This window comes from Clostridium beijerinckii (genome assembly GCF_008705175.1).
Classification (GTDB): domain Bacteria; phylum Bacillota; class Clostridia; order Clostridiales; family Clostridiaceae; genus Clostridium; species Clostridium beijerinckii.
Genome location: NZ_CP043998.1, coordinates 5,875,001 through 5,932,671, shown reverse-complemented (window position 1 = coordinate 5,932,671; position 57,671 = coordinate 5,875,001). Strand labels below are relative to the sequence as shown.

Sequence of the window (57,671 nt, the reverse complement as noted above, 5' to 3'; positions counted from 1 at the left end):
ATAAACACAATACAATTAGTAAAAAAATCTCTTAATAAAAAGCTAGAAATCGAAGGCGTTGTAATGACAATGTTTGATTATAGGACAAATCTTAGTAATGAAGTTTTGAAAGAAGTGAAAAAATATTTTAAGAATAAGGTATATGAAGCTACAATATCTAGAAATGTAAGGCTTGCAGAGGCGCCAAGCTTTGGACTTCCGATAATGTTGTATGACGAAAAATGTAAGGGCGCTGAGGCGTATGTAAAATTAACTAAAGAGTTTTTAGAGAGACAGTAGGTGATAGAATGGCAAAGAAATTCGCCTTAGGAAAAGGATTAGGAGCACTTATACCGGAGGAATCAGATAATACTGCACAAGAAAATAATAGTTTGCTCATTCCTATAAATAAAATTAAAAGTGATGAAGATCAACCAAGAAAATTGTTTGACTCCGAAAAGATAGCTGAATTAGCAGAGTCAATCAAAACCCATGGTGTTATTCAACCTTTAATTTTAAGAGAGCTAAAAGATGATAGATACATTATAGTTGCTGGAGAGCGCAGATGGAGAGCGGCTAAAATGGTTGGATTAAAAGAGGTCCCAGCAATAATAATGGAATTAAGTGATAGAGATATATTAGAAATATCATTGATAGAGAATATTCAACGCCAAGACTTAAATCCAATAGAAGAGGCTTTAGCATATAGAAAATTGTTAAATGATTTTAAAATCACACAAGAAGAATTAAGTAAAAGAATAGGAAAATCAAGGGTTGCTATTGCTAATACAATGAGATTGATGAATCTGGATGAACGTGTTCAACAATATATAATTGAGAGTATCATAACGGAAGGACATGGAAGAGTACTTCTTTCAATAAATGATAAGCAGAAACAGTATGAAATAGCTCAGCAGGTAATTGATGAAAAATTATCTGTTAGAGAATTAGAAAGATTAATAAAAAGAATTAGTGAGGATATTGAAAAGGAAAAAAATAATGAAAACATAGGAGAAGTAAATCCTTATTATAAAGAAATTAAGAATCAGCTTCAGAACTATTTTGGAACAAAGGTAAATATTTTAAACAAGAAAAACAAGGGTAAAATAGAAATTGAATATTATTCAGAGGAAGATCTTCAAAGAATACTCGACATTATTAATATGTAATGTTTCACGTGAAACAATTATGAAAGGAATGACACAAGATTGGATATGCTAATTAGTGCAATGAATGATATAATGCCATATTTATTAATTGGAATGTCAATAATAATTATATTATTATTTATAATGGTAGTGGCCTTATTTAAAGCAGTTGGAAAAGTAGAAAGCAGATACAGAAAATTAATGAAAGGTACTACTAATAATAATTTAGAAGAAATGTTACTGGAAAGATTAGATAGTATTGAAGATGCTAAAGAAAGATCTGATAAGGCTCTAGAAGAATGTAAGAGATTAGAAGTTAAGATGAAGGATTGTGTTCAAAAAGTAGCAATTATGAGATATAAGGCATTCGAGAATGTTGGTAGTGACTTGAGCTTTTCGATAGCTATGCTAGATGATAGAAATGATGGAGTTATTTTAACTGGTATATATGGAAGGCAAGAAAGTACAACTTATGCAAAACCAATTGATAAGGGAATATCAAGATATGACCTTTCCGAGGAAGAGTTATATGTTTTAAATGAAGCAGCTAATAAAGAAAATTAAAATTAGTAGAATTGATTTTAGTTAAGTGGGCACCAATAGATTTTGGTGCTCTATTTTTGTATTTAAGAATGTCACAAGTTGGACTTGTGGTTACGGAAAGCTTTTGACTGTAAGTAAAGAAATAAATCTCTGCTGCAAAATTATAGCATGTTTGCCGACTTGAACTATGAACTACAAGGCGGTGTATCTTTTGTGGACATTGATAATTTAGAGTATAGTGAACGGAATGGTAAATATCATATGGTTTTCATGCCAAGATTTAGAAGAAAAATCATATACAAGAAGATAAAGAATTATATATGAAAACACCTGAATTATTATGCGAAAAAAACACTTGAAATTATAAAAGTGAAAGCATTTCTAGATTATATAATATGTTTGTAAGTACACCACCTAAATTAAGTGTAGTGAAATCTATGGGGTATCTGAAAGGTAGAATTCATTGATGATTTTTTATAGACACACAAAAATGCAAGTATAGAAATGGACAATTTTCTGTAAGGATATTATGTAGATATAATAGGAATGAGCATAAAGATAATAAAAGAGTATATAAAAATAAAATATAGAGAAGATATAGCGTATGAATAAATGAACCTTGAAGGAATATATCAACGCATTTACATAGATAATCAAGATTGATTTCCTTATTGAAAAATAGATATTATCTACAATGGTGCAGTTTTGTTTAAAGAAATTTACAGTTGAATAAAAAAACATATTACAAGCTATTTCTAATGACTAGAAAAATTTTTCTATAGACCTACCCGCTTGAAGTAGCTTTGTAAATATATTATTTTAGACTTTTCTAAATTCTTATTAGCAACTTATATTCAGCATTAATGTGAAGAAAATCAATACAGTATATTTCGCAATAAGTATAATTTACTAACATTATGATTAGATATCTATTAATACTTTTTTTACTTTTTGCTTGATTTCCATCTAGCCCTAAGTAAGTTTTGCAATCTCTAAAAATGGTTCGATCGCCTAACGAACAGCTAATATATAGGCTTTATTTTCAAGCTTGAGAAGTGTTGTAATTAATTTTTGAGTTAATTCTATTTTTATCATATAATCTTTATTATAGATATCAATTGAGTATGGCAGAACTAATCCGTTACACGGTAGTAAAGAAACTATTATTTGAAAGAAATCTAGTAATACTAGTTCTATGTTTCGAAGGAGCAAGCTCTACTATGTCGGAAATTTTAACATTATAACCTTCTGATATCATAGCATTCATTATATTTTCTAAATTCATTAATTGACGCGTATTTAAGTAAAAATTAAAATTTAGTTCTTTTAAAAAATTGTATATTGATAGTTCATCCGATACAATTGTGTTTTGAAGCATTTATGTATGGCTCCTTGTTGGCATTATTGTGTGGTAACTCAATTATAACAAGGATTTGTCATAGATGTTTTTTTACTTTATTTAGTTGTAGAATTATTCAAGCATTTTTACACTAGTATAGTTATAAGTAAGTGATTATAGCTATGTTAAAAACCAGAAAACTATTAAATTATAATATACCACGCATGGCTAGAAAGTTTTTATTATTAAAAGAAAATTAGCAAAGAAAATAAAGATTGTTTCACGTGAAACAATCTTTATTAAAAAATAATACAAAATAGTATTACACTGATGACAACTATATAAGTTTAAAATAAATTAATAATCATAGAAATGAGAATTGTTTTGTTAAAACAATTAAGAATTAAAAGTTACTAAAATTGAATATTTCAGAAGTGCTAGTAGTTCTAGGCCTATCTAAGCTCTTTAAAATAAAATAATAGATACCTCTAGAAATTGAATCTGCGAGATTCATAACAGTATATAATCTAGTATTTTGTAAAACTAAAAAATCAAATCCTCCGGATACATTTACAATACCAGTTATGCTCATATCACCAACAGCAGGAAGGTTCTTATTTAAAGCCAAACCAGGAAGTAGAGGCTTTTTCTGTATGAAAACTTTACCTATATTATTTATAGATCCTAAACAAGAATCGATTGCTATAATATATGGATTTATAAAATTAAAATTTATCTCATTTAATTTACTTACTATATTTTTTGCATGTATTGGATTTTCGAGTGTTCCAAATATATGTATATTATTCTTAGAAAAATGTTTTAATTTATGTCCTACTAATGGGCCTAATGAATCTCCAGTAGATCTATCACTTCCAATACAAATAAATATAATTGGTCTATCTTCATAAAGTATTGGTTGTAATTCAGCCAATAAATAATCTTTGATTTTAGTACAAGAAGCCAGTGAAGATGAGTTTACAGAAAAACTTTGACACATAAGAAAACCTCCTTTTATTAGATTTATTTCCAATAAAAAGAGGTTTTATTCATTGTCTAAAAATAATAAATAGAATACAAATTAAATTAATAATCACATCTAACAAGAAAATAATATAAAAGGTATGTATTAAGGCCGGTGCTAAGAGCACTTGAAATATTTGTTGTTATAGATTTTTTGGAATTTTATTTAGAACCGTAAGCGCATAATTAACTTCTTCCTTAGTTGTAAAATAACTAATGCTTAGTCTGACAGTTCCGGATGGATAACTACCTATGGTCTTGTGTGCTAATGGAGAACAATGCAAACCAGATCTAGTCTTTATTCCTTTACATTCTAAATAATATCCCAATTCAGAAGGATCGAGGGAATTAAGATTTATAGAAATACATGAACTTAGCCTTTTGCCAGATAAATCACCATAAACAGTTATTCCTTTGATGTTTAGCAAACCTTCTAGCATATGTTTTATTAAATAGTTATTATGTTCATAAATTGAATTTAAACCTACTGAGTTTATGTATTTAATAGATTCTGATAATCCAACTATCCCTGGAAGATTATGAGTTCCACATTCAAACTTATCAGGTAGAAAGTCTGGTTGTGATAAAGAATAAGAAAGACTTCCAGTACCGCCATGTATTAGACTTGAACAAGAGTCGTTAAATTTAGAGTCCAATATAAATCCACCAATTCCTTGCGGACCCAATAAACTTTTATGTCCTGTAAAAGCTATCGCATTAGCTTTTATGTTTTTCATATTGATATCTAGAACACCGGCACCCTGAGAAGAATCAACAATGAAAAAAATATTGTTTTCATCACATATTTTACCGATGTTATATAGGTCTTGTACTGAGCCTGTGACGTTAGATGCTTGAGTCATTACAACTAGCCTTGTTTTATTAGTAATTTTCTTCTTTAAATCATGGGCATTGATAAAACCTTCAGAATTTGCAGCTACTATATCCAATTCAATTTGAAGATTCTCCTTACAAAAGAATAATGGTCTAATAACAGAATTATGTTCCATTGAAGATGTTATTACATGATCACCATGCCTTAAAATACCTTTGATTAATATGTTTAAAGATGTAGTAACGTTGTTTGTAAAAATAACATTACTAGGGGAATCATAACCAAAAAAATTGCAAATTAATTCTCTTGCATCATAAAGGTATCTATTACTTTGAAGAGAATTACTGTAATTTCCACGGCCTGCATTGCCACCTACATTTAGCATATAGTCACACATGGCATTAATAACTTGCTTTGGTTTAGGAAAAGTTGTTGATGAATTATCTAAGTAAACTTCCATATCAAGTATTCACCTCTAAAAAAATAATTTGTAAGAGCCCCAAATAATAAATATTATACCCAAAGCAAATAGGAAGTAGTCCAATATCTTAGTTGTATTATTGGCCAAATCAGGTTTGAATTTCTTAAAACCTTTACTTACTAAAATATTAAGAAAGCAAAACCAAGTTATACTTCCAATTATCATTGATGAGATTGAGAATATAAAATATATCCTTCCATGATGTCTCCAAACATTGAATATGGTTCCACTTAATGCAATCCATAATGATGGAGTTGTTGGATTGAGAAACGTTATCAAAAAACCAGTTAAAAAACCATTTGATGAACGTCTATAAATTGATTTTTCTAAGTTAAGGCCTGGCTTTTTAGCTGTAAATGATATTTTATTAGATATAATTAAAACAATACCAGATACTATCCAAAATAGACTGTGAAACTTAGGATTTCTGGTAAGTATTGTAAAAAGACCTAGGTTTATAATTACTATATATGTTATATCTGCGGATACAGCACCAAGTGATACTTTAAATCCCTCTTTAAAACCTTTTGATATTGAACGACTAACAGATTCAAGGCCTGAGGGCCCCAAAGGTATAGAGGCAACAAAACCTGTAAAAAAACCAATTAATATAGCTTTTAATATGTTAATTACTGAAAACATTATATTCTCCTTCTAATTGCATTTCTATATAATTATAAAATAAAAAGATATATTTTTCACTAAATTTATGAAGTTTTTATATGAATGTGTTCTTAACCTTTATAAATTTTAAAAAATATATATAATATTAATATAAGTTATAATAAATATTATATAGGTGGTGTAAATATGGATTATTATATAATAGTATTCAAAAATACATATGATGCAATGTCAGCAGAAAAAAAATTAAAAGAATTAGATCTAGAGTTTAGAATAATGCCAACTCCTACATCTATAACTATGAGTTGTGGGATATGTGTGAGAATAGATAAAAAGGCAGATATAGATAACATAATAAATGATGATTTAATGGAATATAAAAATGTATACTATAGAAATGATGAAGGATATATACTAATTAATAAATAGGAAGGGGGATTATGTTTGTATGGTAATTACTTAATAGAGTTAGAGGAAGATTTCCAATTTTTAAAGGAATTGAAATCTAATATTAATAGTACGCTGGTAGATATCATAAGTGTTAAATCAATCGAGCTAATAATAAATAAAGCACTTAAAATAGCAGTAGTAATAATTATAATGTATTTTTCTATAAAAATAGGTAAGCATTTAATAAAAAAGTTCGTTGATAAACAAATTGAAAGTAATGCAGTGATTTCTTTGGATTCTCAAAGGGCAAAAACTCTGGGGGAAGTATTGAAAAGTGTTTTAAAATATTCAGTATATTTTATGGGGATAACAATAATAATATCAATTGTATTTGGTGGTATGTCATTTACGTTTGCGAGTATAGGTGGAATTGCAGTTGGCCTTGGTGCGCAAAGTCTAATAAAAGATCTAATTAATGGATTTTTTATTTTATTTGAAAATCAATTTGGAGTAGGAGATCATGTAACAATAGGAAGTTTTAATGGAATTGTCAAAAGTATAGGAATTAGAGCCACCGTGATTAAAGATTTTACAGGGGATATACATTCAATTCCAAACGGGTCAATAGGTGGAGTTACAAATCATTCGAGGAATGATATTAGGTTCACGGTAGACATAGATATATCTCCACAGGAAGATATTAAAAAAGTTATTAACGTTATAAGAGCTGCTTGTGACGAGTTTAAGAGCAAAAACGAAGAATATATAGGTGAATCCATAGAAATAACTGGAGTCATAGCTCTTGAAGTATCGAAGGTTACAATAAGAGTAGTAGGGAATGCAAAGCCATTAATGCAGTGGAAAATGGAAAGAGAGCTTAGAATGTCAATAAAGTTAGCTTTGGATAAAAATAGAATAAATGTATCATTGGATGAGAAACAACTAGATAATGAAAATATAGAGAAGGATGGGGAGTAATGGTAGAAAACTTTAATCTCGGAGATATGGTTGAAATGAAGAAGCAACATCCATGCGGTTCAAATCAATTTGAAATAATAAGGGTAGGTGCAGATATAAAAATAAAATGTACTGGCTGTGGTAGAATTGTAATGATTCCCAGAGTGAAATTTAAAAAGGAAGCAAAAAAAATAGTAATTGCTGCAGAAAGTTAGCAAAAAAACTTGATTCATTCTTTTATTAATGGTATAATCATTAATTGTAATCCCTGCTATGCAAAGCATAGCCGTTAGTCCGAGGGGAGGAGGTGAAATTAATGAGAAAGTACGAAACTATATTTATATTAAACCCATCATTCGATGAAGAAACTGTAAAAGCTAACATCGAAAAGTTTAAGGGTGTTATAGAAAATGGTGGAGGAACAGTAGAAAATGTTGATTTCTGGGGTAAGAGAAAGCTTGCTTATGAAATCTCAAAAGTTAGTGAAGGTTTTTATACTTTAGTTAACTTTACTGCTAACCCTGAATTACCAAGAGAGTTAGATAGAATATTCAGAATCACTGATGGTGTTATAAGACATATCATTGTTAATGAACAAGTATAAGGTGGCGTTGTAAATGAATAAAGTAGTTCTAATCGGAAGATTAACAAAAGATCCAGAACTAAGATTTACTCCAGGAAGTGGAGCAGCAGTAACAACCTTAACATTAGCAGTTGATAAATATAATACAAAAACTGGCCAAAGAGAAGCAGATTTTGTTCCTGTAGTAGTATGGGGCAAACAAGCTGAAAGTACTGCTAATTACATGAGTAAAGGTAGCCAAGTGGCTATTAGTGGTAGAATCCAAACCAGAAGTTATGATGCGAAAGACGGAACTAAGAGATATGTTACCGAAGTTGTAGCAGATCAATTTGGTGGAGTTGAATTCCTAGGAAGTAAAGGAAGTAATTCATCAGGAAATAGTTTTGGTAATAGCAATGAATATTCAGCACCAGCGAATGATGCATTCAGTGGTGGATTTGAAGAGGATATAACTCCGGTAGATGACGGAGATATGCCTTTCTAAAATTTTAAGTAAGGAGGGAATATAATGAGCAGAGAAGAAGGTAACAACGGTAGAAGACCTGGCGGTAAAATGAGAAGATCTAGAAAAAAAGTTTGTGCTTTTTGTGTAGATAAAGCTGAATTTATCGACTATAAAGATATAAATAAGCTTAGAAAATATGTTACAGAAAGAGGAAAGATTCTTCCAAGAAGAATTTCTGGAACTTGTGCTAAGCACCAAAGAGAATTAACATCTTCAATTAAGAGAGCAAGAAACATAGCATTATTACCATTTACAACAGAATAATGGTAGTAGTAATATTCCCCCTGAGAAATCAGGGGGTTTTTAATATAAAAAAATATTATTATTAAATCAATCTCTTAACCTTTGTGGAAAAATATAGCAAATTATCTATAAATTCTTGCAATACTCACAAAAAAAATTTAAAATAATAATACAAGGGTTTTGAGAGAGGTGATAGACTATGAGAAAAGATAATTTTAATATTATGACTAACATTAAAATTATAGAAGATTTAAAAGCACAACTTCTTTGTATAATAGGAGAGTTTTTCAGACTATTGACAAAAGGTAACAATGTAGCCCGTGATTCTATTTTAGATTGTATTTCAGGAGCTATAATTATACTATATATTCTAGGTGATAAGTTAGGATATTCATTGGTAGATATAGACCATAATATAAAATCAAAATTAGATTTAGGGGTAAGAGCAGAGGATCAAGTTGAAAAAGAAGGTAAAAGCTTAAGTAAGTTGAAGCATTATATTAGTAACAGAAGAGATTAAATATTCTTAGGAGGCTTTTTATGAATTGGATAACTATGCTTAAACGTTTGCTTAAGCCTGGATTACTAATTACAATTTTAATACTATTATTTGCATATAATTATACAGGCATAGGTATAATTATCCTAGTAATCTATTTTATAGATAATTTCCACCAATTAAATTATTACTTGGAAAAGGAAAGTGATTTTAACCAATTTATAAAAAGTATAAATAAAGGTATATCAGAGAATGCATTAAAGTCAATATATCCATTAGTATTGATAAAAGAAGATGGAGAAATAGTTTGGTATAATAATTTATTTAACACTTTAAAATCAGATGAAGAAAATACTGAAAAGAATATTTTAAGTATAGCCAGAGGCATAAATCTAGATGATTTTTTAAAGAATGAAAATAATTTGCATCAAAGATTGAGCATACAAAATAAATTATATGATGTATACGCTACTTTAATTGAAACTAAAAATAAAAAAAATCTATACTTATTATCTTTTAATGACATTACGAAGCTAATAGATTATGAAACCACTCAAGAGAGTGTAATGTTAATAGAAGTAGATAATTTTACAGAAGTAATAGATAAAACCGATGATAACAACAGACCGCTTTTAGTAGCTGAAATAGAGAGAACAATAAACACATATGCCAATAACTTAAAAGCAATGATTAAAAGATATGATACCAATAAATATGTATTATCAATTCAAGATAAGTATATTGAAGATGAAATAAAACACAAGTTCAATATAATGGAAGTAATATCAAAAATAGATAAAGGGAATTCAATTGAAATTACTTTATCTATTGGTATTGGCAGAGGTGGAATGTCTCCACTTGAAAATCATAACAATGCTAATATAGCTAAAGAGTTAGCGTTAGGCAGAGGTGGAGATCAAGTTGTTGTTAAAACTAATGATGACATAAAGTTTTTTGGTGGAAATTCAAAGGAAATAGAAAAAAGAACTAAAGTAAAAGCAAGAGTTATAGCTAGAGCTTTGAGTGAACTAATTAGAGAGAGTAGTAAGGTTTATATAATAGGACACAAGAATCCTGATATGGATTGCTTTGGATCTGCAGTCGGATTGGCTAGCGTGGTTAAGCAATTGGGGATCGGGTGTAAAATTATATTAAATAATGACATTACTGCAATTGGATATTTCTTAAATAAATTAAACAAGGAATCTAAATATGATGATTTATTTATATCAGTAGAAGAGGCAAAAAGTGATTTAGATGCCCAAACACTAGTAATTATTGTGGATGTTCATAATAAGAGTTATGTTGCTGATTTATCGCTAGTAGATAAAGTTCAAAGAAAAGTAATAATAGATCACCATAGAAGAAGTCCTGATATGATAGAGCATGATATACTTAATTATATAGAAGTATATGCCTCATCTACATCAGAGATGGTAACAGAAATTATTCAGTATATGGTTGATAAGCCTAAATTAACAAGAACAGAAGCAGAAGGTTTGCTTGCAGGTATTTTTATGGATACAAAAGGGTTTTCTTTTAAAACTGGTGTCAGAACTTTTGATGCTGCATCGTTTTTAAAATCCTTGGGAGCAGATCCTATAGAAATTAAAAAGATGTTTACTGATGACCTAGAAGATTATTTACTTATTGCTGAGACTATAAAATCTGCTGAAGTAAGAGATAATACAGCTATTGCTATAACCCCTAAAAATATTGATACAGTAATTATAGCAAAGGCAGCAGATGAATTGCTAAATATATCCGGAATATCTGTAAGCTTTGTTTTGGGGGAAGTAAATAACGATATATATATAAGTGGAAGGTCAGTTGGCGATATTAATGTTCAAGTAGTGCTAGAAGCACTTGGCGGAGGAGGACATATGAATATTGCTGGAGTAAAAATATCAAATAAGACAATTGAGGAAGTAATTGTTGAATTAAAAGAAGTAATGAAAAAATACTTAAGGATAGGTGAATAAGTTATGAAAGTTATTTTATTACAAGATGTTAAAAAGATAGGTAAAAAGGGTGATATCATTGAGGCTTCAGATGGGTATGCAAGAAACTTTTTATTTCCAAGGAAATTAGCACAAGAAGCTAGTGATGCAAATATGCACATTTTGAATAATAAAAAAGAAAATGAGCGAAAACAAAAGTTAGCAGAACTTGAGGCAGCACAAAAATTAGCTGAAGAATTAAAAGGAAAAGAAATAAAAATTAAAGCTAAGACAGGAGAAAGTGGAAAGTTATTTGGTGCAATTACTAGTAAAGATGTTGCAGAATTAATTAAAGAACAGTATAAGATTGAAATAGATAAAAAGAAAATTGTTATGGATACAATAAAATTAGCAGGCGGATATGAAATTGATATTAAACTATATCCAGAAGTTAGCACTAAAATGAAGGTGATTATTGTTCCACAAGAATAAGGAGGATTAAATTTGAATTCATATGATGACGCAAGCTTATTGCAGGATATTATTTCAGGAACCTTATCATTAGAATCACAAATCGAGGCTTTATTTTCTATAACTAAGAATGTACTCGACAAAGGAGCTTTTAGGGCTAGAACAGTTAGGTTTAAACTAGATAAATTCATTCAATCATCAAATCTCTGCGATAAAGTTTTCGCACTAAATACTATATTAGCAGAGGGAAAAGATTTAAAGGTTACACCTAAGGAAGAAGAATTGCAAAAAGCCATAAATAGAACAGTTAGGTTAATTTCAAATGAACTAGCAAAAAGATATGTTCAAAATAAAATCGAATCTCAAGTTGAACAATCTATTATGGAAAAGCAGGAAAAGTATATAGATGAAGTTAGACTTTCAGTTATAAACAAGCAAAAGGGTTCTGAAAATAAAAAGACTATCAGCAAATTGAATAATTTAATAGAATTAGATAGTAGAATTACTAGTAAAAATATTATGAGCTTTTTAAGACCAACGGATTTTAATCAAGTAGTTGGGCAAGAAAGAGCTATAAGATCATTAATATCAAAGCTTTCATCACCATATCCACAACATATAATATTATATGGACCTCCGGGAGTTGGAAAAACTACAGCAGCGAGATTAGCTTTAGATGAGGTTAAAAAACTTTCATTTACTCCTTTTGATGACAAATCTAAATTCGTTGAAGTTGATGGTACTACATTAAGATGGGATCCTAGAGAAATAACAAACCCATTGCTAGGATCGGTACACGATCCAATATATCAAGGAAGTAAAAGGGATCTGGCTGAGGTTGGGATACCAGAACCTAAACCAGGTTTAGTTACACAAGCACATGGAGGTATACTATTTATAGATGAGATTGGAGAATTGGACTCTATGCTTCAAAACAAGCTGTTGAAGGTTTTAGAAGATAAAAGAGTAGAATTTTCATCATCATACTATGATCCGGATGATGAAACAATACCTAAATATATAAAATATCTTTTTGATAATGGAGCTCCAGCAGACTTTGTTTTAATTGGCGCTACAACTAAAAGTCCAAGTGAAATTAATCCGGCTTTAAGGTCTAGATGTACAGAAGTGTATTTTGAACCTCTTTCTTCAAAGGATGTTGTATTTATAGTAGAAGATGCAGCTAAGAAATTAAAGGTAAACTTAGAAGATGGGGTTGCTAAAAAAATAAGTAATTATACATTTGAGGGTAGAAAAGCTGTAAATATTCTGACAGACACATATGGATATGCGTTACACCGATCTAAAAAATTTGTTGATAACTTAGAAATAAAATTATCAGATTTAGATGAGGTAATATCAGTTGGAAGATATACACCATATGAAAGACTAAGCAATGTAGACAAAAGCGAAGTTGGGCATGTGTATGGATTAGGCGTTAGTGGTTTTTTAGGATCTACAATTGAAATTGAAGCTACAGTTTTTGCTGCAAAGAAAAAGGGTTCAGGTATAGTAAGATTTAATGATACAGCTGGAAGTATGGCTAAGGATTCCGTATTTAATGCTGCTTCAGTAATCCGAAGCTTAACCGATAAAGACATTAAAGATTATGATATTCATGTTAATATAGTTGGTGGAGGAAAAATAGATGGACCTTCAGCAGGTGCAGCTATCACCATTTGCATAATAAGTTCGTTGTTAAACAAACCTATAAGACAAGATATGGCTATTACAGGAGAGATATCACTCAAAGGAAATGTCAAACCAGTTGGAGGAATATTTGAAAAAATATATGGAGCTAGAAGAATGGGAATAAAAACTGTTTTAATTCCAAGTGATAATAAAAATGAAATTCCTCTAAATACTGATGACATACATATTAGAACTGTAGGATCTATAAAAGAGATTATGGACATTGCCCTTATTTAATTTAATGAAATAGGTCTCCTTAATATGAAGGAGACTTTTTTTTGCAACTAAGAAATGATAGAATTAGAATGATGATATACAAAAGATAAAGGGAAAATTAATTGTCAATTGATAATTAGATAGGAGGAATAAAACTTGGATGCATCAGTTATGAGGAGTTTGCCTCAAAGCATAGAAGCGGAACAATCAGTTATAGGATCTATGATCATCGATAAGAATGCTATTGCCAAAGTTCTAGAGAGTTTAGAAGAAGCGGATTTTTATAGAGATGGTCATAAGGTAATATATAAAGCTATACAAGAAATGTTTAGAAGTGATATAGCAGTAGATTTATTAACACTATTAGAATATTTGAAGAGTTCTGATATGCTTGAGAGAGCTGGAGGGGTAACCTATATAACAGAAATAAGCTCTTCTGTACCAACTACTGCAAACTTAAGCGCATATATAAAAATTGTTTCTGATAAATCTACGTTGAGAAAACTTATTAAGTCATCAACTGCAATAATAGAAGAAAGTTATAATAATCAAAGTAATGTGGAAGATGTCGTGGATAGTGCTGAAAAGAAAATATTTAATATAGCTGAAAAAAGAACATCAAAGGATTTCGAACCTTTAAGCGATGTATTAGAAAGAGGATTTGCACAAATAGAGAAATTGTTCAACAATAAGGGAACAATTACTGGTGTAGGATCTGGCTTTACTGATCTAGATGCAAAAACATCCGGATTTCAAAGTGGAGATATGATATTAATAGCAGCTAGACCTTCAATGGGTAAAACAACATTTGCACTAAATATTGTAGAACACGCAGCTCTTAGAGAAAATAAAAGTGTTGTAGTCTTTTCTCTGGAAATGTCTAAAGAGCAATTGGCATATAAACTTCTTTGTTCAGAAGCAAACGTAGATATGTTAAGCCTTAGAACTGGAACTTTAGAAGATAAGGATTGGGAAAATATAGCTATGGCTGCAGGTCCACTTTCAAAGGCAAAAATTTATATAGATGATACTGCTGGCGTAACTGTTATGGAAATGAGATCAAAATGTAGAAGACTTAAAATGGAGTATGGAATAGATCTAATCGTCATAGACTATTTGCAGCTTATGTCTGGAGGAGCAGGTAGTGATAATAGACAACAAGAAGTATCTGAAATTTCGAGATCGATTAAAGCATTAGCTAAAGAAATGGAATGTCCAGTAATAGCTTTGTCTCAGCTGTCACGTGCGCCTGAGCAAAGAGCAGATCATAGGCCGATGTTATCTGACTTAAGAGAATCAGGATCTATAGAGCAAGATGCCGATATTGTTATGTTTTTATATAGAGATGAATATTACAATAAAGAAACTGAAGATAAAAATATCGGTGAATGTATAATGGCTAAGCAGAGAAATGGACCAGTTGGAACTGTTAAACTCGCGTGGCTTGGTCAGTATAGTAAATTCGGTAATTTAGATTTAATTCATAAGGAATAAAATTTAAATAATTAGTAATACTAAATAAAAAAGATATAAGAAATTTATATAAATATAAAATTTCTTATATCTTTAAATGATGTGAATAATATGATTATTATTAAACAGCTTTTGGAATTATTAATTTTAAACTGCTTTTATTATCATGGAGTAAAATATTACTTACATCAACTTTTGATAAATAAAAAATCCGCTGAAATAAAAATTCTTTTGAATTATTATTAAACATAATTTTTAATATTAAAAAATGATTTTTATAAGATATTTCTAATATATGTTTACTATCATAGAATGAATCTACATTTATGTAATAAAAATCTGAAGATTCTTCAAGTTCACATGTAGGAAGTTGTTCTTCGAGCTCAAGAGATAGCACGGAATTAATGAATTCTTTTGGGCTTATTAAACAATTATTATATACTAAAAAATTATCTTTCATATATATTCCTCCCTTCATATTTAATTATAGTTTGTGAAGTTTTAATACAAGCTATCCTATGATAGTGGTGGTTTATAATTAAGATATTCATATAAAATGATAAAATTTGAATAAATAACAAAAATTTTTTAATGGGGGCTATGATATGAATAAAAAAATTGGTTTCATTGGTTGTGGTAATATGGGAAGTTCTATGGTTGGAGGTCTTATTAAATCTGGATTTATAAAGGCTGATGATATAATAGTATCAACTAAAACGGAATCTTCTTCAAAGCGATTAGAAGAAAGTTTCCAAGTGAAAACAACTTTAGATAGTACAATTGTTGCAAGAGAATCTGATGTTATTATTTTAGCTATTAAACCTTTTATGTTTAAGGAAATGATAAGTGAAATTAAATCGGAATTAACAACAGATAAATTAATTATTACTATAGCTGCAGGAATTACAATTAGCAATATGGAGGAGTGGATTAATAGTAGTGCTAAAATAATTAGGACAATGCCAAATACGCCAGCACTTGTAGGGCAAGCAATGTCAGCGGTATGCTCTAATAAGAATGTAACTAAAGATGAGTTGGATTATTGCTTTAAGATATTTGAAAGTTTCGGAGAATGTGTTCAACTAGAAGAAAAAGATTTTCACGCATTTATTGCATTATGTGGATCATCACCTGCATATGTTTTCATGTTTATTGAAGCTATGGCAGATTCGGCGGTAAGATTAGGAATACCTAGGGCTAAAGCTTATAAAATGGCAGCACAGAGTGTCTTAGGATCATCAAAGATGGTCTTAGAAACAGGAAAACATCCAGGAGAGCTAAAGGATATGGTTTGTTCACCTGCTGGGACTACTATAGATGCAGTAGTTGAACTAGAGAAATTAGGTTTTAGAAATAGTGTTATACAGGCTATGGATAAATGTGCAGAGAAATCTAAAAATATGTAGTAATTGAAAAGTGGAGGTATATTAAATAATTATAATTATTTAATATACCTTTTTTATAACCTTAACCTTCCAAATCAGAATTAATTAATAGGCCAAATGATTTAGATATATTATAGTAAAATTCAAAATCTTCTTGAGCATTAAAAAAACAAGGAAAGTTTAAATCATAATTTCCCCAAATTGTTATAGGTTTATTAGTAAAATAAAAAGTGACGAAGAAAATTTCTCTTGTATTTAAACGAACTAGGAATGGTATAAGTTCTTTATCAACAAGTCTAAAAAATATACCAGTGTGCTCATCAAAATTTAAATAAGACGTGAATATATCTTTATCTTCATCTGAAAGGAGATGAAAAAGCGTGTTTTTGTCTTCAGGTGAAATTTTGTTTATATAAAAATCTATATAAGCGTTAGAATTATTGATCTCAAAAATATATTCTATTAATTTGATTAGTTTATTCTCACCATCATCAATATCACTAGCTACAAGAGTAAAATTTTTGAAAGAATATAAGCCATCAAGTATATTATTAAATCTTATATTAACTTTAGATTTAAAGGTATCATCATTTATAGGTATTAGTAATTTATTCATGTGATTCACTCACTCCCAATGTAATTAATATTAATCAAATAGTTTATGGTTGCCTATAGTATTGGTTATAGTTAAGTTGGTTTTAAGAGAATAATATATTTATTAACAGAATTCTTGAAGATACTTCTTGTGGATAAGATTGATAATAATATAATGTGGATAATTATATAAAACTTATTCTGTGAATAATTATTGCTTAAGTGAAGTTGTGGATAAAATATTTATTTTCAGTATTATATTATCTGGTAGAATCTTAATAGAAAAGCAATACAAATAATAAAACCTACAATTGAGTTTATCATTCAATTGTAGGTCTTAATTTGAAATAGGAAATCAAAAACTTAAATTCATGAATACTAAATACTAGCAACGCCGCTTCTAATTGCCGCTTTTTTAACAGCTTCAGCAACTAAAGCTTGAACTTTTAGATCAAATGCTTTTGGTATTATATTATCAGGAGATAGTTCACCAGCCGGTATAGCATTTGCTATAGCATAAGCAGCAGCTACTTTCATATCTTCATTAATTTCTGTAGCCCTTACATCTAAAGCGCCTCTAAATATTCCTGGAAAGGCTAATACATTGTTTATTTGGTTAGGATAATCTGAACGACCAGTTCCCATTACTGCAATTCCAGCTTCTTTTGCATCTTCAGGAAAAATTTCAGGGGTTGGATTAGCCATTGCAAATATTATTCCATCTTTGTTCATAGTTCTAACCATGTCTTTAGAAACTATATTTGGGGCAGAAACACCAATAAAAACATCTGCACCTTTTATAACATCTTTAAGCGTACCAGTTTCATTATTTGGATTAGTTATATTAGCTAGTTCTTGCATGTAAATATTATGACTTAAATCTTTATCTCTACTTATTACGCCATCTATATCACACATTACTATATTTTTAACTCCAGAAGAAAGTAGTAACTTACATATGGCAGTTCCTGCAGACCCAGCACCATTTATAATTACTTTTAGGTTTTCTAGTTTTTTATTTACTATTTTTAAGGCATTTAACAGACCTGATAAAACAACTATAGCCGTTCCGTGTTGATCATCATGAAATACTGGAATACTTAATTTCTCTTTCAGTCTTTTTTCAACTTCGAAGCATCTAGGAGCTGAAATATCTTCTAGATTTATTCCTCCAAGAGTTGGCGCGATATTTACAACTGTATTAACAATTTCATCTATATCTTTAGTATCTAAAACTATAGGAAATGCATCTACATTACCAAATTCCTTAAATAAAATACTCTTACCCTCCATGACAGGTAAAGAAGCAAGTGGACCAATGTCTCCAAGTCCTAGAACCGCAGTTCCATCAGAAATAACAGCAACTGTATTCCATTTACGAGTATATATATAAGCTTTGGATGGGTCTTTATGTATCTCACGACAAGGTTCTGCAACACCAGGTGTATATGCAAGACTTAGATCCTTAGCAGTCTTAACTTCACAGGTAGGTTTGATTTCATATTTACCTTTTTTTTCTTCATGAAATTTCAAGGCTTCTTCATAAATATTCATTAAAAACACTCCTTAATATGCTAAATATATTCAAATTTACAAAAACATGATCTTGATCATAACAATATAAAACAATTATACGAATTATTTATAAAAAAAGCAAAAAAATATTCGATATGTGGTTGACCATAGAAAAGTACTTTGCTACTATTTAAAAGGAGAGGTTAAAATAAATTTAATGAAACTCCAAATTGATAATAAAAATTAAAGTTATTTATTTAAACTTTATATATTAAGGGAGGCAATATAAATGTCAGCATTTATTGTTTTAGGAGCTCAATGGGGAGATGAAGGAAAAGGAAAGATGACAGATTACTTAGCAGAGGAAGCTAATGTAGTTGTTAGATTTCAAGGTGGAAATAATGCTGGTCACACAGTAGTGGTTGGTGATAAAGAATACAAATTGCGATTAATACCATCTGGAATTTTATACGAAGATAAATTAAATGTTATAGGTAATGGAGTAGTTGTAGATCCAAAGGCTTTATTTGAAGAAATAGAATACTTAGAAGGTGTTGGAGTTAAAATATCGCCTGAAAAGTTAATAGTAAGCGATAGAGCACAGCTTATAATGCCATACCATAAGGTACTAGATAAATTAAAAGAAAAAGCTAGAGGAAAAAATGATATAGGTACTACAGGTAGAGGAATCGGACCTTGTTATACAGATAAATTTGAAAGATGTGGAATCAGAGTTTGTGATTTACTGCATGAAGATGTTTTTATAGAAAAATTAAGAGAAAATGTTGAAATGAAAAATGCTTATATTACTAAAGTATTAGGTGGAGAAGCATTAAATTTTGATGAGATACTAGATGAATACTTAGGTTTTGCTAAGAAATTAAGACCATTTGTTCAAGATACATCAGTTAAGGTATATGATGCAATTAAAGCAGATAAGACAGTTTTATTTGAAGGCGCTCAAGGAATGCTATTAGATATTGATTATGGTACATATCCGTATGTAACATCATCTAACACAACTGCAGGAGGCGTTTCAAGTGGTTCTGGTATAGGACCTAATATGATTACTAATGCAGTAGGTATAACAAAAGCATATACTACAAGAGTCGGTAAAGGACCATTCCCAACAGAATTACTTGGTGAAACTGGAGACTGGATTAGAGAAAAGGGACACGAATATGGTGTAAATACAGGAAGATCAAGAAGATGTGGATGGCTTGATTTAGTTATAATTAAAACTGCAGTTAGAGTGAGTGGATTGACATCATTAGCTGTTACTAAGATTGATACTTTAGCTGGTCTAGAAAAAATCAAAGTATGTGTTGGATATAAATTTAATGATACAGTTATAGATTACTTCCCAGCAAGTTTAGAAGACTTAGCAGAGTGTGAACCAATTTATGAAGAATTTGATGGCTGGGATGATAGTGTAGCTGATGTTAGAAGTTATGATGAATTACCTGAGAATGTTAAGAAGTATTTAGCAAGAATATCAGAATTCACAGGGACTAGAATTTCTATAGTTGGAGTTGGACCAAAGAGAGATCAAACTATGAGAATAGATAATCTATAGTTTAGTATTATGCTCGGGTATTGACTTTATGTTTTGTATAAAATATAATTTTATTGTAGACAATAATTACATAAAGTTATATTAAAGAAGGTGAAAGTATGATAACTAAAGATATGACAATTGGTGAAGTAGTTAGTGCAGATCAATCTAAAGCTCAAGTTTTAATGAGTTTCGGAATGGGATGTGTTGGATGTCCATCAGCTCAAGCTGAAACTATAGCAGAAGCTGCAACAGTACATGGATTAAATCTAGACGATTTATTAGAAGCATTAAATAGATAAGATAATTATTTTAAAAGGATTTTCTTTTTAGGGAATCCTTTTTTACTTATTAAAAAATATATTTATATCGTTTATGTTTTTTATGTGTAATTTAATTTTTGTGATTATAATAGATTATAAGATTAAATAATTCATTAACAATATTATTGATAATTTTTTATAATAATAAATATAAGATATAGTAAAGGAGGGGAGGAGTTGTAAATCAAAATAGATGCCATTTAGCTATAATTTATTCGTTAAATAAAAATGTTTCAAATTTAGCTTGAGATTTATTTTTGCATTTTACAATTGTTAATTATGAGTAAGAAGTTTACAAAAAAATATGAAATACATTATTATGAAGTAAATTCTAATTTAAGATGTAAATTGTCATCTATAATAGATTTTATATGTGATGTAGGCACTCAACAATCAGAAGCCTTAGGTGGAGGAATTGATTACTGTACGAAAAATAACTGCGCTTGGGTATTTTATAAATACGATATAAAAATGTATAGATATCCAATGTTTGGTGAGGTAATAAGCGTCACAACAGAAGCTATAGGCTTTAAGAAATTCTATGGATTAAGAAAATATACAATTAATGATGAGAATAATAATGTTATAGGGGAAGCACTAGCATTATTTTTTCTAATTAATATAGATAAAAGAAGGCCAATGCGAATACAAGATGAACAATATCATATATATGGAGTAGATGGTGATGTTGATTACGATATAAGCATGGATAAAATAGAAAGAACAAATGATGCACAATACTATAAGCAATTTAACATAAGATACAGTGATATTGATTCTAATAACCATGTTAATAATGTCAAATATGTTGAGTGGGCAATGGAAGCTGTTCCTCTCGATATCATTAATAATTATACTCTTAAAAGAATTAAGGTAGTATTTGAGAAAGAAACAACATATGGGGATAAGATTTCATCAACTGCTGCTATAAATGTAATTGATGAAAATAGTTTAAAATCATATCATACTATAAAAAATGGTGAGGGAACTGAACTAACGCTATTACAAGCAGATTGGAAAAAATAATAAAGGTAAATATAGAAAATTAGCTGTTGCAAGAATCTAGGTAATATTAATAATTACGACAGCTAATTTTATAGTATTATTTTTATAGATAAGTTAATAATTTTTAGCTATTGGCGGCGGACTTAGCTGCTAAATATCCAGAACTCCATGCCCACTGAAGGTTGAAACCTCCACAATCTCCATGCACATCTAAAATCTCTCCACAGAAATAAAGATTTTTAACTAACTTAGATTCTAAGGAAATATTATTTACTTCAGATGTATTTACACCACCAACTGTAACTTGTGAATTGTTAAAGCCATTAGTGCCAATACATTTAAAATCCCATCTTTTAAACTTATCAATTAATTTGCTGGTAGTTCTCCAATCAATACTACTGCACGGTATATGTATATCTTTTATCCCAACATCTTTTAAAATTGTAGAAATTAATTTTTTATTTATAACCCCAATTAGGGCTGTTGATATCTCTCTGTGACCAAACATAGAAAAATGTGTGGTAAAGAAACTTTCAATATCATCTTTACTTTCTAGTGGAAACATATCTATTCTTATAGTTACATTTAGATTTTCATAGAGAGCTTTAGAAGCATAAGATGATAATTGCATTATAGGGGGGCCTGAAATTCCATAATCGGTAAAAAGTATTTCACCAAACTCTGTTCGAATAACTTTATTATCAACTAAAATAGAAGCAGAGCCATCAAATTTTACTCCTGATAGAGCTTTTAAATAAGGATAATCTAATTTTAATTGAACAATGCCAGGAATAGGCTCTATAATACTATGACCCAATGACTTGCATAGTTTATAGCCAGATCCATCAGAACCTGTTTTAGTAGCTGATTTCCCACCACAGCTTAAAATAAGTTTTTTACAAGAAAAATTTTTAAAGTCATCATTATTACTTGTTAAAATAAAGTTATTTTTTTTACTTGTAGAATCAATTTTACAATTTGTATATAGAGGTATTTGTCTATCCTCTATTGCCATTCTGAATATATCTATTACAGAAGAGGCCTGAAGAGATTTTGGATACATCTTTCCGTTTTCCAATTCAATTAATGGCAATCCTAGAGATAAAAATGTGCTTTCAGTATCTTTAACAGTAAAGTTATCTAACGCCGCTTTAAAGAAATCTTGATTTTCACTATGGAAACACCCAAATGGGCGAGATATATTCTTATTAGTAATATTACATCTTCCATTGCCAGTTACAAGAATTTTTTTGCCAATTCTATCGTTGCTCTCAATAATTGCCACATCAAGTCCAAAATCTTTGGCTATTATTGCAGCCATTAGGCCAGAGGCACCACCGCCGACAATCATTAAATCGTGATAAATCATTATAACAATCACTCCCTATGTATGTTTTATTGACCATATAAAATTAAATCACATATTTTACCCAGTGCTAAAATAAACTGAATATTTTAAGTATACCATTAATTTATTAATTACTACTAAAATAAAAGGATTCAAATCATATTATTCAATATTTTATAATACTTTTAATAAATTTTATCATAGTAATATTAAGGTTAAAAGAAAGGAATACTAAAAATGAGGTGATTTTATAATGGAAGTAAAGGTAATTAATATGAATTCGGGAGATTTCGAAAGAGTATTTAAAGTGATCAGAATGAACTTTGATAATATAATGGTTAATTATCCCAATATGAGTGGGGGAAAGAGTTTTTCTTTTAATGATGTGGAATGTATAAGTGAAAGTGATATAGATAAATTTTTAATTAATAATAGAAATTTCTTGAAAATTAAATTAAAAAGAGGGATATCAGTACTTTTTTACAATGCACTATATGAATCATTAAAGTTAGAAATTAAAGAAGAGGTAAAAAATCTAAGTATTTTAAGAGATAAATATAAACTGTACAAAAGTAAAGTATGGGAAAAGGAAATGCTGTTATTTATAAATAATAAATTTCCTTTAGAAGTTAAAGCTTCAGGAAAAAATTTTAAAAAGAATGGATATAGTATAAATATTAATAAAATAGATAAAGAAGATTTTTTAGAAATATGTTGTGGTGAAATAAAAAATATTGAAGAGCAAATTAATTTAAAAAAAGATCTTTTATCTAGTCTGAAGGAGGCTAGAGATTATATTTAAGGAACCTCTGAAATGTAGATATAATGCCACTTTATTAAAAATAAATAATATAAAAATAAAAAAAATGAAAAAATGTGTTGACAGGGAATCTAATTTTGGGTATTATAGTCTATGTGGTCAGCAGCTTGAATAACTCAAGGACATCTAGTTAAGACATTTAAGCGAAAGACAATATAGCATGGCTCCTTGGTCAAGCGGTTAAGACACCACCCTTTCACGGTGGTAACAGGGGTTCGATTCCCCTAGGAGTCACCATTTATATCTATCTTATGGGCGCATAGCTCAGCTGGGAGAGCACCTGCCTTACAAGCAGGGGGTCACAGGTTCGAGCCCTGTTGTGCCCACCATAAGATGGCTCAGTAGCTCAGTTGGTTAGAGTGCCGGCCTGTCACGCCGGAGGTCGAGGGTTCGAGCCCCTTCTGAGTCGCCATTTAAAATATGCTGGCATGGCTCAACGGTAGAGCAGCTGACTTGTAATCAGCAGGTTGTAGGTTCGATTCCTATTGCCAGCTCCATTTTAAATAAACATAACAAAACTTAATATGGCTCCTTGGTCAAGCGGTTAAGACACCACCCTTTCACGGTGGTAACAGGGGTTCGATTCCCCTAGGAGTCACCATTTTATCTATCTTATGGGCGCATAGCTCAGCTGGGAGAGCACCTGCCTTACAAGCAGGGGGTCACAGGTTCGAGCCCTGTTGTGCCCACCATAAGATGGCTCAGTAGCTCAGTTGGTTAGAGTGCCGGCCTGTCACGCCGGAGGTCGAGGGTTCGAGCCCCTTCTGAGTCGCCATTTAAAATATGCTGGCATGGCTCAACGGTAGAGCAGCTGACTTGTAATCAGCAGGTTGTAGGTTCGATTCCTATTGCCAGCTCCATTTTAAATAAACATAACAAAACTTAATATGGCTCCTTGGTCAAGCGGTTAAGACACCACCCTTTCACGGTGGTAACAGGGGTTCGATTCCCCTAGGAGTCACCATTTTATCTATCTTATGGGCGCATAGCTCAGCTGGGAGAGCACCTGCCTTACAAGCAGGGGGTCACAGGTTCGAGCCCTGTTGTGCCCACCATAAGATGGCTCAGTAGCTCAGTTGGTTAGAGTGCCGGCCTGTCACGCCGGAGGTCGAGGGTTCGAGCCCCTTCTGAGTCGCCATCAAAGAACAAGTTCTTATAGACTAGAACTTGTTCTTTTTTTATTGTTTAAAAAATTATAATCAAGTCAGATCTGTGGGTAAATTTTGAAAGTATTATAAGAACAAGTTATTAAAGGGAATTTAAATATAAATAAGATGTTAACACAGAATAACATAGTTTGCGAAACAGATTTTTCAAATAAATATGATTTATAATATCAATTTGTAGTAAAAATGAAAACTCTAATATGATAGTCATTAAGAGAATAAATATCATATTAGAGTTTAGTTTATTTAGATTATCTATTTTTTTCTAAATTTTTCTTAATCCTTATATCTTCAGAATAAAATTTGCAGAGCTTAAATTCTCCAATTAGTCTAGAAGCGATTCGCTCGCTATACTGCTTAGTTATTCCTGGCAAAGTTAAATTGGTTGAGATAAGCATTTTCTTATTAGCAAGAATTCTCTTGTTAATTATATTAAATAATTCAGTTACTGAAAATTCATTGAGGTGTTCTGCGCCTAAATCATCTATAATTAGTAAGTCACATTCTAGTAATAGTGATTCTAAACCTGAGTCATTATTGAATCTTATTTCCCTTAAATTCTTAATTAACTCATCAGAGGTTTTATAAATTACTAAGAATCCCATATCTAACACAGCTTTGGCAATACAATATGATAAATATGTTTTACCACTACCTGGATTTCCGAAAAATAATAAATTTGTTGATATTTCTGAAAAGCTAGGAAGATAGTCTTTTAATATATATTCTAAATTATTCTCCATGTTTTTTTTAGGAGAATATTTTTCATCTCCAAGTTTATGACTTGAAAACAAATTTAAATCAAAATTATCAAAGTTATTATACGATGTGGTATTTTCTAATTCTGAATTTTTATAGTATAACTTAATCAACCTTTGTTTATAGCAAGTACATTTTATATTGCCTATAAAGCCTGTATCCTTACATTTATTGCATTGATATCGCAAATTTAAATATTCAGGATCATAACCTCTTTCAACTAACATTTCGCACTTTTTTATTCTTAAATCTGTTATATTTTCCTTATAATCATCTATTGTCTTTTCACTATCTTTAGATTTGAGAATTGATACTGCCATTTTTAAAGATAATCGTTGAATTTTATTATCCAATTCAATAATCTCAGGATATTTCTTTGATATTTCTTCTTTCCTAAATTTCAAATTTCTAGCTTCATCTTCTCTAAGTTTATCATATATTTTTAAAATTTCTGTTTGATAACCTTTAATCATCGCTATCCCATCCTAAAAGTTTTTTTTCTAATGAATCATAGTCATACTCTCGAGCCTCAAAGTTATTAAATTTGAGAGATGATTTATCATTATTATTAGTAGTATAAGTTTTTTGATACTTATTATTTTTTGGATTTTTATTATCTTTAAGAGCTATATCTTCCAAAGTTCTAATATTATTTTTATTCCAATTACTTAAGATTCCATCGATATACTTGAAATCCGCCCTATTCAATCTTTCAAAGCATACATCACAAGCTTTAAATATAATTTCGTTTGAATACTTATAAATAAGAAGCCATTTTTCTATTAAATCCTGTTGTGGTTTCATTATGTCTGTATTATTTATACCTAAGTAAGTGAGAATTTTTCTTATATTAATCCACTTATCCTCTGCTTTTTTTATTAAGTTCTGAGCTTGCTCGATAGTAGTTATTTTTTGATCATGCCAAGCTATAGCAACCTTTTCTATATATCTAGAATCGCTTTTTCCCTTTGATATACAGTATTCCATTAAAATCAGAATTAATTCAGATGAAAAACCGAATTCCTTTTGCCAATTTAAGTAAAGTGACATTTCGTTTGGCGATAGAGGTCTAGCTAGAAGAGTTTCAATATCCTTTAGCATATCTTTAGTATTTGTACTATCCAAAGCTTCTAATAAGTCAATTTGTTTAGTAGATTTGGAGGGTTCTTCAACTAAATCTACGAATTCTACATTAAAATTACCCATCTTATCTATCTGAGTTAGCTTTATAGCTCCTTGATCATTCCAATAATTAAATGCATTCATAATGTCTGATTCTAACAAATTAAGCGAGGAAGCTAGTATTGATGAGCTAACGCCTAATTCACCTGAAATAGTATACTTTAGCATCAATAAATAAACTTTTACAAATTCGCCTCTAGCCTGTGGCATGTATTTTTCTATAAATACATTGTTAACAGGAGTGAACCCTAGAGATCTATTCTTTAACATAAATGTGCTCATTCCGTTTACTACCTACCTTTCAAAGTTTTTAATATATATTATAAAAACAAAACTCTATCTAATAATATTAGATTAGCATAATCGTTTATAATGTAAGTTATATAATAACCTAATGTATGTAAAATAATTATAGCATATTATCACCTTAATAAAGCGAAATATTAATCAACTAATACTTGGGATTAATTACTTTTATATAAGATTTGAGAGAATATAAAGAGCACGCATTTGTCTTTATAAGAAATTAACTAATTTAATAAAACAAATGCATGCTTCTAAATATGGATAATATTCATTAAAATAAATAATCATATGATGAGTTTATTTATATTTACAATACCTTCACCTTGAATTTGATTGGATATCTCATCAATAGGATCACATGCAACCTTTAATAAGGAAATCATATCTTTGAAAGTTATTGATGGATTTTTCTCACATAATAACGCACATAATCCGCTAATATAGGCTGTAGCAATAGATGAGCCTGTAAAAGTTTTATATGGTACTTCAAGTTTATTTGGGTAAACCTTAATTCCGTTTTTTTCTGAAATATAGTTATTATCAGAATTTAAAGATATAACATTAACGCATGCAGCAGATAGATCAGGTTTTAATAATTTACCATATGGTCCTGCAGAAGAATAAGTATAAGGCTTCATTATGGAGGTAGTTGAATTTAGACCACCTATAGTGATGCAGCTTGGTAGCGTAGCAATTCCCATAATAGAATTTTTTTCACTCAGGTTACTTCCGCTAGGAACTATCGGAATTAATCCTTTTGATATAGCATACTTAAATGTCAAATCAAAGCAAGAGATAATGAATGTATTATGAGTTAAAAGTTCAAAAGGCAAACATAATACCTTTATGTTATTTTCTTTAGATATATTAGATAAACTTTCTATAGAATATAATATATCCGAAGCAAATCCTTTACCGAGTTTATCAAATGCCTTGTAACAGAATAGCTTACTTTTATTACAAATTCCTTTATACATGTTATTTGATGAGATACCACTACTACACAAAATTCCGGCCATGGAGGTACCATGTCCATTATCATCATAAGGATAGCGAAAGTTATTAATTAAATCTTCAAATAACTCTATTTTAGTGCTAGGGGAAGTTAGGTCTTGATGAGGAAATATTCCGCTATCTACAAGTCCTATTCCTACTCCTGCACCAGATAAACTAAACTTTTCCGAAAAGTGGATTTTATTTGCAGTAGTCACGCTCATTCCGCACAAAAACAGGTATTCATCCAAGTAAATTTTTTTTATTTCAGGATATTCAGAAATTCTATCTATGCCTCTTGAATTTAGTTCGGCACTTATAATATTAGAGGATTCAATAATGTGATGTACAGTACCTTTATATGAACTGATTTTTTTTACTATTGAGGATTGAAAGTCTTTATATTGTATAAGTATTCTATAACTTTTATAAGCATTTTTTGATATATAATCTTTTAGATTATGGTCTAGCTTACTTTTAGATGAAAACATATATTTCTCCAAAATATTATTACTTCAATATATTATATGAAAAAGAATTTTATTGTTAATAAAAAATGAAGGATTAAAAAAATTTTTGCTATACAATATTTCTTCATCTATTGAATAAATATTGTATAGCAAAAATTAAATAGTAGATTGATTATTAAAAATAAATACAAGTATGAAACTTGAATAAAAATAATAATCAATCTACCATTTAAAAACTGTAGGTCTCCCCTATGTCTATAATTTTTATAGCTTTATCATTTAAATTTAATAATGATTCTTCAGTTTCCTGAAAATTCTCTAATGAAATTTTAAAAGTTTTATAATGAATTGGTATCATTGTAGGGCAAGACATCATTTTAAACATTTCATAACTCTGTTCTGGCGTACAATGCATATACGAAAATCTATCAGGTTTATAACAACCTACAGGCATTAATGCAACATCACAGGATATATTCTTAAAATTATTGGTGAGAGCTGTATCGCCTGCGAAGAACACGCTTTTATTTTCTCTTTCGATTAAATATGAAATACTTTCATCATCATGTCCAAAATAGAAGCGTCTCCCATCATGATTAGCTTGGTAAGCAGTAATTTTTATAAAGTCATCTCTATATACATCTCCAGGATGTAATAAAAATACATTTTTAAAACCAAGCAGTCTAGCAATACGAGTATATCCTTTTGGAACAATAAAGACAGCATCTTTATTTAATTTTTTTAGAGATGAAAAATTTAAATGATCCATATGTCCATGTGATAGTAGTATATAGTCTACTTTTAAATCATTTATGTATACTGGTTTTTTTACAAGTCTCTTAAAATATCCCAAGGAATTGGAAAATACAGGGTCAGTTATAATAATTTTATTTGATAGATTAATAATTGTGGTAGCATGACCAAACCAATTAATTGAATTTTTCATAATTTTATCAGATTTTATTTCAGCGCTTTTTTTTACATATTCTTTTATATTGTTAATTGTTAAATGGAATAAAAAATTAATGTTAGAAAAAAGATTCAAGTCCTCTCCGTCCTCTCCTAATGATTCCACTTAAATATTACAATACCAGCAATCATAATAGCAATACCTAAAAAATGATTTAATGAAAATCTAAGTCGTTCACTGCCAAATAACCCAAAGGCATCTATAAGTGCAGCAGCAAGTAATTGGGATATTAATATAATACCAATACCGAAGGTAGGTCCCATTGAGCTAACACTTTTTATTACGGTAAAGGTTATAACAACCCCTAGTGCGCCACCTAATAAATAAAGCTTGTTGGAATCCTTCAAATTAGAATAATTACCATCACCTAAAAATAAAAAAATGATAAGGCTTAAGACAAGGGCAATTATCTGAACTAATAATGTAGTTTCCCATACTCCGATTTTCTCACCTAGTCTGGTATTAAATACACCTTGAATACTCATAGCAATTCCAGAAATTATTGCACATATTATTCCAAACATAACATCACCTCAGAATTATTATTCCCCTAAGAATATTAAATATTATAAAAAATAAAAATGGTGTTATGTAATTAGCATGAATGCATTAATTAAAGTATAACCAAGTTGTCTAAATCCTTAATAAATTGATTTTGTATTTGAGATTCTGAAAAACCTAATGTCAATCCTAGACTTAATAGGTCTTCAAATAAAGTTAAGTAGTGATCTATAGATGGGAAAGCAATTAAATCATTTATGTCAATATATAGGTTTAGAAACTGATCACTTAAACAATAGTCATTAGGTGCCATAGATACTGCAATTAAATCTGTATATTTATGATCAATACCTAGTGTTAAGACTTGAGAAATACAAGTTATATATTTATCGAATATAGCACTGATGTTAACAGGTCTAGATTTTTTTAGTAAGTAGCTAAAACAATTAGTTTCACTAGCTAATGCACCAAGAGAGATTTCAAATTCTAGGTTTTTGCGTACTCGCAATTTGTGGGAGTCTAGCTCTTCATTTATAGATAAACTATCATTGTATTTTTTTTGTACTTTAAATAGTGGCTGAATATTCATAGTGAATCCTCCTACATTTCTAATAATAATATTATTTTACAAAATCTTTAAAATAAATGAAAGTTCGGAAAACGACTACAAAAAAATATTTTTAGAAAATTCGAAATTAAGAGATTATTTTTAAATTAATTTTACTTTCAAGGAAAATATAACTATAGATTTAGAGTGATTTTAAAAAATATAAAAAAAGACTGTACTGAATATAAAAATTCAATACAGTCCTAAAAACATAAACTAATTGGATTGTTTAACAGGCGATTTATTATGATAGTAAGAACGCTTAAACTAAAAGTCTTTCAAAATATAAGATTTTAAGGGAGTATTCTTTTTTACCGTAGGAAGCTTCCATATTTCAACACTCTTAATTCTTAATTTAACAAGGTTATCAGTATTATATATCTCAGGGAAATTTAGCTTTACATCTTGCTTTTTATAGTCCTTAGGAAGATAACCTAAATTTGCAAGTGAAACAAAACTATCTCCAAAAGACTTAACAGTAAATCCGTTAAGTTCTAATATATCAAAAAGACTACGAGAAAGTCTCCTTATATAACCTTTATCGTCTATTTTTAAATTTATACTTTTGGTAGGCTCAAACAAATAGACTAAATCACTTGCATCAATTCTAAAACTCTTATAAGGTGCTATAATTTTATCAACAACTGGATATAATTTATCCAAATTTGGATTTTCAATAGATGTTAATAAGACAAAAGGCATAGGTGAGTTTCTATTTGCTCTGAATTTTTTTGACATATTCCTTTGTATTGGTGATATTACTTGATAGGTTTCCTCATCAAATAATGCAACTATATAGTACTTCATGATAAACCTCACAATCTCAATATATTGTATTAATAAAAATCTTAGTAAATTATAACACAATAAATAGAATAAAAGAATAGAAGAATAATTAAATAGTAATTATAAGAATAATTAGGTTTTTAAGGATATTTTTTCAATAAAAGAAATATTTATTCCAGTAATATATGTTTTAAGGGATATAATTACAACAAAACCATAAGAAAAATTGTGTTGTAACACATATATAGTTAAAAAAGTGTTGATGGACTGAAAAAATGTATTTAAATAAATTTAGTTTATGATATAATAATTAAAGTAGATTTTAATTATAAAATAGGTTAATAATGTAAAATAATATATATGATAATATAGATTTTAATAGATAGGGTGAATTCAATGGAGAGATTAGTTATAAACGGCGGAAACTTGCTAGAAGGTACTGTTGATATCAATGGGGCCAAGAATGCAGCAGTAGCAATATTACCAGCAGCTATAATGGCAAGTGATGGAAAATGCATAATTGATAACATACCAGATATTGAAGATGTACACTGCTTGGAAAGAATACTTAGAAGCTTAGGTTGCGATATTATTAAGATAGATAACAATACTTTAGAAATAGATAGTTCTAATGTAAATAATTTTGATGCGTGCACGGATGATGTTAGAAGAATGAGAGCTTCATATTATTTCATTGGAGCTTTATTAGCACGATTTAAGAAAGCAAGAGTAGTTCTTCCAGGAGGATGTTCAATAGGGGTAAGACCAATTGACCAACATATAAAAGGATTTGAAGCTTTAGGAGCTGATGTGTTTATAGAGCACGGAGCAGTTAATGTTAAAGCTGATAAGCTAGTAGGCGCTAATATATTTTTTGATGTAGTTTCAGTAGGAGCAACAATAAATGTTATGATTGCGGCAACATTAGCAGAGGGGGTAACAGTGCTAGAAAATGTAGCAAAGGAACCTCATGTTGTTGATGTTGCGAATTTCTTAAATTCAATGGGAGCTGACATAAGAGGCGCAGGAACAGATGTAATAAGAATTAAAGGAGTAGAAAGTCTAAAAGGCTGTTCTTATAGCGTAATACCAGATCAAATTGAAGCTGGTACATTCATGATAGCAGCTGTTGCTACAGGTGGAGATGTTTATATAAGAAATGTTATACCAAAGCATTTAGAATCAATTACAGCTAAGCTTACAGAGATGGGGGCAGTGATTGAAGAAGGTGATGATTGTATTAGAGTTACCGTGAAGTCACCACTTAAGGGTGTGAATATAAAAACCACACCATATCCAGGATTTCCAACGGATATTCAGCAACCAATGTCAACATTGCTAAGTATTGTACCGGGAAGAAGCTTAATTACTGAATCTATTTGGGAGAATAGGCATAAACACATAGATGAATTGAAAAAGATGGGAGCCAATATTAAAGTTGAAGGCAGAGTTGCGATTATAGATGGAGCGCAAAAATTGACAGGCGCAGTAGTAAAGGCAACAGATTTAAGAGCAGGTGCTGCCATGGTTATTGCGGGATTAGTTGCAGAGGGAACAACTGAAATAACTAGTATAGAGCATATTGATAGAGGATATCCTCATATAGAAAATAAGTTTAGAGCTTTAGGGGCAGATATTAAGAGAATAGAAGTTGATGAATAGTATAAATTAAAGGGGAGGAGATTGGAATGATATTTTGTTCTTTATATAGTGGCAGTAGCGGTAATAGTATGTTTATTGCCTCAAATAAAGCTAAGATATTAATTGATGCAGGACTCCCAGGTAAAAAAATTGATTTAGCGTTGCAAGAAATTAATGAAAATCCAAAAGACTTGAACGGAATTTTTATAACTCATGAGCATAGTGATCATATCAAAGGGGTTGGAGTACTGTCTAGAAAGTATGACATTCCTATATATGCAAATGCTGATACTTGGTCTGCTATGGAAAGCTTAATTGGAAATATAAAAGAGCATAACATAAAAGTAATTGATAAAAGATCATTTACTGAAATAGAGGATATGAGTATTAAAGCATTTAATATTCCGCATGATGCAGCCGCGCCAATGGGGTATACAGTTAGCTCAGGAGAAAAAAACATAAGTGTAGCAACTGATTTTGGAACTTTTACAAGAGAAATTTATGATAATATAAAAGATTCAGAAGTTATTCTTCTTGAAAGTAACCACGATGTAAATATGCTTAAGTTTGGACCATATCCATATCCTTTGAAACGTAGGATATTGAGCGAAATAGGACATTTATCTAATGATGATTGTGGGAGTGCCATAGTTGAACTATATAAATGTTCAACTAAGAAAAAGATTATTTTAGGGCATTTGAGTAATACTAATAATCAACCAGATTTAGCATATCAAACTGTTTTAAACGTGCTAAATGAAAATGGAATTAAGCTAAAAGAGGACATAATATTAACTATGGCAAACAGACATAATCCTAGCAGTTATATAGAGATATAGTTTATTTGAGCTTATAATTTATAGAAATATATTATATATAATCAATGAAGATTTAAGGGAGGACTTAAAAATGAGTTTATATACAAATTGGACTGACATGGTTGTTGACTATGTAAAAACTAAGGGAGAAAATGCTTTCTGGGAAGAATATAGTAAATTAGAAAAATCAATATATAAAGATTTATTAGCTAATCATAAAAGTGTTAAAAAGACTACAATAAATGAATTAGCTAAAGATTATGATTCCACAGTAGAATTTGCTATGGGATTTATGGATGGTATTAATGATAGTTTAAAAACTCAATATGATCTTGAGACTATAGATGCTGATACAGAAATAGTACTTGATATAAATCTAGAAACTTTATATTTGAATATGCTAGATGCAAAAGCAGAATATTTATACACATTACCACAATGGGATGGAATATTCTCAGTGGAAAAAAGAAATGAAATACAAAAACAATACAAGGAATCTAAGATAGTAAGAAATCTAGATAAGGTTGGAAGAAATGATATGTGCCCATGTGGAAGTGGGAAGAAATATAAGAAATGTTGTGGAAAAGATAAATAATATAATTACATATAAGTAAACTCTATGTTTAGAGGAGTTTACTATTCAATGTAGTAAAAACCCTAGTTTAGATAGGGTTTTTTTCTTTATTAATGGTTTCGTGAAAAATAACAATTCACAAAGGTCAATATAGTTGGTATAATTATGTTATACAAGGAATTGTAGTAAATAAATAGTAATGCTATGGAAGCACAAGTACGGATTTAAAAAATCTGTATTTAGTGCTTTATTTTTTTATTAAAAGTAGATATAAGAATAATATATGGGGGGATTGCTATGAGTTTAAAGCTTAAATATCTGTTGAATAGAAATCTAAAGGAACATTCAGAAAAAGTATTTGAAGGAATATCAAATGGAAGAAAAAAGGCATTAGATAACTGGTTTAATGACAAGTGGGCACAATTAGAAAATATTAAGAATTCACTTGTGGCATTAGAAGACAATGATAATATAGTATGTAATTATTTAATTGAAACCGTAAAAAAGCACGAGGATTTTTGCGAAATATTTGTTTTAGATGAGAAAGGAATAGTATCAGTTTCTTCGTGCAAAGAGCATATTGGATTAGATATGAGTGATTTACCTAATCTGAAAGCGGGATTGGAGGGTAGGCCTTTAATGTATGGACCGTATATTGATAAAAGAACCCTACATACAGATATAAGTAATAAGAAATTTGCTGATGATGTTACATTAATGTTTTCCAGTACATGCAAAAATCACAGTAATCAAATTAGAATATTATGCTGCAGAACACTAAATGATGATATGAGTAACGTAATTCAAGATGAGGATACTCATATATATAAGGATTCTGGAGATAATTACTTATTTATGGTGAAGACTAGCAGAGATATTAAGCCCGGAACAGCAATATCTAGAAGCAGATTTGAGGATAATACATTTACTTTAGGGGAGAATCTCAAAGATGGAGTTAAAACAAAGAGTTGGGGTACAGTTAGAATTAAAGAGCATACCGAATTTGAAATAATTTTTAATGATCCGGCTACAAGTAAATTACATCGAGGAGTTGAAAATACAATTCGAAATGGTGAAAACCTAGATTGTTGGCCTGGATATCCAGATTACAGACATATAATGGTGGGAGGTAAGGGAACATTAATAAAACCCCCGAACTGCGATGAGGTATGGGGAATGATGTGTGAAGGTGATATAGCTGAGATATATAATTTTCAAAGTATTAATTTAAAGATGCCAATATCTATATCAATAATATCAGCAATTTTAATTGCAGTAAATTTTATAGCAATTAAATTATCACCGAATAATAGTATATTTACATCTATAGCAATGTGGATTATATTATCACTGTTTTCGTTATTAATATCTAAAAGAATGATTTCATCCCCTTTAAGTAGAACGATAAATATATTACAAGATATTGCGGAAGGCGAAGGAAATTTAACCAAAAGAGTTGAAAAAATGTCATCAGATGAAATCGGAGAGCTGTCGCGATGGTTCAATAAATTCATAAATAATCAGATGAGCATGTTATATAGAGTGAAAAGATCAGCTAAAACTACAAAAAAATCAGTAAATATAGTTTCTAATATAACAAGCGAAGTTAAAAATGGAATGGGAGTCATTGAAAATACAGTGATAACTTTACTGGAAAATTCTAAAGACCAAAATCTAGTATTCCAAAATACAAAAAACAAATTTTCAGATATTACAGCATCTATTCAGGAAATGGATAGTCTTATATTAGAAGTATCAGGTATAGTTGAAGGAACTAATGAAAGTGCAGCATCGGCACAAAGCATATCAAAAGAAGTCTTGAGTAATATGGAGGATTTAGAAAAGACCATCGAGAATACAGTAGAATCTATAAGTACTTTACAGGGATATTCACAGGAGATAAGTGAAGTAATTAATGTTATAAGAAATATAAGTAAGCAGACACAACTTCTAGCGCTTAATGCATCAATTGAAGCTGCAAGAGCAGGAGAGAGTGGAAAAGGATTTTCTGTAGTAGCGGAAGAAATATCTAAGCTAGCACTAGAAACAGAAAGTGCTACCAAGTCAATAAGTAATGTCATTAATCAAGTCCAAAAACAGACACAAGCAACATTTGAATATGCAGAAGAGATAAATACTAAGGTAGATATATCTACAGCGAGTGTAAAAGAATCTATTCAATCATTTGATCATATTAATGATGATGTAAATATAATAGCTAATGCGATGCAGTCAATATCAGAAATAACTTCGACCCAGAGCCAAAGTGTTGGGGATGTTATGAATAATGTAAGCACTATGGCAGATAAAATAGAACAATCTACCGAAAATAGTTCAAATAAAAGTGAAGAATCACTGTCTATGGTTAAAAAAATATTATTAGAAATAAGACAACTAAAGCAAGCAACCGATGTACTGGAATATTCGTCAGATAATTTAAATGAGATGGTTGGATCATTTAAATTAAAGTAAAAAATAATATAAAATATAATTAATATCATGCTTTTGTTAATGTAAGAGGAAACTAATAGTAAGTCTTAATTATTAGTGAATTTTTAATCTATCATTTGGAAACATTATTTGCACGCAGTTTTTTTGATAGCATGTTAGCAAAAGCATGGTTTAATAATTAGAGGATAATCAAGTCAATACAATTAAATTTCTATAAAGCAAACTTTTTAGAACATACATATTAAAACTGTACAAATAATATAAAGAACTTTATCCATAGAATTAGAATAAAATGTGGATAATTTTTTTTATGAACTTTAAAATGTGGATTATATTTTTATATTTAGAGAATTATCATACCATTTGTGTAAATAATAAAAATATATTATAATTTTATATAGTTGCAAGTGCAACTATATAAGTTGTGATTAGGTTTATGAATGTTGAGTTATTATATATAAACTCTATTTTTACAGCTAGATAAAACATGTATAAACAGAAAGGATAAAACATATGGAAAGTACGGATAAAAAAAGATGGTTAATATTATTTACTACTGTACTACTGACATTTATGTCCACACTTGATAGTAGTATAGTGAATGTAGCACTTCCTGTAATGTCGCAGAGGCTTGCAGTAAGTATGGCATCTATAGAATGGGTAGTAACGAGCTATTTAATAGTTATTGTAGGAACTATTCTTATATTTGGAAGATTAGCTGATATTAAGGGTAAAACTTCAGTTTTTAAATTGGGTATAATTATTTTCACGATTGGTTCACTTTTATGTGGATTATCTAATTCATTAGTAATGTTAGTCTTCTCGAGAATATTGCAAGCAATTGGAGCTGCAGGAACCATGTCTACAAGTCAAGGAATTATAACTCAGGTTTTTCCAAGAAACGAAAGAGGAAGGGCGCTAGGATTAAATGGAACTTTTGTAGCATTAGGTTCAATGATAGGTCCACCAGTAGGAGGAATAATTGTATCGATTTTAAGTTGGCAGTATATTTTTTTAATAAATGTGCCTATAGGAATTTTGGCATTAGCTTTAGCAATGAAGACACTTCCTAAAAATTCTAATAATTCAAATGAAAAATTAGATATAAAAGGTGCAACTTTATTTGGATCAACTATGGTACTTTTATTCAGTGCTTTAACTTTTGGCAAGGAAATTGGATATGACAATATAGGAATCATTATATCATTTGTTGTCTCTATTATATTATTTATTTTATTTATAATTGTTGAAAAAAGAATTGATGAACCATTATTGAAACTAGAGATATTTAGTAATTCATTATTTTCGCTCAGTATTTTTTGTGCATTCATTTCATTTGTGGCAATAAGTTGTTCAAATATTATATTGCCATTTTACCTACAATACGTGATGAAACTAGCTCCTTCAGTTACTGGTGTATTAATGATGGTATCACCAATAATTTTATCAGTTGTTGCTCCAATGAGTGGGTATATATCAGATAGAATAGGATCTGAAGTTTTAACATTTTTAGGACTTATTGGAACTAGCCTAGGTTTATTTTTAATATCAACTTTAAATGAATATTCTCACATAGGTGCATTAATTGCCTTTATAGCAATAATGACACTAGGAAATGGGATGTTTCAGTCACCAAATAATTCATTAGTTATGTCTACAGTAGATACAAAAAATTTAGGGATTGCTGGAAGTATAAATGCGTTAGTTAGAAATTTAGGAATGGTTTTTGGAATATCACTATCAACAACTCTTTTATACAATAGGATGAGTAGTCAAATAGGATATCATGTTACAGGATATATAGAGGGAAGAGATGATATTTTTGTATATGGGATGCAATATGTATATGTTGCTGCAGCTATAATATGTGCATTAGGAGCGGTGTTAACAGCATACAGACTATATAAGACAAAATCTAGAATTAAAGTTGAAGCTCTATAAATGAATAGAATGATATCTCTAATTGTTGTTAGTTTAAAACTTAGTATAAAATATAAATAGTATTAAGAAATAAAAACTGTAGCTGAGTAAAGAATTTAGCTACAGTTTTTATTTTTAGTTATAATATAGGTATGCATAAAATAATTAAAGGAGATAACAATGAACATAACGATAATAACAGTTGGTAAAATAAAGGAAAAGTATTTAAGGGATGCTATAGAAGAATATTCAAAAAGATTGGGAAGGTATTGCAAATTAGATATAGTTGAATTGGTGGATGAAAAAACACCAGATAATGCTTCAGAAAAAGAAGAAGAGGTAATTAAAGAGAAAGAGGGGCAAGGAATACTAAATAAAATTAAAGACAATATGTTCGTTATAGCAATGGATTTAGGTGGAAAGCAACTAACATCAGAAGAATTTGCAGGATACATAGATAACTTGGGGGTAACAGGAAATCCAAATATAGCATTTATAATAGGAGGAAGCCTAGGAATCTCAAAAAGTGTTTTAGCAAGAGCTAATTATAAATTATGCTTTTCAAAGATGACATTTCCACATCAGCTTTTTAGAGTAATGCTATTAGAGCAAATTTATAGAGGATTTAGAATAATTAAAGGTGAACCATATCATAAGTAGACATAAAAGAAAAATAAATTAAATCAATAAAAAATAGTAGTTACGTAATTCGTATCTGCTTTTTTTTATTATAGTTTATATTAATGTTAATAATAGTATTGTAAATAGCATAATTATAAGTGTTGATATAAATATAGAAACTTTAAATATATCTTAAATTAAATAAGGGGGAATAGAAATAAAGAAAAACCTTACAAGTAAAAATAATTGCTTTTATAAGATAATGGAAGGAAAAGTTATATTATCTTTAAAAGAGGAGGAGTTTTAAGCTTTAATTGTCTATTATGGAATAAAATAGATAAAATAACAGTTGAAAAGTATACCTTATAGGTATACAATAAATGTATACGGTTTAGGTATACATTTAAGGAATATGTTTGGGAATATGGTTTTACAGATTTTATAGAATGACATTGGTGAAACCGTATAATTAAAGGGAGGTGTATTTATGTTTTTCAAAACTACAGAACAACATGAAAATTTGAGAACAAAAATAAGAGAATTTGCTGAAGAGGAAGTTAAACCTATTGCATTTATGTTGGATCAAGAAAATAAATTCCCTTCGGAAGTAGTTCAAAGGCTAGCTGATATGGGAGTGATGGGTATTCCGTATTCAAAAGAGTATGGAGGAGCTGGCTTAGATGTGATTAGCTATGCGATAGCTGTCGAGGAATTATCAAGAGTTGATGGCGGGACAGGCGTAATCTTATCTGCACATACATCATTAGGAACATATCCAATTGCAGCTTTTGGAAATGAGGAGCAAAAACAAAAATATTTAGTACCATTAGCAAAGGGTGAAAAGCTTGGAGCATTTGGTTTGACTGAAGAAAATGCAGGTAGTGATGCAGGAGGAACAGAAACAACTGCTGTACTAGAAGGAGATTATTATATCTTAAATGGCGAGAAAATATTTATCACTAATGGTGGTGAGGCTGATATTTATATTGTTTTTGCAGTAACTACACCAAACATTGGTACACGAGGTATTAGTGCATTTATCGTTGAAAAGGGATCAGAAGGTTTTAGTTTTGGTAAGCATTATGATAAGATGGGAATTCGTTCATCAGCTACTGCAGAGCTTATTTTTAATGATGTAAAAGTTCCTAAGGAAAATTTATTAGGTAAAGAAGGCGATGGTTTCAAAATTGCTATGTCTACATTAGATGGTGGACGTATCGGTATTGCTGCCCAAGCTTTAGGAATAGCACAAGGTGCTTATGAGAATGCCTTAGAGTATTCAAAAGAAAGAGTTCAATTTGGTAAACCTATTTGTCAGCAACAAATAATAGCTTTTAAATTAGCTGATATGGCTACAAAACTTAGAGCAGCAAGATTCCTTATTTATAGTGCAGCAGAGCTTAAAGGAAATCATGAGCACTACAGCATGGAAGCAGCAATGGCTAAACAATATGCTTCTGATGTTTGTCTTGAAATTGTCAACGATGCTCTTCAAATCTTTGGGGGAAGCGGATATCTTAAAGGTATGGAAGTTGAGCGTGCCTATAGAGATGCTAAAATCTGCACTATATATGAGGGAACTAATGAAATCCAGCGTGTTGTTATAGCCGCTAATATTATAGGAAAAATGCCAAAAACAGAGAGTGTAGCAAAAACTTCAAGGGAACCTGCAACAGGATATCGTAAGAAGGTAATTTATAAAGATGGTACACCTGAAGAAAGAGTAAATTCTCTTGTAGAAGCTCTTAAGAAGGATGGATATGATTTCTCAGTGGGAATTCCTATAGATACTCCAATAAGCAAGGCAGAGAGAGTAGTTAGTGTAGGACAAGGCATAGGAGAAAAGGAAAATATGCATCTTATAGAAAAGCTTGCAGTTCAGGCTGGTGCAGCAATAGGTTCTTCTAGACCAGTAGCTGAAACTTTAAAATATGTTCCAATTGATCGTTACGTTGGTATGTCAGGGCAAAAATTTAAAGGAAACCTTTATATTGCATGTGGTATTTCAGGTGCAGGTCAACATTTAAAAGGTATAAAGGATGCTTCTACAATTGTTGCAATTAATATAAACCCTAATGCAAAGATTTTCAAAAACGCAGATTACGGCATAGTTGGTGATTTGATGGAAATACTACCTCTACTTATTGATGCTTTAGACAATGGTGAACCAAAGAAAGAGGCTCCACCAATGAAAAAGATGAAGAGAGTTATTCCGAAAAAAGTCACTCCAACTTGGAAACATTATGTATGTAATGGATGCGGTTATGAATATGATCCTGGAGTAGGTGATCTAGAAGGTGAAGTAAACCCAGGAACACTTTTTGAAAATTTACCTGAAGAGTGGACTTGCCCAGCTTGTGGTGAAGAAAAAGATATGTTTATAGAAGTTTAAAACAGGTAATAAATAAATTTTTTGTTTAAAGGAGGATTAGCTATGTATTGTGTTAGAGAAGTAACTGAAGATCTTTATTGGATAGGGGGAAATGATCGTCGTCTAGCTCTTTTTGAAAATGTTCATCCTATTCCAAGAGGTGTTTCTTATAATTCTTATTTACTTTTAGATGAAAAGACAGTGCTATTTGATACTGTAGATTGGTCAATTTGCAGACAATTTCTTGAGAATATTAAGGGAGTTTTAGGAGATAGAGACTTAGATTACATGGTCATTAACCATATGGAACCTGATCATGCAGCGTGTATTGAAGAAATTGTTATCCGCTATCCTAATGTAAAGATAATATGTACTGAGAAGGCATTTTTATTTATGCATCAGTTCGGTTTCCAAATAGAAGATAAGGTAGAACAAGTCAAAGAGGGAGATACTATGTCATTTGGAAAGCATAATGTTGTATTTGTTTCTGCCCCTATGGTACATTGGCCAGAGGCTATGGTAACATATGATACTACAAATGGAGTACTGTTCTCAGCTGATGCTTTTGGTTCATTTGGTGCATTAGATGGAAAGCTATTTAACGATGAAGTAAATTTTGATCGTGATTGGATTGATGATGCTAGAAGGTATTACACAAATATTGTAGGTAAATATGGGCCTCATGTTCAGGCTCTTTTAAAAAAGGCAGGCACTATAGATATTAAGATTATCTGTCCGTTACATGGACCAGTATGGCGTAATGATTTTGGATATTTACTTGATAAGTACGATAAATGGAGTAGCTACACACCTGAGGAAAAGGGCGTGATGATTGTTTATGGAACAATGTATGGTAATACAGAGGCAGCAGCAAATGAGTTAGCAACAAGATTGGTTAAAAAGGGGATTACCAATGTAGTTATGTATGATGTTTCCAAAACTCATGTTTCGTATCTGATTTCTGAAACATTTAAATATAGTCACGTTGTGTTAGCATCAGTTACTTATAATTTAAAGATTTATCCACCAATGCTGGACTATATAATGGATATGAAGGCATTAAACCTTCAAAAACGTACTTTTGCTATTATTGAAAATGGATCATGGGCGCCTCAATCAGGTAAATTAATGCGTGAATTATTAGAAGAAATGAAAGATATGACTATTTTGGATAATGAAATTTCAATTAATTCTAGCATGAAAGAAAGCGATGAGGATTTAATGGAATCTATTGCTGATAGCATTATTGAATCAATGAAATAATACAGAAAAGATATGAATTTTAATCAACTCGTAAATTATAATAACGAGTTGATTAAAATTATAATAAAGATAATAGCACTTAAGATTAGCTTGAAGGTTCATAATGTTGAGACATATTATTAAAAAATCAATTATATAGGATAAAGAAGTTAATTCATAATATGTATTTCAATAAAAAAATGAATCTGAATGTGTTATTATCCAGATTCATTATAGATATTAAAAATATAGTTTCTTATTTCCTATATTTAATGGGTTCTTATATGTTTAATCCTATTCTTCTGTTTTCGATAATCTCCTCTAACTCATCAGCAGCTTTGATTACATCTTCTTGAACAATAAGCTTACCGCCTGTTATATTAACTAAATCTTCTTTTAAAACTTTAGTGACAACTTCACTTCCATCTATAAAAGGAGATATTGCAACATGTAGTGGCAGACCTAATGATAGTCCAAATGCAGCATCGGCTAATGCTTGCTCTTCAAGCCATTGTGGTGCTGATAATACAAGGGGAAGTTGAGGTATATCTATACCCAAGTTTTCAGCAAGTTCAGTTGCTACCATTTCTAATCTTCCAATAGCTAGACATGGACCAAAGTTTAATACTGGTGGAATGCCTAGGGATTTGCACACATCTCTTAGATTATCACCTGCAAGATCAGCTGCTCCAGGAGACATAAGACCAACATTTTCAAGGCCTCCAGAAGAACATCCGGCTGAAAGAACTAAAATATCTCTTTTTATTAATTCTTTAGTTAGCTCAACAGTAAATACATCATGTCCTTTAGCTGTTAAGTTGGAACAGCCTACAACACCAGCTATCCCTTTGATTTTTCCTTTTGCTATTAAGTCAATAAGACCGCTCCAATTTCCACCTAGGAACTCTTTTAAAGATCCTTCACTAACACCAGTTACAACATCATCATGTCCATGATCTTTAGGAATGTCTATTGTGACGTTATTTCTTCTGTTCTTATAACTTTCTAATGCTTCGTAAATGATCTTTTCACTAATTTCTTCAGCGTTTCTCATATCAAAATTTATATATTCAGCATTTTTCTTCTTAGCAACATCATCTATACAGATAGTTTTTACATTAAATTTCTCAGCTACAGGTTCAAGTCCTGGTATTGTACAGTTAAATTCTGAGACAATTAAATCTATAGCACCAGTTGCGAGTACGGCTTCACTTGTATAATTATTTCCAGCATGGCCTGAAAAAACTTCAGTATAATGCTCTCCTCTTAACTGTAGATCTTGGCCTACGCATGTGCAGCCAACTAATCTAAAGCCCTTTGCACCTAATTTCATTGCTCTTTTTGTGACATTCTCATCAATTAATTTATCTTGAAGATGTGCAATATCAGAATGCTGATGACCTGTAATCATTATGTTGATATAATCCTCATCTATTACTCTAAAGCCAACTTTAGCTTGTCTGATTTTTGGAGCACCTAGCATAACATCATTTAAAAGGTTAGTTAACACTAGACCATATATTCCAGTAGCAATTCCAAGTTGAAGTGAATTAAGCAGCATATCTACAGGATCACTATTTAGATTTGTTGAAGTTTTTACTAGAGCATCAAAAACTTCGGATTTTGCACCGCCAGGTAAAATATTTAATTCCTTCCACTTATGATATCTTGGAGCATAAGCTAATTTTTCTACCAATTCCATTTTTTCAAATCTTGGTTTATATAAATCCCTAAGAACTTCATCAGCTACTTTAATTGCTTTGGCATTTATATCTGATTCAACAATATCAAAGATTTCAGCAAGCTTATCCAATGTTTCTGGGCTTTTTATTTTTAAATTACCTTTTCCTTCACCAATGTCTTTAAGGTTTCTTGCTGTAGTTTCCACTACGTGAAGGTAACATGCGGAACCTGCTGCTATCGCTCTTAAAAAGTTTCTTGATACGATAGTATCAGCATCCGCACCACATACACCTTTAGGTGATTTAGGTGTTATCTTACATGGACCATTCGAGCAGAGTTTGCAACAGACTCCTTCTTTTCCGAATTTACATTTTGCTTTTTGTGTTTCAACTCTGTTGAATGATGTTTCTAGATCTTCTTTTGATGATAAAAATTCACATAATTTACAATCTGCTGATGTGCACATTGACATATTGATCATCTCCTTTAATTTTATATTTAATATTTAACCAAAAGTATACTAAAGAGGTATAGTTTTAAGCAAATATAAAAGGCTTTCGCCTCTTATATTTACATGTATAAAGTTACCATGGATCATTCTTTAGTTTATCAAAGTTAACCTTTTCTAGTTCATTTATCATTGTATTTTGAATATTGTATAAAGCCTTGTGTATAGAACAGTGACCAGCTTTATTTGCACTACAAGCCTTGCCATCGTAAACACATCTAGTCACAATAATTGGACCTTGTATAGCTTCAACCACATCTTTTAAGGTTATATCTTTAGGCTCCCTAGTTATAGCATAACCACCATTAACACCTCTATAAGACTTTAATATTCCTGCTTGAGTTAACTTTCTAGTTAGTTTTAATAAAAATCTAAGAGGAATATTTCCTTTTTCAGATAGAGATTTTGCATCAAGTTTGTTATCTAAACCTTCTTTGGATAGCATAAGTATTATTCTAAATGCGTAATCAGATTCTTGATTAATATTCATAAAATTTACTCCTTAAAGTATACCCATTTGGTATAATTTATCATAGTACAATTTTTTGTAATTGTCAATGTTTAGGTTATTGCGATATCGCAATTAAATAGAATGAATAATAATATACATTAAAATAAAATTCATGAGTGTCTTTTAACATAATGATTATAAAGGGAATACTATATAAGTAAAGCAATTTATTTGAGGTGAGGCTTATGTTTGGATCTTTTATAACAATGCTTACTGGAATTCGTATACTGAAAAATATGAATAAAAGTTTATTGGGAATTATTAAATATGAAAAGCCAATAGATAAAGGAATAGAGATTGCTGGTTATGATTATGATTCGGTACAAGATATATTTTATAGTAATATGAATGCATGGCAAAGAAATATGGGATATAGTAGATTGTATGATGAAGCATCAGCACCTTTTGGAATGATAGTAGATTGTGAACCAATCTATTTTAAATATAATAATAGAATATGGTTAATCGAATTATGGAAAGGTCAATACGATTTGAATACTGGATGTGAAGTCGGTGTGTATACAGCCGAAAAGCCTATATTAAACTTACCAGAAGTATATAAGTATATGTTTTATAATTGCGCTAGCGATGAAGATAGATTAACAATCTCTCTTTCGCTAAAAAAGAATGGAAAAACACTTTTCGCGTTAGATGATAAGCATTGGTGGTTAGCAGGCTTTAAACTTGGTGAATATTCAGAGCCTTCTGAATTAGTGATGTATTTAAATATTACTTTAAAGGATGAAGAAATGTGCAGTTCCTTTGTAGAAGCAATAAAAAAGATAGGATATGAAGAAAATAAGGAGTTTATTGTAAATGGAAATACTGTAGGTTTAACATTTGATAAACCGCACACTACTCAACCTATTACAAGGACAGAGCAGACTGATAAGATCATACAAATGAAAAATAAACTGTTATGCGATAAATATAATGATATTACTAGAGTATATAGTAATTTAACAGATAAAATAAATGCAATTCAGAAACAGGCACCAGAAATCTATTCAGAAATAGTAGATAAAGCAGTATTGAGAAAATATTTGAGAAGCATGAAAAATACTGAAACTGAGTAACGTAATATTAGGAAGGCAGAATATATATCCTGCCTTTACGTTTATATTGAGTCATAGCAGTTATAACTGCCATTGGCTCTTTTTTTCTCAGCATTCTTACTTATATAAGAACCTTCTATAACTTTATTATATCCTTTTTTGGATACAATAGATTTAATATAATCTAGATGAGGACATCTATCATAATGATAATTATCATTTGTCATGCAAGATGATAAATGTATCACAACATCTTCTTTATTTATGTTATTTTTTAACTTAAGTTTTTTCGAGAGATGTTCTAATTTAGTAGCAATACTTTTTCCGCAGCATCCTCCACAGGTAAAGGAAATATATCTGGTTGATTCGTTGTAATTTTTAAAAACGTCATCTCTGTTGTAAAAGGCATTTGTACAGGCAAATCCACTACAACGGTTATGAGCAATGTCGCACTGGATAATAACTACATATTTTTCATCCATTAAATTTTATCCCCCTTTTTAAATAAATGATTAGTAACTGTATATATAAGTTGTATATAGAACAATTATATAATTAATTATATCTCAATAAAAGTATATATAAGATATTAAATATAATTTAGTATAAGTAACAAAATAAAAGCATTATACATTGGTAAAAAAAGTTAAATAAATTTATAAAAAAAGGATATGCAGCGTTAAATTATCTACTACAGATCCTTTTTATAAATAAATAATATTAATTTATGCGAATAATGCGACAAATACTAAAGTTAAAGTACTTACAAGTTTTATAAGTACATGGAGTGATGGTCCAGCAGTATCTTTAAATGGATCACCAACTGTATCACCGACGACACTAGCTCTGTGGGCTTCGGAATTTTTACCACCGTGCTCTCCTAATTCTATAAGCTTCTTAGCATTGTCCCATGCACCACCACCATTATTTAAGAAGAGAGCCATTATAACACCAGAAATGGTTGTTATCATTAGGAATCCAGCAGCAGCTTCTTTTCCTAGAAGAACTCCAACGATTATAGGGGCAGAAATTACTATGATTCCAGGAAGAACCATCTCCTTTAGAGCACCTTTTGTAACTATATCAACACAGCGAGCATAATCAGGTTTTGATGTTCCCTCCATTATTCCTGGTATTTCTTTAAATTGTTGTCTAACTTCAAGTATTACATATTGAGCAGCCTTACCAACAGCTCTAATAGCTGTAGAGCTAAATAGAAATACTATCATAGCGCCTATAAAGCCACCTATAAATACTTCAGGTTTACCTATATCAACTGAAAACCATGAATCTAAAGGTTTTCCAAGAAGTTTTTTAACTTCATCTAGGTATGCAGAGAATAATAGAAAAGTAGCGAGTGCAGCTGAACCTACGGCGTACCCCTTTGTTAATGCTTTTGTAGTATTACCGCATGCGTCTAATCTATCAGTTATATTTCTAATTTCTTCGGGAGCTCCGGACATTTCTGTAATTCCACCAGCATTATCAGTAATTGGACCAAATGTATCCATGGCAAGAATATATGTGCAGGTTGAAAGCATTCCCATGGTTGCAATTGCTGTACCATACAAACCTGCATTTGCAACATTAGGCAATGCCATTTCGCTTAATCTATAAGATATAAATATACAAATAGATATACAAACAACAGGAAGTGCAGTTGATTCCATACCAACTGATAATCCAGTTATTATATTAGTTCCAGCTCCAGTTTTAGAAGCAGTAGCTATCTCTTTAACAGGTTTATGCGTTATTGAAGTATAATAATCAGTTAAAACTACAAATACATAGCTAAGCAGTATTCCAGCAACCGCACATCCATATAGATAGATATAGTTTACTTGCCCACCAGTTGTAAGTGAACCACTTAACATATCTTTAACTACGAAAAATAATATTACTAAATTAATTATGGAAGTTATAACAAATCCGCCTTTTAAAGCTTTCATAGGATCATCATTATCATTCTTAACTTTAACAGCAAAGATACCTATTATTGAAGCGATGATACCAAGGGCACGAGCAACAAGCGGAAATAGTATTCCTTTCCATCCAAATATAGGGTAAAGTCCAACGCCTAGAATCATAGCACCTATATTCTCAGCGGCTGTAGATTCGAATAAGTCCGCACCTCTACCAGCACAATCACCTACATTATCACCAACAAGATCAGCAATAACAGCAGGATTTCTAGGGTCATCTTCAGGGATACCAGCTTCAACCTTTCCGACGAGATCAGCACCAACATCGGCAGCCTTTGTATATATGCCTCCACCAAGTTGAGCAAATAACGCGACGAAGGAAGCACCAAACCCAAATCCAACTATAAGAGAGGGGGCTTCTTTAATTAAAGTATCGTTTCCAGAAATACCTCCATAGATAAGAAATAGGGACGCTACACCTAAAAGAGATAGGGAAGTAACAGCTAGTCCAGTAACAGCACCACCTTTAAGAGCTATTTGAAGAGCATTGTTTAATCCCTTTTTTGCGCCAGCAGCAGCTCTTACATTAGAATTAACAGCCATATACATACCAATATAGCCAGATAAAGCTGAGCAGAATGCGCCTGTTATAAAAGCTATACCTGTATGTAAAGATATAGATATGGCAGAGCTTGGACCTTTTGATGCATTGCCGAAATAGTTAGAAAGTATGATTAAAAATAAAGCAACAATGGATAAAACAAAGATGGTTTTATATTGTCTTTTAATGAATGCCATAGCACCTTCCTTAATGTAAGTTGATATTTCTTGCATTTGGCTAGTGCCTTTGTCTTGAGAAAATGTATACCTGACCAAATAAATGATTGCTATAAGTGAAATAATTATAACACTATAAATAAGCATAAAATATGGTACCATTTAAAACATCCCCTTTATTTTTTATATAAATTTGTTATACATATATATTATACAACAAAATATTCAGAAAATTCAAAAATTTTCAACTTTTTCTATAATATATATTATGCTTAAGCATAATAAAATAAGCAAAGTAAATATATATTTATAGAAAGTTTGGAGAAACCTCTAAAATATATATTACCTTGCTTAGTAGTTAGTAATAAAATCATAGTATTTTAATTTATAGTATTATCTATCACTGTTAAGTGTAATGAATTTTAAGTTTAGAACTTAGGATCTATTTCATCCCTTTGAATTCTTCGTAAATCTTTTAGTCTTAGATGAGTTTTTTCTCTAATTGCACTCCAATGTTCTCCGTCAATCATCATTTTTTTTGCCTCATTCTTTAGAGATTCTTTTTCTTCGTAGCTCATGAATTATAACCTCCTTTTATTTCATTTATACAAATTTAGTTTATCATTAATAAAATTATCTATTCGTCGTTTATAAAATTTAATATAATATGAAATTCAATTGAATTTTACATTATGGTATTTATGGAATGTTGAAGCCTACTATTGCTATCATTACAAACTAGTGTAATGATTTGACTAGAATGTATATTAATTAACTGAATGTATAAGTCAAGAAGAATAATTTATAATGTTGAAAATAAAAAAATTTATATAAAAAGCAAACTAATAGTTTCATAAACGATATAAATCTTATGGTTGAAAATGGAAGATTGGTAAGCAGTGAAGCAGATAGAGAGTTTAGTAATACATTAATAGATCTTATATTAGATAAAGAAGTAATTGGTAGTGGTGAAATATATAGATCAAATAAAACATAGCGATTATATTCATAAAAACAAAGGAAATATTGGTGTTATATTTAGAGCTGAAGGTTTTTATGAAAGATTTACAGTAGAAGAATATATGAGATATTACACAGAAATAATGTTAAAGTTCTCATTGCTAGAGATTGCAGATAAGTAGTTAATATGCTAACATACTTCATTATGGGAATGAAGATTCCTTACACAGGACATTTTATTATTATAACAACATTAGTAGTTATATGGTTTATATAACCTGGATGGGTAATAGGAATTTTAGCAGAAAATCAGGCTAGTGCAGAAATCATAGGAATGCCGTTTTTCATGGTTATATTTTTAGCGGGTACTTTAGCAAAAATGAATAATATAGCCGGAATGGCAGCTAAATTTTTACCTAACTATAACATGCAAGTATTACCAGGCAGAATTTTTACTAATGAACCTTTAAATATAAATTTTGCGTATAATATATTAGTAATTCTATTGTGGATTATAATTGGTGCTGGAATTTTTGTTTATGCTTATAAGAAAAAGACTGATTCGATCATCAGTCTTTTTTTAATAGTAACTTAATTTGAATAGTTATTCACCAAGATATGCACTCTTAATACTTTCATCATTAAGAAGAACTTGGGCATTACCTGATTTTACTATATTACCGGTTTCAAGAACATAAGCTCTATGTGCAATGGCAAGGGCCATATTTGCATTTTGCTCAACTAAAAGTATAGTTGTTCCTGATTTATTAATTTCAACAATTGTATCAAAAATATCTTTAACCACAAGAGGTGCAAGCCCCATTGAAGGCTCATCTAATATAAGCATTTCAGGTCTGTTCATAAGAGCCCTTCCAATTGCAAGCATTTGCTGTTCACCACCAGAAAGAGTACCAGCTTGTTGTTTTATTCTTTCCTTAAGTCTTGGAAACTTAGCAAATACCATTTCCATGTCTTTTTTAATTTCTGCTTTATCGTTTCTTAAATAAGCACCTAGTTCTAGATTTTCTAAGACCGATAGCTGAGGAAAAACTCTTCTTCCTTCTGGTACATGGGAAAGACCTAGAGAAACTATTTTATTAGCTGCAACCTTATTTAATTCAGAGCCCTTAAAAGTGACCGTACCAGATTTTATTGGTTCAAGGCCTGATATAGCTCTAAGAGTAGAAGTTTTGCCAGCACCGTTGGCGCCTATTAATGTCACTATTTCACCCTGTTTTACTTCAAGGGAAATGTCCCTTAGTGCATGAATTACACCATAATATAGATTAATATTTTCTACCTTTAGCATTTTTAAGCCCCCTCTCCTAGATAAGCTTCAATTACCTTAGGATTATTTTTTATTTCTTCTGGAGTGCCTTCAGCAATCTTTTTTCCGTAATCAAGGACTGCTATTTTATCACAGATTCCCATAACAAGTTTCATATCATGCTCAATTAAAAGAATTGATATATTAAACTTATCTTTAATCCAATCTATAAGCTTGGTAAGTTCTACAGTTTCCTGAGGATTCATACCAGCAGCAGGTTCATCTAATAATAGAAGAGATGGCTTTGCAGCTAAGGCTCTTACTATCTCAAGTTTTCTTTGTTCGCCATAAGGGAGATTGCTAGCTAACTCATCTTTTTTTCCATCGAGAGAAAAGACTTTTAATAGTTCAATACTTTTATCTATAATTTCAGCTTCTGTTTTCCTAAATTTAGGAGTTCTAAAGATGGAATCAAATATAGAATAATTTATTCTATAGTTAAAACTTACTTTAACATTATCAAGAACAGAAAGATGAGAAAATAGACGTATATTTTGAAAAGTTCTGGCTATTTTCTTTTGTGTAATATTATAGGGTTTAAGACCTTGAATCTTTTCTCCAAGATAAGATATAGTACCTTCAGTTGGAGTATAAACACCAGTTAACATGTTAAATACAGTAGTCTTACCAGCGCCATTAGGTCCAATAAGCCCGACAATTTCTTTTTCATTTATTGTTAGATTAAAATCTGACACTGCCTTTAATCCACCGAATACAATTGATAAATTTTGAACTTCTAGCATTGAATTAAGCCTCCTCTCTATCATCTGATTTTTTCCTTGGTATTAATTTACCAAAGATTTTAAGAGAAATTTCTTTATCTCCGAATAATCCTTCAGGTCTGAATATCATAAGTAGTATTAAAGCTAATGGATATATAACCATTCTGAAATCGCCCATACTTCTCAAAAGCTCTGGTAAGAAAGTCAGCATTATAGCTGAAATAATTGATCCAGACAAAGATCCCATACCACCAAATACAACAAAAGTTAGATAGTCAATTGATTTGTTAAAATCGAAAAGATCTGGTTTTATATATCCAGAATAGTGAGCATAAAGTCCACCAGCAAGCCCTGCAAAAAAGGCAGCTATAACAAATGCCATCATTTTGTATTTTAATGCATTGATTCCCATAGATTCAGCGGCTATTTCATTTTCACGAATAGAAAGCATTGCTCTACCCTGGGACGAGTTAATTATATTTTTTATTATGACTATACTAGCTATCATGAATATGAAAGCAACTGTAAAAGTTGTTTTTGTTGGGATGCCGGTAAGTCCACGTGCGCCACCAACTGTATCAATATTCATAATTACTATTTGGATAATTTGGCAAAAGGCTAAGGTTGTTATTGCAAAATAGTCACCTGTAAGCTTCAGTGTAGGATATCCAACTAATGCCGCTAATATACATGCAACCACAGCACCAATAAGTATTGAAGCAACAAACGGCATATGCGCTTTTTGTGTTATTATAGCTGATACATATGCACCTATGGACATAAATCCAGCATGTCCTAAACATAATTGACCAGTAAATCCAACAATTAAATTTAGGGATACGGCTAAAATAACATTTATTAAAGCGAAAGTAATAATTCCTTTGTAATATGAATTAATAACATTTGCACTTATTAAGCCAAATAGAACTCCATATGTTATTAAAACTCCAACAATTATACAAATATTTTTTTTATTAAATAAATTCTTCATAATTAACACCTACACTTTCACATTGGTCTTTTTACCTAATAGACCAGAAGGCTTAATTAAAAGTATTATAATTAAAATTGCAAATACTATTGCATCTGAGAAGTTAGTTGAAATATAAGCTTTAGCAAAAGTTTCAAGTAATCCTATAGCAATTCCACCAACAAGGGCTCCAGGTATACTTCCAATTCCACCAAGTACTGCAGCAACAAAAGCTTTAAGTCCAGGCATAGCTCCCATATAAGGAGTGATACTAGGGTAAGATATTGCAACTAAGACTCCAGCTATACCAGCTAAGGCTGAACCTATTGCAAAAGTAAGAGAAATAGTATTATTAACATTTATACCCATAAGAGAAGCTGCTTCCATATCTTGAGAAGAGGCTCTCATGGCTTTTCCAACTTTAGTTTTATAAACAATAAATTGTAGTAAAACAACTAGAAAAGCAGAAACTCCAAACATTAATATTGTCTTTATATCAATTTGAATAGTTCCTATATTAATACTCCCAGCATTAATTAAATCCGGAAATGGTTTTGGATTAGATCCAACTAATAATCTCATAGCATTCTGTAGGAATAAAGAAACACCAATAGCTGTAATAAGCAAAGCAATTCTTGGAGAATTTCTTAAAGGCTTATAAGCAATTTTCTCTATAATTATTCCAGATAATGCTGAAACTGCCATAGCAACTAATAATGTTGGAATTAATGGCAATTTTAATGTTGAAGCACAATAGAAGCCTGAAAAGGCTCCTATCATATAAATCTCACCATGAGCAAAATTTATTAACTGTATTATTCCATATACCATTGTATATCCTAATGCTAGGAGGGCATATACGCTACCTAACGCTAAACCGTTAATGATTTGTTGTAAAAATTCCATTGTATATTCCTCCCTTTTTTAATGATTAAGGATTAACTTTATCAGCTAAAACTTTTTTATCTCCATCAACTTTAATAATAGCAGCACTCTTTATAGCGCTTCTATCACTACCAAATTTGATGTTTCCAGTAACACTGTTCATTTCCATTGAAGCCAAAGCATCTTTAATGGCAGCACCGTCTGTCTTTCCGGCCTTTTCTATTGCTTTAACTAATATTTTAGATGTGTCATATGAAAGAGCAGCGAAAGAATCTGGTTCTTTGTTATATTCCTTTTTATATGATTCAACAAATTTCTTTACATTTTCATCTGAGTCTCCAGAGTAGTAGTGATTGATATATAATGCACCATCTACAGCTTTTCCACCAATTTTAGCTAATTCTTCTGACTCCCATCCGTCTCCACCAAGGAATTGAGAAGTTATTCCCATATCTCTAGCTTGTTTAGCAATAAGACCAACAACATTATAGTAATCAGGTAATACGATTATATCTGGATTTAAGCTCTTAATTTTTGTTAATTGAGCCTTAAAGTCAGTATCTTTATCATTATAAGTTAAGAATTCACCAACTTGTCCACCAGCACTTTCAAATTTTGATTTAAAGCTATCGGCTATTCCTTTTGAATAATCTGATCCAGAGTTATATAAAACTGCAGCTGTTTTCTTTCCTAATTTTTCACTAGCATATTTTGCAAGAACCTCTCCTTGGAATGAATCTACAAAACAGCCTCTAAACATATAATCTCCACCAACTTTAGTTATTGTTGGTTCTGTAGCTGTTGGAGTAATCATTGGAATTTGTTTTGATGTAGCATTTGGTGCTACTGCAAGTGTTGCACCTGATGTAACAGGTCCTAAAATTGCGCTTACCTTTTCATCATCAACAAGTTTATTGAAAGCTTGCATTGATGAGTTCGGATCAGCTTGATCATCTTCAAAAACAAATTTAATTTTTTTTCCATTGATTCCGCCTGCATCGTTAACTTCTTTTTCTAATAATTGAGCACCTTCTTTTACTGAAACTCCATAAGTAGATGCAGCACCAGATAATGGTCCAATAGCACCGATTTTGATGATATCTCCGTTATTTCCACCTCCAGCTGAATTCCCGCTACAACCAGCAAGAAGAGTAATAGCCATAGCAGAGGCTAAGATTCCTGATAGTAAACTTTTTTTCATATATTTATCCCCCTTTTAACTTTAAAAAATAATATTAAAATAATAATTAATTTTATAATACTTTGATAAAATGCTATAAAGTTATCGCATATATTGTTGATATAATAACATATAGGAGTAATTATTACAAGATTGATATTTAATATTTTATATAAAAAATAATAAAATAATTATAAAAACGTTATCATGATTTATAAATTAATCAAAAATAATGTTATGTTGAGTAAAGTTATAGGTTTAAAAAGTGTGAGTGTTTTCAAAATGTTCTCGATTTAAGGATGATTCTAATTTTTGAATAATAGCAGACTAAGATTGTGATTTATAAATAATATTAAATAAGTAAGAAGGTTGATTTATTGATATATATAGACAGTTATTGTTGAAAAGAATAATATTAATACTTAGATTATATTTAAAGTGAAGATGGTGAATTGGTTGAATAAAAAAATAATAAAATTAAATTGCAATAATTATAAAAAGTATTTTTACTATATTAAGTATCCTGTATTTGAAGAAGATTTATGTAAGTTAGAGATGAAATGTCTTTTTGGTAAAACACCAAGTGAGAAGTATTTGTTTTCAGATTTTTATATTAGTGCATCAAGGAGTCCGTTTATAAAAGAAATGATTTCAGTAGTATATGAAGAAGATTCTTTAGAACAAATAATAGACAACATCATAAAAGATAAGCTAGCTTATAACGAGTTTAAGGTCTGTTACTTAAGAACAGAATATAGTGATATAGATTATGAAGAACGTCTTAGAAGTCTTAGCCAGATAGGATTTGTAATAACAGGAGAGCCTGAAATTCACAATCCTAAAGTTATCCTTGGAGTTACACGAATTTGTGGAAAATGGATATTTGGAATGTACGAGAAAAACGATTATAAGTGGCATATTCATGATAATAAGCCGTATTCATATTCAAATTCTTTAAGCGTTAAGGTAGCTAGAGCACTAGTTAATATAGCAGTTAAAAACAATTTAGAATGCAAATTAATAGACCCATGTTGTGGAGTAGGAACAGTTATTCTTGAAGCGCTTTCAATGGGAATTGATGTTGTAGGATGTGAGATTAATAAAAGTATCGCAGAAAATGCAAAGAAGAACTTGGAGTTTTACGGATATGAGAATGTAGTGACTAACGGAGATATGAATGAGATTGAAGAGAAATATGATACTGCTATCATAGATTTACCATATGGACTGTTTACTCCAACTACCATAGAAGAACAAACATCTCTAATTAGAAGTGCACGCAGAATAAGTACTAGATTAGTCATAGTTACATTTGAAGAGATGGATGATTGTATTATTGATGCGGGTTTTAAAATAGTTGATAAATCATATGTATGCAAAGGTAAGTTTAAGAGATATATAAATATTTGTGAGTAGAAAGTTATAAATTTAATATGAAGAAAATTTTAGATTGATTTCTGAAAATATTCTTATTTTGAAGGTATTTTTAGGAGCCTAGTCTATGTATTTTAGCCATTAATTCTTATTTATTAACAAATTCCGGATTATTGTTTCATCATAATACTATATTCTTATATTTTGAATTAGCTAATTAAGTTAAGAATTATTGTATGGATACATTTGCGTTTGTATCCATACATATTTTATTATATGAGTAACTTAGAAAAAAGGGGGATTTATGTATTATGGAAAGAGGGACAATAAATAGAAATCTTGCTCAAATGTTAAAAGGTGGAGTTATTATGGATGTAACTAATAAAGATGAAGCTATAATAGCAGAGAAAGCTGGGGCATGTGCGGTAATGGCGCTTGAAAGAGTTCCTTCCGACATAAGAAAGGAAGGTGGAGTAGCTAGAATGTCGGATCCTAAAATGATAAGGGAGATACAAGAGGCGGTCTCAATTCCTGTCATGGCTAAAGTTAGAATAGGACATTTTGTAGAAGCGCAAATTTTGGAAGCATTAAATATTGACTTTATAGATGAAAGTGAAGTGCTTACACCAGCAGATGATAAATATCATATAAATAAAGAAGATTTTAGTGTCCCATTTGTATGTGGTGCAACTAATATTGGTGAGGCATTAAGAAGAATAGGTGAAGGCGCATCGATGATAAGAACCAAGGGAGAAGCAGGAACTGGAGATGTAGTAAATGCTGTTACTCATATGAGAACAATGAATGATCAAATTAAAGAGATACAAAAAGCATCAAAAGAAGAACTTATGACTATAGCAAAAAATTATGGAGCACCATATGAATTAGTTAAATATGTGTGGGAAAATGGTAAGCTTCCAGTAGTTAATTTTG

58 protein-coding genes and 11 tRNA genes (2 of these 69 running past the window's edge) are annotated in these 57,671 nt (G+C 30.3%); 44 read left to right on the top strand and 25 right to left on the bottom strand.

The genetic code is table 11. The features are described 5' to 3' along the window. The 3 genes in view from F3K33_RS26175 to F3K33_RS26165 are tightly spaced (at most 45 nt apart) and all read left to right on the top strand, a layout consistent with a single transcriptional unit that may run on beyond the window. Window positions 1–279, top strand: partial view of a ParA family protein gene (locus F3K33_RS26175; RefSeq protein WP_012061244.1) — the final stretch only. Its footprint begins 483 nt before the window's first position; 279 of the gene's 762 nt are visible here — the last part of the coding sequence; its start codon lies off the left edge, out of view; the stop codon is at window positions 277–279. Window positions 280–287: 8 nt separating this feature from the next. Beyond that, window positions 288–1,148, top strand: a complete 861-nt coding sequence (locus F3K33_RS26170; RefSeq protein ID WP_023976345.1) for a ParB/RepB/Spo0J family partition protein — start codon at window positions 288–290, stop codon at window positions 1,146–1,148. Window positions 1,149–1,193: 45 nt separating this feature from the next. Further along, window positions 1,194–1,691 carry a DUF4446 family protein gene (locus F3K33_RS26165; RefSeq protein ID WP_087703090.1) on the top strand — a complete coding sequence of 166 codons (498 nt, stop codon included), beginning with the start codon at window positions 1,194–1,196 and terminating at the stop codon, window positions 1,689–1,691. Between the two features lie 1,120 nt (window positions 1,692–2,811). Here F3K33_RS26165 and F3K33_RS26155 read toward each other — a convergent pair. From F3K33_RS26155 to F3K33_RS26140, 4 genes are all read right to left on the bottom strand, one after another. Further along, complete coding sequence (locus F3K33_RS26155) at window positions 2,812–3,048, bottom strand: hypothetical protein (protein WP_023976347.1); 237 nt, start codon at window positions 3,046–3,048, stop codon at window positions 2,812–2,814. A 364-nt stretch (window positions 3,049–3,412) separates the two neighbouring features. Next, window positions 3,413–4,009, bottom strand: coding sequence for a spore protease YyaC (gene yyaC / locus F3K33_RS26150; protein WP_023976348.1), 597 nt, complete (start codon window positions 4,007–4,009; stop codon window positions 3,413–3,415). 166 nt (window positions 4,010–4,175) lie between these two features. Next, window positions 4,176–5,327 carry an aminotransferase class V-fold PLP-dependent enzyme gene (locus F3K33_RS26145; RefSeq protein WP_039768438.1) on the bottom strand — a complete coding sequence of 384 codons (1,152 nt, stop codon included), beginning with the start codon at window positions 5,325–5,327 and terminating at the stop codon, window positions 4,176–4,178. A 15-nt stretch (window positions 5,328–5,342) separates the two neighbouring features. Then, complete coding sequence (locus F3K33_RS26140) at window positions 5,343–5,990, bottom strand: LysE family translocator (protein ID WP_017210038.1); 648 nt, start codon at window positions 5,988–5,990, stop codon at window positions 5,343–5,345. Window positions 5,991–6,158: 168 nt separating this feature from the next. On the opposite strand from F3K33_RS26140, the gene F3K33_RS26135 reads away from it, so the two are divergent. From F3K33_RS26135 to F3K33_RS26085, 11 genes are all read left to right on the top strand, one after another. Then, on the top strand, window positions 6,159–6,401 hold the full coding sequence (locus F3K33_RS26135) for a putative Se/S carrier protein (protein ID WP_023976350.1): 243 nt from the start codon (window positions 6,159–6,161) through the stop codon (window positions 6,399–6,401). Window positions 6,402–6,416: 15 nt separating this feature from the next. Further along, entirely contained in the window at window positions 6,417–7,340 is a 924-nt protein-coding gene (locus F3K33_RS26130; protein ID WP_023976351.1) for a mechanosensitive ion channel family protein, read from the top strand. Continuing rightward, on the top strand, window positions 7,340–7,534 hold the full coding sequence (locus tag F3K33_RS26125; RefSeq protein ID WP_039768440.1) for a DUF951 domain-containing protein: 195 nt from the start codon (window positions 7,340–7,342) through the stop codon (window positions 7,532–7,534). Before F3K33_RS26130 ends, F3K33_RS26125 begins: the two co-directional genes overlap by 1 nt. A 101-nt stretch (window positions 7,535–7,635) precedes the next feature. After that, window positions 7,636–7,923, top strand: coding sequence for a 30S ribosomal protein S6 (gene rpsF, locus F3K33_RS26120; protein WP_012061235.1), 288 nt, complete (start codon window positions 7,636–7,638; stop codon window positions 7,921–7,923). A 13-nt stretch (window positions 7,924–7,936) separates the two neighbouring features. Continuing rightward, the gene (locus tag F3K33_RS26115) at window positions 7,937–8,386 is read left to right on the top strand and encodes a single-stranded DNA-binding protein (protein ID WP_012061234.1); all 450 of its coding nucleotides are present in this window, start codon (window positions 7,937–7,939) and stop codon (window positions 8,384–8,386) included. Between the two features lie 24 nt (window positions 8,387–8,410). After that, on the top strand, window positions 8,411–8,671 hold the full coding sequence (gene rpsR, locus F3K33_RS26110; RefSeq protein ID WP_012061233.1) for a 30S ribosomal protein S18: 261 nt from the start codon (window positions 8,411–8,413) through the stop codon (window positions 8,669–8,671). A gap of 178 nt (window positions 8,672–8,849) precedes the next feature. After that, entirely contained in the window at window positions 8,850–9,170 is a 321-nt protein-coding gene (locus F3K33_RS26105; RefSeq protein WP_012061232.1) for a MazG-like family protein, read from the top strand. A gap of 20 nt (window positions 9,171–9,190) precedes the next feature. After that, the gene (locus F3K33_RS26100; protein WP_023976352.1) at window positions 9,191–11,131 is read left to right on the top strand and encodes a DHH family phosphoesterase; all 1,941 of its coding nucleotides are present in this window, start codon (window positions 9,191–9,193) and stop codon (window positions 11,129–11,131) included. Between the two features lie 3 nt (window positions 11,132–11,134). Continuing rightward, the gene (rplI, locus tag F3K33_RS26095) at window positions 11,135–11,581 is read left to right on the top strand and encodes a 50S ribosomal protein L9 (protein ID WP_017213161.1); all 447 of its coding nucleotides are present in this window, start codon (window positions 11,135–11,137) and stop codon (window positions 11,579–11,581) included. Between the two features lie 12 nt (window positions 11,582–11,593). Next, window positions 11,594–13,489 (top strand): Lon family ATP-dependent protease, encoded by a 1,896-nt coding sequence (gene lonC / locus F3K33_RS26090; protein ID WP_023976353.1) that lies wholly within the window; start codon window positions 11,594–11,596, stop codon window positions 13,487–13,489. 135 nt (window positions 13,490–13,624) lie between these two features. Then, entirely contained in the window at window positions 13,625–14,962 is a 1,338-nt protein-coding gene (locus F3K33_RS26085; RefSeq protein WP_023976354.1) for a replicative DNA helicase, read from the top strand. Window positions 14,963–15,062: 100 nt separating this feature from the next. Here the strand turns inward: F3K33_RS26085 and F3K33_RS26080 are convergent, their stop codons facing one another. After that, window positions 15,063–15,401: a hypothetical protein gene (locus F3K33_RS26080; RefSeq protein ID WP_017213159.1), complete on the bottom strand. Its 339-nt coding sequence runs from the start codon at window positions 15,399–15,401 to the stop codon at window positions 15,063–15,065. A 145-nt stretch (window positions 15,402–15,546) separates the two neighbouring features. Between F3K33_RS26080 and proC the strand changes: the two genes are divergently transcribed. Beyond that, window positions 15,547–16,347, top strand: coding sequence for a pyrroline-5-carboxylate reductase (gene proC / locus F3K33_RS26075; protein WP_023976355.1), 801 nt, complete (start codon window positions 15,547–15,549; stop codon window positions 16,345–16,347). 61 nt (window positions 16,348–16,408) lie between these two features. On the opposite strand, the gene F3K33_RS26070 is transcribed toward proC, so the two are convergent. Both F3K33_RS26070 and F3K33_RS26065 read right to left on the bottom strand, forming a co-directional pair. Further along, window positions 16,409–16,942, bottom strand: coding sequence for a hypothetical protein (locus tag F3K33_RS26070; protein ID WP_039768445.1), 534 nt, complete (start codon window positions 16,940–16,942; stop codon window positions 16,409–16,411). Window positions 16,943–17,298: 356 nt separating this feature from the next. Next, complete coding sequence (locus tag F3K33_RS26065) at window positions 17,299–18,474, bottom strand: NAD(P)-dependent malic enzyme (RefSeq protein ID WP_023976243.1); 1,176 nt, start codon at window positions 18,472–18,474, stop codon at window positions 17,299–17,301. 250 nt (window positions 18,475–18,724) lie between these two features. Between F3K33_RS26065 and F3K33_RS26060 the strand changes: the two genes are divergently transcribed. The 3 genes from F3K33_RS26060 (at window position 18,725) to F3K33_RS26050 (ending at window position 21,339) form a co-directional block, all read left to right on the top strand. Beyond that, complete coding sequence (locus F3K33_RS26060; protein ID WP_012061223.1) at window positions 18,725–20,011, top strand: adenylosuccinate synthase; 1,287 nt, start codon at window positions 18,725–18,727, stop codon at window positions 20,009–20,011. 98 nt (window positions 20,012–20,109) lie between these two features. Continuing rightward, a complete protein-coding gene (locus tag F3K33_RS26055; protein ID WP_012061222.1) occupies window positions 20,110–20,292 on the top strand; it encodes a DUF1858 domain-containing protein in 183 nt (60 codons plus the stop codon). A 300-nt stretch (window positions 20,293–20,592) separates the two neighbouring features. Next, entirely contained in the window at window positions 20,593–21,339 is a 747-nt protein-coding gene (locus F3K33_RS26050; RefSeq protein ID WP_012061221.1) for an acyl-[acyl-carrier-protein] thioesterase, read from the top strand. Between the two features lie 103 nt (window positions 21,340–21,442). Here F3K33_RS26050 and F3K33_RS26045 read toward each other — a convergent pair whose 3' ends face one another. After that, the gene (locus tag F3K33_RS26045; protein WP_039768450.1) at window positions 21,443–22,687 is read right to left on the bottom strand and encodes a BaiN/RdsA family NAD(P)/FAD-dependent oxidoreductase; all 1,245 of its coding nucleotides are present in this window, start codon (window positions 22,685–22,687) and stop codon (window positions 21,443–21,445) included. A gap of 232 nt (window positions 22,688–22,919) precedes the next feature. On the opposite strand from F3K33_RS26045, the gene F3K33_RS26040 reads away from it, so the two are divergent. The 12 genes from F3K33_RS26040 to F3K33_RS25985 all read left to right on the top strand — a co-directional run bounded on the left by F3K33_RS26040 (window position 22,920) and on the right by F3K33_RS25985 (window position 24,624). Continuing rightward, window positions 22,920–23,468: a hypothetical protein gene (locus F3K33_RS26040; protein WP_039768452.1), complete on the top strand. Its 549-nt coding sequence runs from the start codon at window positions 22,920–22,922 to the stop codon at window positions 23,466–23,468. Between the two features lie 180 nt (window positions 23,469–23,648). Further along, window positions 23,649–23,723, top strand: a tRNA-Glu gene (locus F3K33_RS26035). A 16-nt stretch (window positions 23,724–23,739) separates the two neighbouring features. Further along, window positions 23,740–23,815: transfer RNA gene (locus F3K33_RS26030), tRNA-Val, on the top strand. Window positions 23,816–23,821: 6 nt separating this feature from the next. Further along, a tRNA-Asp gene (locus F3K33_RS26025) sits at window positions 23,822–23,898 on the top strand. 10 nt (window positions 23,899–23,908) lie between these two features. Further along, window positions 23,909–23,983: transfer RNA gene (locus F3K33_RS26020), tRNA-Thr, on the top strand. Between the two features lie 29 nt (window positions 23,984–24,012). Next, window positions 24,013–24,087: transfer RNA gene (locus F3K33_RS26015), tRNA-Glu, on the top strand. 15 nt (window positions 24,088–24,102) lie between these two features. Next, window positions 24,103–24,178: transfer RNA gene (locus tag F3K33_RS26010), tRNA-Val, on the top strand. A 6-nt stretch (window positions 24,179–24,184) separates the two neighbouring features. Beyond that, window positions 24,185–24,261 (top strand) — tRNA-Asp (locus F3K33_RS26005). 10 nt (window positions 24,262–24,271) lie between these two features. Further along, window positions 24,272–24,346, top strand: a tRNA-Thr gene (locus F3K33_RS26000). Window positions 24,347–24,375: 29 nt separating this feature from the next. Next, window positions 24,376–24,450, top strand: a tRNA-Glu gene (locus tag F3K33_RS25995). A 15-nt stretch (window positions 24,451–24,465) separates the two neighbouring features. Further along, window positions 24,466–24,541 (top strand) — tRNA-Val (locus F3K33_RS25990). A 6-nt stretch (window positions 24,542–24,547) separates the two neighbouring features. Further along, window positions 24,548–24,624: transfer RNA gene (locus F3K33_RS25985), tRNA-Asp, on the top strand. A 279-nt stretch (window positions 24,625–24,903) separates the two neighbouring features. Here the strand turns inward: F3K33_RS25985 and F3K33_RS25980 are convergent. From F3K33_RS25980 to F3K33_RS25950, 7 genes are all read right to left on the bottom strand, one after another. Continuing rightward, window positions 24,904–25,884 carry an ATP-binding protein gene (locus F3K33_RS25980; RefSeq protein ID WP_023976240.1) on the bottom strand — a complete coding sequence of 327 codons (981 nt, stop codon included), beginning with the start codon at window positions 25,882–25,884 and terminating at the stop codon, window positions 24,904–24,906. Continuing rightward, window positions 25,877–26,875: a DnaD domain protein gene (locus F3K33_RS25975; protein ID WP_023976239.1), complete on the bottom strand. Its 999-nt coding sequence runs from the start codon at window positions 26,873–26,875 to the stop codon at window positions 25,877–25,879. Before F3K33_RS25975 ends, F3K33_RS25980 begins: the two co-directional genes overlap by 8 nt. Window positions 26,876–27,183: 308 nt before the next feature. Next, window positions 27,184–28,383, bottom strand: coding sequence for a S8 family serine peptidase (locus F3K33_RS25970; protein WP_023976238.1), 1,200 nt, complete (start codon window positions 28,381–28,383; stop codon window positions 27,184–27,186). Between the two features lie 208 nt (window positions 28,384–28,591). Next, entirely contained in the window at window positions 28,592–29,407 is an 816-nt protein-coding gene (locus F3K33_RS25965) for an MBL fold metallo-hydrolase (protein WP_023976237.1), read from the bottom strand. 17 nt (window positions 29,408–29,424) lie between these two features. After that, window positions 29,425–29,856, bottom strand: coding sequence for a DMT family transporter (locus F3K33_RS25960; RefSeq protein ID WP_012061214.1), 432 nt, complete (start codon window positions 29,854–29,856; stop codon window positions 29,425–29,427). Between the two features lie 89 nt (window positions 29,857–29,945). Continuing rightward, a complete protein-coding gene (locus F3K33_RS25955) occupies window positions 29,946–30,422 on the bottom strand; it encodes a dUTP diphosphatase (protein ID WP_012061213.1) in 477 nt (158 codons plus the stop codon). Between the two features lie 285 nt (window positions 30,423–30,707). Beyond that, a complete protein-coding gene (locus F3K33_RS25950) occupies window positions 30,708–31,247 on the bottom strand; it encodes a hypothetical protein (protein WP_017209946.1) in 540 nt (179 codons plus the stop codon). Window positions 31,248–31,622: 375 nt separating this feature from the next. Here F3K33_RS25950 and F3K33_RS25945 point away from each other — a divergent pair, with 375 nt between their 5' ends. The 8 genes from F3K33_RS25945 to F3K33_RS25910 all read left to right on the top strand — a co-directional run bounded on the left by F3K33_RS25945 (window position 31,623) and on the right by F3K33_RS25910 (window position 42,885). Continuing rightward, a complete protein-coding gene (locus F3K33_RS25945; protein ID WP_012061211.1) occupies window positions 31,623–32,888 on the top strand; it encodes a UDP-N-acetylglucosamine 1-carboxyvinyltransferase in 1,266 nt (421 codons plus the stop codon). 26 nt (window positions 32,889–32,914) lie between these two features. Continuing rightward, on the top strand, window positions 32,915–33,706 hold the full coding sequence (locus F3K33_RS25940; RefSeq protein ID WP_023976236.1) for an MBL fold metallo-hydrolase: 792 nt from the start codon (window positions 32,915–32,917) through the stop codon (window positions 33,704–33,706). Between the two features lie 70 nt (window positions 33,707–33,776). After that, on the top strand, window positions 33,777–34,280 hold the full coding sequence (locus tag F3K33_RS25935) for an SEC-C metal-binding domain-containing protein (RefSeq protein ID WP_012061209.1): 504 nt from the start codon (window positions 33,777–33,779) through the stop codon (window positions 34,278–34,280). 276 nt (window positions 34,281–34,556) lie between these two features. Continuing rightward, window positions 34,557–36,731 carry a methyl-accepting chemotaxis protein gene (locus F3K33_RS25930; RefSeq protein ID WP_023976235.1) on the top strand — a complete coding sequence of 725 codons (2,175 nt, stop codon included), beginning with the start codon at window positions 34,557–34,559 and terminating at the stop codon, window positions 36,729–36,731. A gap of 492 nt (window positions 36,732–37,223) precedes the next feature. Beyond that, window positions 37,224–38,651 carry an MFS transporter gene (locus tag F3K33_RS25925; protein ID WP_012061207.1) on the top strand — a complete coding sequence of 476 codons (1,428 nt, stop codon included), beginning with the start codon at window positions 37,224–37,226 and terminating at the stop codon, window positions 38,649–38,651. A gap of 159 nt (window positions 38,652–38,810) precedes the next feature. Further along, window positions 38,811–39,290, top strand: a complete 480-nt coding sequence (gene rlmH, locus F3K33_RS25920; RefSeq protein WP_012061206.1) for a 23S rRNA (pseudouridine(1915)-N(3))-methyltransferase RlmH — start codon at window positions 38,811–38,813, stop codon at window positions 39,288–39,290. Between the two features lie 448 nt (window positions 39,291–39,738). Continuing rightward, window positions 39,739–41,643 (top strand): acyl-CoA dehydrogenase family protein, encoded by a 1,905-nt coding sequence (locus tag F3K33_RS25915; RefSeq protein ID WP_023976234.1) that lies wholly within the window; start codon window positions 39,739–39,741, stop codon window positions 41,641–41,643. A 42-nt stretch (window positions 41,644–41,685) separates the two neighbouring features. Then, window positions 41,686–42,885, top strand: a complete 1,200-nt coding sequence (locus tag F3K33_RS25910; protein WP_012061204.1) for an FprA family A-type flavoprotein — start codon at window positions 41,686–41,688, stop codon at window positions 42,883–42,885. Between the two features lie 259 nt (window positions 42,886–43,144). Here the strand turns inward: F3K33_RS25910 and cooS are convergent, their stop codons facing one another. Further along, window positions 43,145–45,019, bottom strand: a complete 1,875-nt coding sequence (gene cooS / locus F3K33_RS25905; protein ID WP_023976233.1) for an anaerobic carbon-monoxide dehydrogenase catalytic subunit — start codon at window positions 45,017–45,019, stop codon at window positions 43,145–43,147. Window positions 45,020–45,131: 112 nt separating this feature from the next. Next, window positions 45,132–45,545, bottom strand: coding sequence for an RrF2 family transcriptional regulator (locus F3K33_RS25900; RefSeq protein WP_012061202.1), 414 nt, complete (start codon window positions 45,543–45,545; stop codon window positions 45,132–45,134). A gap of 206 nt (window positions 45,546–45,751) precedes the next feature. Between F3K33_RS25900 and F3K33_RS25895 the strand changes: the two genes are divergently transcribed. Continuing rightward, a complete protein-coding gene (locus F3K33_RS25895) occupies window positions 45,752–46,642 on the top strand; it encodes a DUF4474 domain-containing protein (protein ID WP_012061201.1) in 891 nt (296 codons plus the stop codon). A gap of 41 nt (window positions 46,643–46,683) precedes the next feature. Here the strand turns inward: F3K33_RS25895 and F3K33_RS25890 are convergent, their stop codons facing one another. The 3 genes from F3K33_RS25890 to F3K33_RS26590 all read right to left on the bottom strand — a co-directional run bounded on the left by F3K33_RS25890 (window position 46,684) and on the right by F3K33_RS26590 (window position 49,898). Further along, window positions 46,684–47,103, bottom strand: coding sequence for a CGGC domain-containing protein (locus F3K33_RS25890; protein ID WP_023976232.1), 420 nt, complete (start codon window positions 47,101–47,103; stop codon window positions 46,684–46,686). Between the two features lie 243 nt (window positions 47,104–47,346). Then, on the bottom strand, window positions 47,347–49,482 hold the full coding sequence (locus F3K33_RS25885) for a sodium-translocating pyrophosphatase (protein ID WP_017209936.1): 2,136 nt from the start codon (window positions 49,480–49,482) through the stop codon (window positions 47,347–47,349). 266 nt (window positions 49,483–49,748) lie between these two features. Next, entirely contained in the window at window positions 49,749–49,898 is a 150-nt protein-coding gene (locus tag F3K33_RS26590; RefSeq protein ID WP_023976231.1) for a hypothetical protein, read from the bottom strand. A 293-nt stretch (window positions 49,899–50,191) separates the two neighbouring features. On the opposite strand from F3K33_RS26590, the gene F3K33_RS27025 reads away from it, so the two are divergent. The 3 genes from F3K33_RS27025 (at window position 50,192) to F3K33_RS25880 (ending at window position 50,875) form a co-directional block, all read left to right on the top strand. Continuing rightward, complete coding sequence (locus tag F3K33_RS27025; RefSeq protein ID WP_023976230.1) at window positions 50,192–50,317, top strand: hypothetical protein; 126 nt, start codon at window positions 50,192–50,194, stop codon at window positions 50,315–50,317. Then, window positions 50,286–50,462, top strand: a complete 177-nt coding sequence (locus tag F3K33_RS26585) for a hypothetical protein (RefSeq protein ID WP_167514428.1) — start codon at window positions 50,286–50,288, stop codon at window positions 50,460–50,462. The genes F3K33_RS27025 and F3K33_RS26585 overlap by 32 nt, the downstream gene beginning before the upstream one ends. Before the next feature lie 164 nt (window positions 50,463–50,626). Beyond that, window positions 50,627–50,875 carry a hypothetical protein gene (locus F3K33_RS25880; protein WP_023976228.1) on the top strand — a complete coding sequence of 83 codons (249 nt, stop codon included), beginning with the start codon at window positions 50,627–50,629 and terminating at the stop codon, window positions 50,873–50,875. 9 nt (window positions 50,876–50,884) lie between these two features. Here the strand turns inward: F3K33_RS25880 and F3K33_RS25875 are convergent, their stop codons facing one another. From F3K33_RS25875 to F3K33_RS25855, 5 genes are read right to left on the bottom strand one after another with little or no spacing between them, the layout of a single operon-like run. Further along, window positions 50,885–51,589, bottom strand: coding sequence for an ABC transporter ATP-binding protein (locus F3K33_RS25875; protein ID WP_012061195.1), 705 nt, complete (start codon window positions 51,587–51,589; stop codon window positions 50,885–50,887). A 2-nt stretch (window positions 51,590–51,591) separates the two neighbouring features. Beyond that, window positions 51,592–52,350 (bottom strand): ABC transporter ATP-binding protein, encoded by a 759-nt coding sequence (locus F3K33_RS25870; RefSeq protein ID WP_012061194.1) that lies wholly within the window; start codon window positions 52,348–52,350, stop codon window positions 51,592–51,594. A 4-nt stretch (window positions 52,351–52,354) separates the two neighbouring features. Further along, the gene (locus F3K33_RS25865; RefSeq protein WP_023976227.1) at window positions 52,355–53,320 is read right to left on the bottom strand and encodes a branched-chain amino acid ABC transporter permease; all 966 of its coding nucleotides are present in this window, start codon (window positions 53,318–53,320) and stop codon (window positions 52,355–52,357) included. Between the two features lie 9 nt (window positions 53,321–53,329). Beyond that, the gene (locus F3K33_RS25860) at window positions 53,330–54,205 is read right to left on the bottom strand and encodes a branched-chain amino acid ABC transporter permease (protein ID WP_012061192.1); all 876 of its coding nucleotides are present in this window, start codon (window positions 54,203–54,205) and stop codon (window positions 53,330–53,332) included. Between the two features lie 25 nt (window positions 54,206–54,230). Beyond that, window positions 54,231–55,385: an ABC transporter substrate-binding protein gene (locus F3K33_RS25855; protein ID WP_039769021.1), complete on the bottom strand. Its 1,155-nt coding sequence runs from the start codon at window positions 55,383–55,385 to the stop codon at window positions 54,231–54,233. Window positions 55,386–55,820: 435 nt separating this feature from the next. On the opposite strand from F3K33_RS25855, the gene F3K33_RS25850 reads away from it, so the two are divergent. Beyond that, window positions 55,821–56,780 (top strand): TRM11 family SAM-dependent methyltransferase, encoded by a 960-nt coding sequence (locus F3K33_RS25850; protein ID WP_039769020.1) that lies wholly within the window; start codon window positions 55,821–55,823, stop codon window positions 56,778–56,780. A 269-nt stretch (window positions 56,781–57,049) separates the two neighbouring features. Beyond that, window positions 57,050–57,671, top strand: partial view of a pyridoxal 5'-phosphate synthase lyase subunit PdxS gene (gene pdxS, locus F3K33_RS25845; protein WP_023976224.1) — the 5' portion only. 248 nt of this gene lie beyond the right edge of the window; 622 of the gene's 870 nt are visible here — the first part of the coding sequence; its start codon is at window positions 57,050–57,052; its stop codon lies off the right edge, out of view.

What these genes read in the sequence shown, in the direction of transcription:
- F3K33_RS26170 (WP_023976345.1), top strand. Translation starts at nt 288, where the DNA reads ATGGCAAAGAAATTCGCCTTAGGAAAAGGATTAGGAGCACTTATACCG.
- F3K33_RS26165 (WP_087703090.1), top strand. Translation starts at nt 1,194, where the DNA reads ATGCTAATTAGTGCAATGAATGATATAATGCCATATTTATTAATTGGA.
- F3K33_RS26155 (WP_023976347.1), bottom strand. Translation starts at nt 3,048, where the DNA reads ATGCTTCAAAACACAATTGTATCGGATGAACTATCAATATACAATTTT.
- yyaC (WP_023976348.1), bottom strand. Translation starts at nt 4,009, where the DNA reads ATGTGTCAAAGTTTTTCTGTAAACTCATCTTCACTGGCTTCTTGTACT.
- F3K33_RS26145 (WP_039768438.1), bottom strand. Translation starts at nt 5,327, where the DNA reads ATGGAAGTTTACTTAGATAATTCATCAACAACTTTTCCTAAACCAAAG.
- F3K33_RS26140 (WP_017210038.1), bottom strand. Translation starts at nt 5,990, where the DNA reads ATGTTTTCAGTAATTAACATATTAAAAGCTATATTAATTGGTTTTTTT.
- F3K33_RS26135 (WP_023976350.1), top strand. Translation starts at nt 6,159, where the DNA reads ATGGATTATTATATAATAGTATTCAAAAATACATATGATGCAATGTCA.
- F3K33_RS26125 (WP_039768440.1), top strand. Translation starts at nt 7,340, where the DNA reads ATGGTAGAAAACTTTAATCTCGGAGATATGGTTGAAATGAAGAAGCAA.
- rpsF (WP_012061235.1), top strand. Translation starts at nt 7,636, where the DNA reads ATGAGAAAGTACGAAACTATATTTATATTAAACCCATCATTCGATGAA.
- F3K33_RS26115 (WP_012061234.1), top strand. Translation starts at nt 7,937, where the DNA reads ATGAATAAAGTAGTTCTAATCGGAAGATTAACAAAAGATCCAGAACTA.
- rpsR (WP_012061233.1), top strand. Translation starts at nt 8,411, where the DNA reads ATGAGCAGAGAAGAAGGTAACAACGGTAGAAGACCTGGCGGTAAAATG.
- F3K33_RS26105 (WP_012061232.1), top strand. Translation starts at nt 8,850, where the DNA reads ATGAGAAAAGATAATTTTAATATTATGACTAACATTAAAATTATAGAA.
- F3K33_RS26100 (WP_023976352.1), top strand. Translation starts at nt 9,191, where the DNA reads ATGAATTGGATAACTATGCTTAAACGTTTGCTTAAGCCTGGATTACTA.
- rplI (WP_017213161.1), top strand. Translation starts at nt 11,135, where the DNA reads ATGAAAGTTATTTTATTACAAGATGTTAAAAAGATAGGTAAAAAGGGT.
- F3K33_RS26080 (WP_017213159.1), bottom strand. Translation starts at nt 15,401, where the DNA reads ATGAAAGATAATTTTTTAGTATATAATAATTGTTTAATAAGCCCAAAA.
- proC (WP_023976355.1), top strand. Translation starts at nt 15,547, where the DNA reads ATGAATAAAAAAATTGGTTTCATTGGTTGTGGTAATATGGGAAGTTCT.
- F3K33_RS26070 (WP_039768445.1), bottom strand. Translation starts at nt 16,942, where the DNA reads ATGAATAAATTACTAATACCTATAAATGATGATACCTTTAAATCTAAA.
- F3K33_RS26065 (WP_023976243.1), bottom strand. Translation starts at nt 18,474, where the DNA reads ATGAATATTTATGAAGAAGCCTTGAAATTTCATGAAGAAAAAAAAGGT.
- F3K33_RS26060 (WP_012061223.1), top strand. Translation starts at nt 18,725, where the DNA reads ATGTCAGCATTTATTGTTTTAGGAGCTCAATGGGGAGATGAAGGAAAA.
- F3K33_RS26055 (WP_012061222.1), top strand. Translation starts at nt 20,110, where the DNA reads ATGATAACTAAAGATATGACAATTGGTGAAGTAGTTAGTGCAGATCAA.
- F3K33_RS26050 (WP_012061221.1), top strand. Translation starts at nt 20,593, where the DNA reads ATGAGTAAGAAGTTTACAAAAAAATATGAAATACATTATTATGAAGTA.
- F3K33_RS26045 (WP_039768450.1), bottom strand. Translation starts at nt 22,687, where the DNA reads ATGATTTATCACGATTTAATGATTGTCGGCGGTGGTGCCTCTGGCCTA.
- F3K33_RS26040 (WP_039768452.1), top strand. Translation starts at nt 22,920, where the DNA reads ATGGAAGTAAAGGTAATTAATATGAATTCGGGAGATTTCGAAAGAGTA.
- F3K33_RS25980 (WP_023976240.1), bottom strand. Translation starts at nt 25,884, where the DNA reads ATGATTAAAGGTTATCAAACAGAAATTTTAAAAATATATGATAAACTT.
- F3K33_RS25975 (WP_023976239.1), bottom strand. Translation starts at nt 26,875, where the DNA reads ATGAGCACATTTATGTTAAAGAATAGATCTCTAGGGTTCACTCCTGTT.
- F3K33_RS25970 (WP_023976238.1), bottom strand. Translation starts at nt 28,383, where the DNA reads ATGTTTTCATCTAAAAGTAAGCTAGACCATAATCTAAAAGATTATATA.
- F3K33_RS25960 (WP_012061214.1), bottom strand. Translation starts at nt 29,856, where the DNA reads ATGTTTGGAATAATATGTGCAATAATTTCTGGAATTGCTATGAGTATT.
- F3K33_RS25955 (WP_012061213.1), bottom strand. Translation starts at nt 30,422, where the DNA reads ATGAATATTCAGCCACTATTTAAAGTACAAAAAAAATACAATGATAGT.
- F3K33_RS25950 (WP_017209946.1), bottom strand. Translation starts at nt 31,247, where the DNA reads ATGAAGTACTATATAGTTGCATTATTTGATGAGGAAACCTATCAAGTA.
- F3K33_RS25945 (WP_012061211.1), top strand. Translation starts at nt 31,623, where the DNA reads ATGGAGAGATTAGTTATAAACGGCGGAAACTTGCTAGAAGGTACTGTT.
- F3K33_RS25940 (WP_023976236.1), top strand. Translation starts at nt 32,915, where the DNA reads ATGATATTTTGTTCTTTATATAGTGGCAGTAGCGGTAATAGTATGTTT.
- F3K33_RS25935 (WP_012061209.1), top strand. Translation starts at nt 33,777, where the DNA reads ATGAGTTTATATACAAATTGGACTGACATGGTTGTTGACTATGTAAAA.
- F3K33_RS25930 (WP_023976235.1), top strand. Translation starts at nt 34,557, where the DNA reads ATGAGTTTAAAGCTTAAATATCTGTTGAATAGAAATCTAAAGGAACAT.
- F3K33_RS25925 (WP_012061207.1), top strand. Translation starts at nt 37,224, where the DNA reads ATGGAAAGTACGGATAAAAAAAGATGGTTAATATTATTTACTACTGTA.
- rlmH (WP_012061206.1), top strand. Translation starts at nt 38,811, where the DNA reads ATGAACATAACGATAATAACAGTTGGTAAAATAAAGGAAAAGTATTTA.
- F3K33_RS25915 (WP_023976234.1), top strand. Translation starts at nt 39,739, where the DNA reads ATGTTTTTCAAAACTACAGAACAACATGAAAATTTGAGAACAAAAATA.
- F3K33_RS25910 (WP_012061204.1), top strand. Translation starts at nt 41,686, where the DNA reads ATGTATTGTGTTAGAGAAGTAACTGAAGATCTTTATTGGATAGGGGGA.
- cooS (WP_023976233.1), bottom strand. Translation starts at nt 45,019, where the DNA reads ATGTCAATGTGCACATCAGCAGATTGTAAATTATGTGAATTTTTATCA.
- F3K33_RS25900 (WP_012061202.1), bottom strand. Translation starts at nt 45,545, where the DNA reads ATGAATATTAATCAAGAATCTGATTACGCATTTAGAATAATACTTATG.
- F3K33_RS25895 (WP_012061201.1), top strand. Translation starts at nt 45,752, where the DNA reads ATGTTTGGATCTTTTATAACAATGCTTACTGGAATTCGTATACTGAAA.
- F3K33_RS25890 (WP_023976232.1), bottom strand. Translation starts at nt 47,103, where the DNA reads ATGGATGAAAAATATGTAGTTATTATCCAGTGCGACATTGCTCATAAC.
- F3K33_RS25885 (WP_017209936.1), bottom strand. Translation starts at nt 49,482, where the DNA reads ATGGTACCATATTTTATGCTTATTTATAGTGTTATAATTATTTCACTT.
- F3K33_RS26590 (WP_023976231.1), bottom strand. Translation starts at nt 49,898, where the DNA reads ATGAGCTACGAAGAAAAAGAATCTCTAAAGAATGAGGCAAAAAAAATG.
- F3K33_RS27025 (WP_023976230.1), top strand. Translation starts at nt 50,192, where the DNA reads ATGGTTGAAAATGGAAGATTGGTAAGCAGTGAAGCAGATAGAGAGTTT.
- F3K33_RS25880 (WP_023976228.1), top strand. Translation starts at nt 50,627, where the DNA reads ATGGTTATATTTTTAGCGGGTACTTTAGCAAAAATGAATAATATAGCC.
- F3K33_RS25875 (WP_012061195.1), bottom strand. Translation starts at nt 51,589, where the DNA reads ATGCTAAAGGTAGAAAATATTAATCTATATTATGGTGTAATTCATGCA.
- F3K33_RS25870 (WP_012061194.1), bottom strand. Translation starts at nt 52,350, where the DNA reads ATGCTAGAAGTTCAAAATTTATCAATTGTATTCGGTGGATTAAAGGCA.
- F3K33_RS25865 (WP_023976227.1), bottom strand. Translation starts at nt 53,320, where the DNA reads ATGAAGAATTTATTTAATAAAAAAAATATTTGTATAATTGTTGGAGTT.
- F3K33_RS25860 (WP_012061192.1), bottom strand. Translation starts at nt 54,205, where the DNA reads ATGGAATTTTTACAACAAATCATTAACGGTTTAGCGTTAGGTAGCGTA.
- F3K33_RS25855 (WP_039769021.1), bottom strand. Translation starts at nt 55,385, where the DNA reads ATGAAAAAAAGTTTACTATCAGGAATCTTAGCCTCTGCTATGGCTATT.